Origin of the sequence: Flavobacterium sp. C3NV, assembly GCF_046825355.2 — a bacterium.
Taxonomy (GTDB): Bacteria; Bacteroidota; Bacteroidia; order Flavobacteriales; family Flavobacteriaceae; genus Flavobacterium.
This window is the reverse complement of the sequence record NZ_JBKQBJ020000018.1, coordinates 57672-115342: the sequence shown is the minus strand read 5'-3', so window position 1 is coordinate 115342 and position 57671 is coordinate 57672. Positions and strand designations below refer to the sequence as shown.

The 57671-nt window shown below is 34.3% G+C and carries 51 protein-coding genes and 2 tRNA genes (2 of these 53 cut by a window edge); 26 read left to right on the top strand and 27 right to left on the bottom strand.

Annotated elements, in window-relative coordinates:
* Positions 1 to 514, bottom strand: the beginning of a protein-coding gene (locus ACIDC4_RS21595; RefSeq protein ID WP_412044687.1) for a sensor histidine kinase. It extends 548 nt beyond the left edge of the window; only the first 514 of its 1062 coding nucleotides appear in the window; the start codon lies at positions 512 to 514; its stop codon lies beyond the left edge, outside the window.
* A gap of 483 nt (positions 515 to 997) precedes the next feature.
* Between ACIDC4_RS21595 and ACIDC4_RS21590 the strand changes: the two genes are divergently transcribed.
* A complete protein-coding gene (locus tag ACIDC4_RS21590; protein WP_412044686.1) occupies positions 998 to 1729 on the top strand; it encodes a hypothetical protein in 732 nt (243 codons plus the stop codon).
* A 73-nt stretch (positions 1730 to 1802) separates the two neighbouring features.
* Here the strand turns inward: ACIDC4_RS21590 and ACIDC4_RS21585 are convergent, their stop codons facing one another.
* Both ACIDC4_RS21585 and rsmG read right to left on the bottom strand, forming a co-directional pair.
* The gene (locus ACIDC4_RS21585) at positions 1803 to 3218 is read right to left on the bottom strand and encodes an alkaline phosphatase (RefSeq protein WP_412044685.1); all 1416 of its coding nucleotides are present in this window, start codon (positions 3216 to 3218) and stop codon (positions 1803 to 1805) included.
* 165 nt (positions 3219 to 3383) lie between these two features.
* A complete protein-coding gene (rsmG, locus tag ACIDC4_RS21580) occupies positions 3384 to 4013 on the bottom strand; it encodes a 16S rRNA (guanine(527)-N(7))-methyltransferase RsmG (RefSeq protein ID WP_412044684.1) in 630 nt (209 codons plus the stop codon).
* 107 nt (positions 4014 to 4120) lie between these two features.
* On the opposite strand from rsmG, the gene ACIDC4_RS21575 reads away from it, so the two are divergent.
* From ACIDC4_RS21575 to ACIDC4_RS21550, 6 genes are all read left to right on the top strand, one after another.
* Positions 4121 to 5215 (top strand): fatty acid desaturase family protein, encoded by a 1095-nt coding sequence (locus tag ACIDC4_RS21575; protein WP_412044683.1) that lies wholly within the window; start codon positions 4121 to 4123, stop codon positions 5213 to 5215.
* Positions 5216 to 5289: 74 nt separating this feature from the next.
* Entirely contained in the window at positions 5290 to 6480 is a 1191-nt protein-coding gene (locus ACIDC4_RS21570) for a pyridoxal phosphate-dependent aminotransferase (protein ID WP_412044682.1), read from the top strand.
* A 157-nt stretch (positions 6481 to 6637) separates the two neighbouring features.
* Positions 6638 to 7651, top strand: coding sequence for a hypothetical protein (locus ACIDC4_RS21565; protein WP_412044681.1), 1014 nt, complete (start codon positions 6638 to 6640; stop codon positions 7649 to 7651).
* A 118-nt stretch (positions 7652 to 7769) separates the two neighbouring features.
* On the top strand, positions 7770 to 8228 hold the full coding sequence (locus ACIDC4_RS21560) for a ferritin-like domain-containing protein (RefSeq protein ID WP_412044680.1): 459 nt from the start codon (positions 7770 to 7772) through the stop codon (positions 8226 to 8228).
* Between the two features lie 123 nt (positions 8229 to 8351).
* Positions 8352 to 8897, top strand: a complete 546-nt coding sequence (locus tag ACIDC4_RS21555) for a dihydrofolate reductase family protein (RefSeq protein WP_412044679.1) — start codon at positions 8352 to 8354, stop codon at positions 8895 to 8897.
* A 136-nt stretch (positions 8898 to 9033) separates the two neighbouring features.
* Positions 9034 to 10908: a peptidase U32 family protein gene (locus tag ACIDC4_RS21550; RefSeq protein WP_412044678.1), complete on the top strand. Its 1875-nt coding sequence runs from the start codon at positions 9034 to 9036 to the stop codon at positions 10906 to 10908.
* 44 nt (positions 10909 to 10952) lie between these two features.
* Here ACIDC4_RS21550 and ACIDC4_RS21545 read toward each other — a convergent pair whose 3' ends face one another.
* Positions 10953 to 11744 (bottom strand): hypothetical protein, encoded by a 792-nt coding sequence (locus tag ACIDC4_RS21545; RefSeq protein WP_412044677.1) that lies wholly within the window; start codon positions 11742 to 11744, stop codon positions 10953 to 10955.
* 596 nt (positions 11745 to 12340) lie between these two features.
* Here ACIDC4_RS21545 and purT point away from each other — a divergent pair.
* The 3 genes from purT to ACIDC4_RS21530 are packed head-to-tail and all read left to right on the top strand — an operon-like array spanning position 12341 to position 14397.
* The gene (gene purT, locus ACIDC4_RS21540) at positions 12341 to 13501 is read left to right on the top strand and encodes a formate-dependent phosphoribosylglycinamide formyltransferase (RefSeq protein WP_412044676.1); all 1161 of its coding nucleotides are present in this window, start codon (positions 12341 to 12343) and stop codon (positions 13499 to 13501) included.
* A gap of 3 nt (positions 13502 to 13504) precedes the next feature.
* On the top strand, positions 13505 to 13822 hold the full coding sequence (locus ACIDC4_RS21535; protein WP_412044675.1) for a DUF6370 family protein: 318 nt from the start codon (positions 13505 to 13507) through the stop codon (positions 13820 to 13822).
* Positions 13822 to 14397: a Crp/Fnr family transcriptional regulator gene (locus ACIDC4_RS21530; RefSeq protein WP_412044674.1), complete on the top strand. Its 576-nt coding sequence runs from the start codon at positions 13822 to 13824 to the stop codon at positions 14395 to 14397. Before ACIDC4_RS21535 ends, ACIDC4_RS21530 begins: the two co-directional genes overlap by 1 nt.
* A gap of 211 nt (positions 14398 to 14608) precedes the next feature.
* Here the strand turns inward: ACIDC4_RS21530 and aceA are convergent, their stop codons facing one another.
* A complete protein-coding gene (aceA, locus tag ACIDC4_RS21525) occupies positions 14609 to 15889 on the bottom strand; it encodes an isocitrate lyase (protein WP_412044673.1) in 1281 nt (426 codons plus the stop codon).
* A 352-nt stretch (positions 15890 to 16241) separates the two neighbouring features.
* Entirely contained in the window at positions 16242 to 17843 is a 1602-nt protein-coding gene (aceB, locus tag ACIDC4_RS21520; RefSeq protein WP_412044672.1) for a malate synthase A, read from the bottom strand.
* A 196-nt stretch (positions 17844 to 18039) separates the two neighbouring features.
* Here aceB and ACIDC4_RS21515 point away from each other — a divergent pair, with 196 nt between their 5' ends.
* The 4 genes from ACIDC4_RS21515 to ACIDC4_RS21500 all read left to right on the top strand — a co-directional run bounded on the left by ACIDC4_RS21515 (position 18040) and on the right by ACIDC4_RS21500 (position 21862).
* Positions 18040 to 19521, top strand: coding sequence for a helix-turn-helix domain-containing protein (locus ACIDC4_RS21515; protein ID WP_412044671.1), 1482 nt, complete (start codon positions 18040 to 18042; stop codon positions 19519 to 19521).
* Between the two features lie 6 nt (positions 19522 to 19527).
* Positions 19528 to 19887 carry a hypothetical protein gene (locus ACIDC4_RS21510; protein ID WP_412044670.1) on the top strand — a complete coding sequence of 120 codons (360 nt, stop codon included), beginning with the start codon at positions 19528 to 19530 and terminating at the stop codon, positions 19885 to 19887.
* Between the two features lie 467 nt (positions 19888 to 20354).
* On the top strand, positions 20355 to 21071 hold the full coding sequence (locus ACIDC4_RS21505) for a pirin family protein (RefSeq protein ID WP_412044669.1): 717 nt from the start codon (positions 20355 to 20357) through the stop codon (positions 21069 to 21071).
* A 257-nt stretch (positions 21072 to 21328) separates the two neighbouring features.
* Positions 21329 to 21862 (top strand): YceI family protein, encoded by a 534-nt coding sequence (locus tag ACIDC4_RS21500; protein WP_065452105.1) that lies wholly within the window; start codon positions 21329 to 21331, stop codon positions 21860 to 21862.
* Positions 21863 to 22017: 155 nt separating this feature from the next.
* On the opposite strand, the gene ACIDC4_RS21495 is transcribed toward ACIDC4_RS21500, so the two are convergent.
* Positions 22018 to 22878 (bottom strand): helix-turn-helix domain-containing protein, encoded by an 861-nt coding sequence (locus ACIDC4_RS21495; protein WP_412044668.1) that lies wholly within the window; start codon positions 22876 to 22878, stop codon positions 22018 to 22020.
* A gap of 195 nt (positions 22879 to 23073) precedes the next feature.
* On the opposite strand from ACIDC4_RS21495, the gene ACIDC4_RS21490 reads away from it, so the two are divergent.
* Positions 23074 to 23436, top strand: a complete 363-nt coding sequence (locus ACIDC4_RS21490; RefSeq protein WP_412044667.1) for a DUF983 domain-containing protein — start codon at positions 23074 to 23076, stop codon at positions 23434 to 23436.
* 71 nt (positions 23437 to 23507) lie between these two features.
* On the top strand, positions 23508 to 24383 hold the full coding sequence (gene fabD / locus ACIDC4_RS21485) for an ACP S-malonyltransferase (protein WP_230035323.1): 876 nt from the start codon (positions 23508 to 23510) through the stop codon (positions 24381 to 24383).
* Between the two features lie 379 nt (positions 24384 to 24762).
* Here the strand turns inward: fabD and ACIDC4_RS21480 are convergent, their stop codons facing one another.
* The 4 genes from ACIDC4_RS21480 to ACIDC4_RS21465 all read right to left on the bottom strand — a co-directional run bounded on the left by ACIDC4_RS21480 (position 24763) and on the right by ACIDC4_RS21465 (position 27664).
* The gene (locus ACIDC4_RS21480; protein WP_412044666.1) at positions 24763 to 24909 is read right to left on the bottom strand and encodes a hypothetical protein; all 147 of its coding nucleotides are present in this window, start codon (positions 24907 to 24909) and stop codon (positions 24763 to 24765) included.
* Positions 24910 to 25057: 148 nt separating this feature from the next.
* A complete protein-coding gene (gene galE, locus ACIDC4_RS21475) occupies positions 25058 to 26071 on the bottom strand; it encodes a UDP-glucose 4-epimerase GalE (RefSeq protein WP_412044665.1) in 1014 nt (337 codons plus the stop codon).
* Positions 26072 to 26087: 16 nt separating this feature from the next.
* Complete coding sequence (locus ACIDC4_RS21470) at positions 26088 to 26528, bottom strand: nuclear transport factor 2 family protein (RefSeq protein WP_412044664.1); 441 nt, start codon at positions 26526 to 26528, stop codon at positions 26088 to 26090.
* Between the two features lie 2 nt (positions 26529 to 26530).
* Positions 26531 to 27664, bottom strand: coding sequence for a DegT/DnrJ/EryC1/StrS family aminotransferase (locus tag ACIDC4_RS21465; RefSeq protein WP_412044663.1), 1134 nt, complete (start codon positions 27662 to 27664; stop codon positions 26531 to 26533).
* Positions 27665 to 27799: 135 nt separating this feature from the next.
* Between ACIDC4_RS21465 and ACIDC4_RS21460 the strand changes: the two genes are divergently transcribed.
* Both ACIDC4_RS21460 and ACIDC4_RS21455 read left to right on the top strand, forming a co-directional pair.
* On the top strand, positions 27800 to 29029 hold the full coding sequence (locus ACIDC4_RS21460) for a 3-deoxy-D-manno-octulosonic acid transferase (RefSeq protein ID WP_412044662.1): 1230 nt from the start codon (positions 27800 to 27802) through the stop codon (positions 29027 to 29029).
* A 348-nt stretch (positions 29030 to 29377) separates the two neighbouring features.
* On the top strand, positions 29378 to 29590 hold the full coding sequence (locus ACIDC4_RS21455) for a PG1828 family lipoprotein (RefSeq protein WP_055095081.1): 213 nt from the start codon (positions 29378 to 29380) through the stop codon (positions 29588 to 29590).
* 122 nt (positions 29591 to 29712) lie between these two features.
* On the opposite strand, the gene ACIDC4_RS21450 is transcribed toward ACIDC4_RS21455, so the two are convergent.
* The 4 genes from ACIDC4_RS21450 to mutS form a co-directional block, all read right to left on the bottom strand.
* The gene (locus ACIDC4_RS21450; RefSeq protein ID WP_230035312.1) at positions 29713 to 30093 is read right to left on the bottom strand and encodes a DUF1508 domain-containing protein; all 381 of its coding nucleotides are present in this window, start codon (positions 30091 to 30093) and stop codon (positions 29713 to 29715) included.
* Positions 30094 to 30753: 660 nt separating this feature from the next.
* Positions 30754 to 30839 (bottom strand) — tRNA-Leu (locus ACIDC4_RS21445).
* A gap of 14 nt (positions 30840 to 30853) precedes the next feature.
* A tRNA-Gly gene (locus ACIDC4_RS21440) sits at positions 30854 to 30926 on the bottom strand.
* A 149-nt stretch (positions 30927 to 31075) separates the two neighbouring features.
* Complete coding sequence (gene mutS / locus ACIDC4_RS21435; RefSeq protein WP_412044661.1) at positions 31076 to 33682, bottom strand: DNA mismatch repair protein MutS; 2607 nt, start codon at positions 33680 to 33682, stop codon at positions 31076 to 31078.
* A gap of 157 nt (positions 33683 to 33839) precedes the next feature.
* On the opposite strand from mutS, the gene ACIDC4_RS21430 reads away from it, so the two are divergent.
* The 3 genes from ACIDC4_RS21430 to ACIDC4_RS21420 all read left to right on the top strand — a co-directional run bounded on the left by ACIDC4_RS21430 (position 33840) and on the right by ACIDC4_RS21420 (position 37193).
* A complete protein-coding gene (locus ACIDC4_RS21430) occupies positions 33840 to 34274 on the top strand; it encodes a DUF1573 domain-containing protein (protein WP_065452097.1) in 435 nt (144 codons plus the stop codon).
* Between the two features lie 78 nt (positions 34275 to 34352).
* Positions 34353 to 34895, top strand: coding sequence for an RNA methyltransferase (locus ACIDC4_RS21425; RefSeq protein WP_412044660.1), 543 nt, complete (start codon positions 34353 to 34355; stop codon positions 34893 to 34895).
* 108 nt (positions 34896 to 35003) lie between these two features.
* Positions 35004 to 37193: a T9SS type B sorting domain-containing protein gene (locus ACIDC4_RS21420; protein WP_412044659.1), complete on the top strand. Its 2190-nt coding sequence runs from the start codon at positions 35004 to 35006 to the stop codon at positions 37191 to 37193.
* A gap of 91 nt (positions 37194 to 37284) precedes the next feature.
* Here ACIDC4_RS21420 and folK read toward each other — a convergent pair whose 3' ends face one another.
* The gene (gene folK / locus ACIDC4_RS21415) at positions 37285 to 38418 is read right to left on the bottom strand and encodes a 2-amino-4-hydroxy-6-hydroxymethyldihydropteridine diphosphokinase (protein WP_412044658.1); all 1134 of its coding nucleotides are present in this window, start codon (positions 38416 to 38418) and stop codon (positions 37285 to 37287) included.
* A gap of 269 nt (positions 38419 to 38687) precedes the next feature.
* Between folK and sppA the strand changes: the two genes are divergently transcribed.
* The 3 genes from sppA (at position 38688) to ACIDC4_RS21400 (ending at position 44209) form a co-directional block, all read left to right on the top strand.
* On the top strand, positions 38688 to 40445 hold the full coding sequence (gene sppA / locus ACIDC4_RS21410; protein WP_412044657.1) for a signal peptide peptidase SppA: 1758 nt from the start codon (positions 38688 to 38690) through the stop codon (positions 40443 to 40445).
* Positions 40446 to 40459: 14 nt separating this feature from the next.
* On the top strand, positions 40460 to 41407 hold the full coding sequence (locus ACIDC4_RS21405) for an alpha/beta hydrolase (protein WP_412044656.1): 948 nt from the start codon (positions 40460 to 40462) through the stop codon (positions 41405 to 41407).
* 177 nt (positions 41408 to 41584) lie between these two features.
* A complete protein-coding gene (locus tag ACIDC4_RS21400) occupies positions 41585 to 44209 on the top strand; it encodes an AsmA-like C-terminal region-containing protein (RefSeq protein ID WP_412044655.1) in 2625 nt (874 codons plus the stop codon).
* A gap of 70 nt (positions 44210 to 44279) precedes the next feature.
* On the opposite strand, the gene ACIDC4_RS21395 is transcribed toward ACIDC4_RS21400, so the two are convergent.
* Positions 44280 to 45359 (bottom strand): glycosyltransferase family 9 protein, encoded by a 1080-nt coding sequence (locus ACIDC4_RS21395; RefSeq protein WP_412044654.1) that lies wholly within the window; start codon positions 45357 to 45359, stop codon positions 44280 to 44282.
* Positions 45360 to 45617: 258 nt separating this feature from the next.
* Positions 45618 to 46412, bottom strand: coding sequence for a DUF2797 domain-containing protein (locus ACIDC4_RS21390; protein WP_412044653.1), 795 nt, complete (start codon positions 46410 to 46412; stop codon positions 45618 to 45620).
* A gap of 241 nt (positions 46413 to 46653) precedes the next feature.
* On the opposite strand from ACIDC4_RS21390, the gene ACIDC4_RS21385 reads away from it, so the two are divergent.
* Positions 46654 to 48177 (top strand): GH3 auxin-responsive promoter family protein, encoded by a 1524-nt coding sequence (locus ACIDC4_RS21385; protein ID WP_412044652.1) that lies wholly within the window; start codon positions 46654 to 46656, stop codon positions 48175 to 48177.
* 535 nt (positions 48178 to 48712) lie between these two features.
* On the opposite strand, the gene serB is transcribed toward ACIDC4_RS21385, so the two are convergent.
* The 5 genes from serB to ACIDC4_RS21360 form a co-directional block, all read right to left on the bottom strand.
* Positions 48713 to 49942 carry a phosphoserine phosphatase SerB gene (serB, locus tag ACIDC4_RS21380; RefSeq protein ID WP_194618086.1) on the bottom strand — a complete coding sequence of 410 codons (1230 nt, stop codon included), beginning with the start codon at positions 49940 to 49942 and terminating at the stop codon, positions 48713 to 48715.
* A 218-nt stretch (positions 49943 to 50160) separates the two neighbouring features.
* The gene (locus ACIDC4_RS21375; protein ID WP_230035294.1) at positions 50161 to 50601 is read right to left on the bottom strand and encodes a VOC family protein; all 441 of its coding nucleotides are present in this window, start codon (positions 50599 to 50601) and stop codon (positions 50161 to 50163) included.
* Positions 50602 to 50806: 205 nt separating this feature from the next.
* Complete coding sequence (locus ACIDC4_RS21370) at positions 50807 to 51250, bottom strand: SRPBCC family protein (RefSeq protein WP_412044651.1); 444 nt, start codon at positions 51248 to 51250, stop codon at positions 50807 to 50809.
* Between the two features lie 2 nt (positions 51251 to 51252).
* Entirely contained in the window at positions 51253 to 51660 is a 408-nt protein-coding gene (locus tag ACIDC4_RS21365) for a VOC family protein (RefSeq protein WP_412044650.1), read from the bottom strand.
* Between the two features lie 160 nt (positions 51661 to 51820).
* On the bottom strand, positions 51821 to 52225 hold the full coding sequence (locus ACIDC4_RS21360) for an SRPBCC family protein (RefSeq protein ID WP_230035288.1): 405 nt from the start codon (positions 52223 to 52225) through the stop codon (positions 51821 to 51823).
* Positions 52226 to 52393: 168 nt separating this feature from the next.
* On the opposite strand from ACIDC4_RS21360, the gene ACIDC4_RS21355 reads away from it, so the two are divergent.
* Complete coding sequence (locus ACIDC4_RS21355; RefSeq protein WP_412044649.1) at positions 52394 to 53356, top strand: GlxA family transcriptional regulator; 963 nt, start codon at positions 52394 to 52396, stop codon at positions 53354 to 53356.
* Positions 53357 to 53516: 160 nt separating this feature from the next.
* Here the strand turns inward: ACIDC4_RS21355 and ACIDC4_RS21350 are convergent, their stop codons facing one another.
* From ACIDC4_RS21350 to ACIDC4_RS21335, 4 genes are all read right to left on the bottom strand, one after another.
* Positions 53517 to 54182 (bottom strand): murein L,D-transpeptidase catalytic domain-containing protein, encoded by a 666-nt coding sequence (locus ACIDC4_RS21350; protein ID WP_412044648.1) that lies wholly within the window; start codon positions 54180 to 54182, stop codon positions 53517 to 53519.
* A 529-nt stretch (positions 54183 to 54711) separates the two neighbouring features.
* Positions 54712 to 55944, bottom strand: coding sequence for an ATP-dependent Clp protease ATP-binding subunit ClpX (gene clpX, locus ACIDC4_RS21345; RefSeq protein WP_056245443.1), 1233 nt, complete (start codon positions 55942 to 55944; stop codon positions 54712 to 54714).
* Between the two features lie 175 nt (positions 55945 to 56119).
* Entirely contained in the window at positions 56120 to 56794 is a 675-nt protein-coding gene (clpP, locus tag ACIDC4_RS21340; protein WP_412044647.1) for an ATP-dependent Clp endopeptidase proteolytic subunit ClpP, read from the bottom strand.
* A gap of 373 nt (positions 56795 to 57167) precedes the next feature.
* Positions 57168 to 57671 carry the 3' portion of a trigger factor gene (locus ACIDC4_RS21335; RefSeq protein ID WP_412044646.1) on the bottom strand. Its footprint extends 819 nt past the window's final position, so the window shows 504 of its 1323 coding nt (coding positions 820–1323); the start codon falls outside the window, past its right edge; the stop codon is at positions 57168 to 57170.

Genomic DNA, 57671 nt, shown 5'->3' with positions numbered 1-57671 from the left:
CACTCAGATTATTCAGTTGTGCTTCTTTTATTATAATAGACAAGCGGGCATTTTCTTTTACTGTTTCTAATTCGAGTCGGGAATAATGATAAAGATGGTATGCCAATACCCAAATAGACATTAATCGTGTACCGGTGATAAAAACCTGTAATTGCACTGATTGAAAAAACGCTAAAAAAGAAACAGTTTCATTTTTAAAAATTAAAAGGCGTACCACATAAAGTTTCCCAACGATCAAAACCATATACAATAAAGAAAGTATCAAAATACTGAATATAATTCTTGGCAACAGCATTTTCAGATTCAGTTTATTCCATCCGTTTTTTAAGGCGAAATTTCGATATATATGAGTTAGCGTAATACCAATTGACACATCTAGTATTAAATCTATTACGCCCATTTTCCATATAAAATTACCCGTCAGGAAAGCCGATAATCCCCAATATAAAGAAGCAGTAATCCATCCTATAAGTTGAATTTTCCAGTATGTCGATAGTATAGTCTTTGTTTTCAAAAGTAAAATTTGTTAGTGCTGTAGTAAAGGTATTCCTCTACTACAGATTGACCAAATAAAAGTACAGGAACGAAAAATAATAGAGGATGAGTGCATATTAATTGTTTATTCCGACAAAATCTCATGATTACTCACTTTGTAACTCGCTTTTTTTACCAAGCTTCCAAAAACATCAAACTATTAAAAAACAACCACTTACAATTAAATCATGAAAACTTAAATCGATTTATAGTTATTCTGACAATCTTAAATACTTGAAATTTGTAATACTTTTCTTATTATATTGATTATCAGTAGTATACAGCTTAAAAAATCCTATTCTGTTACTTTTAAAACTTTTCGTAACACTCTAAAAATATATCTCATTATACTTTTACACCAAGATTTAAAGCGGAAGAATTTAGAGAGAAATTAAACATATTTAGAAAGAGCTTTGCAATCAAATTTTACAACAATCCAGCAAAAAAATAAAAAAAAGAAACTATGAGAAATTTACAAAACACACCTCCTGTAATTGTACAGGCAAAAAGTATTGGACATCCAATTGACTTTAAATGGAGTAAAAAAAAGATAGAGCAATTTTTAGATCCTTTAGAAGGGAATGATGAACTTGAACATGCCTTAATGCAAATTAATCACAAAGCTTCTGTGGGCCTTACAGCAGCTTTGCTCGAATGGATCTACTGGCGATATACAGGTTACACAAAAATGAATAATGATACCCAAAAAAGAATCGAGGCTTTATGGTGTTCTATTGGTAATATCGAAAATACAAAACCTTTAGTTTTTGATGCTAACTTTGATATTTCGGCTTCCGGAACTGTAAACGGACCTTTATGGATAGCCCTTATGAATGTAACAATGATCGATGTTATGTATAGAAAAGGATCATACGCTATTCAGAACGAACTTATTGGACTAGTATTATTAGCGCGTCACATTACACCAAGAAAAAGAGTTTTTGACAAATGGCTCAACAGAACGCTAGCGGTTTTAAAACGTGACTATCCATGTCAATATAACAATGATGATTTAGAGCAAAACTTTGAAGCAGTTTATGATTCATCACACGAACCTGTAATTTGCCGTGATTTTTTCTTTAACCCAGAGTTTGAAAATTCTACCGAGGCAACAGAAAAAGCAATAAACGAGCTAATTCATAATTTAGATACTAAATCTAATCAATTTTTGTGCTTTCCAAAAAGAGCTTCTTAATTGATATTCTTTTAAAAACTAACCCCACAAACTTCAACTATTTTTGAAATTTGTGGGGTTTTATTTTATTCAACTAAAACTTATTTTCGACTTCTGCCGCCTGTAACATAAGGTAATGCAAATCGGTATTTTTTACGAAAGGTTTCAAAAGTTCGCTTCCGGGACCAAACATGGCCAACTCTACATAATCAGCAGAGTGGTCCATACTTATCCATCCTACAGAATTTATTTTTCCCTGCATTTCTGCAAAAGCTTTATAGGGTAATTTTTTATAATTATATAGTCCGTCTTCTTTATGCAATCCGTCGTAATAGCTTAGTACCGTTTTTGCCTCTTCGTCTGAAACCGAATGTCCATTTGCCTTTTCGATAATTTCCTTTACTTGTGCAACAGAAGATTGCGGTTTTATCTGATTCAAAATCCATTCATTTGTCTGCGTATATTTCTGGATACTATCAAAATTATCATTGGCATCTTTACCATAAATAATCCCAGGATTGGCATTTCCGTGATCTGTCGTAATAATGACTAATGTGTCTTTGTCTTTTTCGGCAAAATCTATAGCGATTTTCACAGCCTCATCAAACTCAATCTGATCGTGAATTAAACCTGCAATATCATTTCCGTGAGCCGCCCAGTCAACTTTTCCACTTTCTATTTGCAAAACAAAACCATTTTTATGATTTTTCATTCTGTCAATAGCTTTCTGCGCCATCTCCGCAAGACTTGGAACGGTTTTCTGTAAATTTTGATCACTATTTCTGTCTACATAATAAGAAAGTCCATCTTCTGCAAACACACCCAAAATAGGCTGAGAATTCGAAGCCGAATCCATATCTGCGCGATTTTTCACCACCTGATATCCTTTTGCTTTAAAAGCAGCAAACATATCTTTTTTATCTTTTCTTGATTCAGCACTAAAATAGTTTGAACCTCCGCCCATCATAACATCAAAACCCAGATCTAAATATTGTTCGGCAATATCATCCTGTGCATTTCTGCTTTTACTGTTTACGCAAAAACCCGCCGGAGTAGCGTGAGTAATAGGAACTGTTGTTACACAACCCGCCATTTTTCCTGCCTTTTTGAACTTTTGCCAAATGGGCAAATGAGGCTCTCCTTGCGGACTCACATTAAGGACTCCGTTGTTTACCCTAAAACCACCACCCCACGAAGAACTGGCAGCCGAAGAATCCGTTACAATAGAACTTGCAGAAGCTGTATCCATCAAAGCTCTGGAAACTCTGTTATCTTTATACAACTGAATCCAGTTAGAACCTTTTCCTGTTTTTCTGTTCAGGAACAAATCGGTCATATTCAATGTTCCGGTACTCATTCCGTCACTAACGAGTAAAATAATATTTTTGGCTTTCTTATTTTTATTTACCTCTTCTAAATCTAAAATATTTGCAGAACCCTGAAACGGATTCATAACTGCGGCTCCAATCGTTAATAAAGAACCATTTTTAAAGAACTTCCTTCTATCCATTATTACTTTATTTATAAGTATTTTCAAAGATAATTAAATACGCTCAACCACAAAATTATCATTGTGTTATGATAATTACTCAAAAGCATCTTAACTAATAGCAAACAAAAAACCGACAGAATGCTTATTAAGCACGCTGTCGGTTTTTTTATTTTTTAAAGAATATTAAACAGTAAACTTCAAAGGCAAATGCACTACTTTTTTGGTTTCAAAAAACTCATCTTCAAAAATGGTAGACAAATCATATAAAGTTGCTTTTGGGAAATCTTTTAATTCTTCGGTCAAATCTCCGCCTTTTAGGTATAGGATTCCGTTTTTCAACGTATGCTTTTGCTGCTTTTTGATTTTAGTTTTAATCCACGAAACAAAATCCGGCATATTGGTTACAGCACGACTTACAATAAAGTCAAAATCGCCTTTTACATTTTCGGCACGCAATTGTTCTGCTTTTACGTTCTTTAATTCTAATGCATCAACAACGCCCTGAACAACTTTTATTTTTTTGGCAATAACATCAATCAGATAAAAACGCGTTTCAGGAAAAAGAATGGCCAATGGAATTCCGGGAAATCCTCCGCCTGTTCCAACATCAAGAACAAATGTTCCCGGTTCAAACTTCATGATTTTTGCAATTCCAAGCGAATGCAAAACGTGTTTTGTATATAATGCATCAATGTCTTTACGCGAAATAACATTGATTTTTTCATTCCAATCGTGGTATAAAAAGTCTAATTTTTGAAATTGTTCGATTTGAATGTCGGTCAAATCAGGAAAATATTTCAATATCTCATCCATTGCTCTAATTTTTTAACAAAAGTACTACTTTAGAGTTGAAATATTTAACTCAATTTTGCAAATTGAAAATTTATAATAATTACCTTTGAAAACTATTTAAATTAATTATGAATAACCCTGCACCTACATTTGCCAAACAAGACAATCTGAAGTTCTTCAGAACACTTAACTCACGAGTAAACAATTACTTCAAAGAGAATAACATTCAGAAAACAGGAAACTGGAAGTTGCACTTAAAAGCAATTATTCTTTTTGCAGTTTTTTTAACGCCTTACTTTTTGATCTTAACTCTTCCTATGCCATTTTGGGCACAATTGTTATTAAACATTTTGATGGGAGTTGGAATGGCCGGAATTGGAATGAACGTGATGCACGACGGAAACCACGGATCGTACTCGTCTAAATCATGGATCAACAAGATTATGGGCGGAAGTATTTATATTCTGGCAGGAAATGTTCACAACTGGCAAGTACAACACAATGTATTGCACCATACATATACAAATATTCACGGACATGACGAAGATCTTGATGCCGGAAGGATTATTCGTTTTACACAAAATGCTGAATGGCAACGTTTTCATAAATTCCAACACTATTATTCTTTCTTTTTATACGGACTATTGACTTTCAATTGGGCTTTAACAACCGATTTTAAGCAAATGAAAAACTATCTTAAAAGAAAATTATCTTATGGAACACCTCAAAGTCCTGTCAAATTATGGACTGTTTTGGTGATCACAAAAATAATCTACGTTTTAATCTGGATGGTTTTACCAATGGTACTTGGCGTAACATGGTGGAAAGTTGTTGTTGGATTTTTCGTAATGCATTACGTAGCCGGATTAATTTTAAGTATTGTATTTCAGTTGGCACACGTAGTAGAAGAAACTTCAAACCCGGTTCCTAATGAAGACGGAGAAATGGAAAACACCTGGGCAATACACCAATTGTACACAACCGCTAATTTTGCTCCAAAAAACAAAATAATCAACTGGTTTACAGGAGGATTAAATCATCAGATTGAACACCATATTTTCCCGAATATCAGTCATATTCATTACGGAAAAATTGCCGAAATCGTAAAACAAACTGCAATCGAATGCAACTTGCCTTATCATGAATTCAGAACCATGAGAGGAGCGGTTATAGCACATTACAAGCATCTTAAAGATCTTGGAATGAAACCGGAACTAGCATAGAACTAAAAAAAATCCTATTAATAATTAACCTTCCTTAATTAAAGTTGAAATTAAGGACATTCAAAATTTTTATAATGAATCATATTCTTTCAGACAGAATCAACAACTTAGCGACATCACAAACCTTAGCAATGGCTGCTTTAGCACGTGAGTTAAAAGCACAAGGAAAAGACATTATCAGTTTAAGTTTAGGTGAACCAGATTTTAACACTCCTGACTTCATCAAAGAAGCTGTTAAAAAAGCAGTAGACGAAAATTACAGCACCTATTCTCCGGTAGAAGGCTATTTAGAATTGAGAGAAGCAATTTGCAAAAAATTCAAAAGAGACAATAATTTAGAGTACAAACCAACTCAAATCGTAGTTTCTACAGGAGCAAAACAATCTTTGTACAACATTGCGCAAGTAATGTTAAACGATGGTGACGAGGTTATTTTGCCAGCACCTTACTGGGTTTCTTACTTCGAGATTGTAAAACTTTCAGGCGGAGTTCCAGTTGAAGTTCCAACATCTGTAGATACTGATTTCAAAATTACCCCAGAACAATTAGAAGCTGCCATCACGCCAAAAACAAAAATGATGTGGTTCTCTTCTCCTTGTAACCCATCTGGATCTGTTTACAGCAGAGAAGAGCTTACAGCTCTTGCAAAAGTGTTAGAAAAATACCCAAATATATACGTAGTTGCAGATGAGATTTATGAGCACATCAATTTCTCAGGAACGTTCTGCAGCATCGGTTCAATCCCGGGAATGTTAGAAAGAACCATTACTGTAAACGGAGTAGCAAAAGCATTTGCTATGACAGGATACAGAATTGGTTATATTGGAGCTCCGGAATTCATCGCAAAAGCGTGTACAAAAATTCAGGGACAAGTAACTTCAGGAGCAAATTCTGTAGCGCAACGCGCTACTATTACTGCTGTAGAAGCTGATCCAAGCGTACTAAACCACATGGTTCAGGCTTTCCATACCCGTAGAGATTTAGTGGTAGGATTACTTAAAGAAATTCCAGGCGTAAAAATCAACGTTCCTGAAGGAGCATTTTACGTATTCCCAGACGTTTCTTCTTTCTTCGGAAAAACTTTAAGAGGAACCGAAATTAAAGATGCAAACGACGTATCGATGTACCTTTTGGCTGAAGCAAACGTAGCTACGGTAACCGGAGACGCTTTCGGAAATCCAGACTGTATTCGTTTCTCTTACGCAACAAGCGACGATATCTTAAAAGAAGCATTACGCAGAATCAAAGAAGCTTTAGCTGTGTAACAACACATTCATATTTATACAAATAAGGCCTCAGGAAATCCCTGAGGCCTTTTTTTTGCTGTATATAACACTTTAAAATTAATTATAATCTTTATAATTCAGAAGTTAATGTAAAGTGATATGTTTGCAACTTCAGTTAATAAAACCACCGACAAAAATGAAAAAAAGATTACTTCTGGTTCTAACATTTATACTATTTTCTAAAGAAATTAACGCACAGCAAAATCCAAATATCATGCTTTCCGTTTTTTACAAAGGCGAAAGCGAAAAGATTAATAACGAAAATTCTTCGGCTATATATGATGCAATTTATGGTATGTTTGAAAACTACAATGCCATTTCAAAAGAAGTAAGTCTTAAAAAATTTGATGAAAAAGAAGTTTTCTTTAAAAGTACTCTTTCCAACGAAAAATTAATTTCCTGTATCGATTCACTTTCAAAAAATTCAAAATTAAGCTTAGTGACTCAATTTAACAAGCAACAACTTTTACTTGAATCACATTTCCCGAGCTTCTTTCAAAAAAACAATGATCTCGATTTTGTCAAAATAAAATTAAAATCTTTTGATGCAATTAATGAAAATAAAAAGAAAATAGTAATTGACAGCACCCATACCACAAGCGAGAACGGAGGCACACTTTTAGACAAAGATTTAACCTATAATACAATCAAATTTCAGGATAACATTAATACTTCTTCAAAAAAAGCAACAGGATTTGCCACATATAATGTAAAAATCTTAACAGACTATGCTATTCAAAAATTAAATAAATCAAATTTAATTACTACATTTTCAATAAATAAAAAGGAAATAAAAATAGTAGAAATTTATAACAAAATTTTTGTCTTTGATGTTTTAAACGAAAGTAATGAATTCAATAAAAAAGCTGAAAATTTTAATTATTGGGCACTTGACATCAATAATAAAAATGAAAGAAAATTGGGATCAAACATGTCTTATCTTATCTACAAAGACCTTTACAATATTTTTAAATTAAATAGAAAAATCACTAAAGAAGAGTTGAAAAAACTTTTACCAGTAGAGAAATTACAAAAAATGAAAGAAAATGGATTTTATAATGTAATCGAACACGATTTTGCGTTTGACAATAATATCTTCTTTTATTCAAAAATATATGGTATTTCAAAAGATATTAAAATAAAAATATAAATAAGTGTTTCAAAATTCCCATTCCACAATTTTATAAACACCCGTTGTAATTCTATAAGACATAACGCTTTATAAAATCCCAACTTTGTATTATACATTAATTTAAAAATTATTTATTATGATACATACAGATGAAACCACAGAAAAAGCAGTTAGCACATTAGAAGGATTAATTTCGATTCTTGAAGATGGAAAATTAGGATATACTAATGCCGCAGAACATGTAGAAAGCCCGGCAATCAAAACCGACTTTTTAGAGTATGCCCGCGAACGTGCTTTATTCATTGTAGAAATACAAGACGAAATCAACAAACTAGGAAAATCAACTGATACTTCAGGCGGCGGACCATTAGGAGCGATACACCGTGCCTGGATCGATATTAAATCTTCTTTCACAAGCGGAGATACAGAAGCGATCATTAATGCTTGCATTACCGGAGAAGAAGCTGCCATCGAAAAATACAAAATGGCTCTTGAACACAACCATCTTGATTCAAGTCAAATTGGTATAGTTTCGAAACAATTAAACAGTATCGAAAACACTCTGACTAAAATCAAAGCGAAAAAACTGTCATAATATTTGGCACTATATTTTTGAGAAGAAAACTACTTGGTTAATAAACTAAGTAGTTTTTTGTTTTTATAAACTCTCAAATTCTATATTTTTATCGCCAATACATAAAACAAAATTTATCAAAAAATGAAAAAAGTAAATTTAGATCTGGCAGTAACATTAGACGGTTTTATCGAAGGTTCTAACGGCGAAACTGATTGGTGTATCATGGATGACGATATGGATTTTGATGGTTTTCTATCCAGTATAGACACTATTTTTTATGGTAGAGTAAGTTATGATATGTGGGGAAATTATCAACCGGATGAAAATGCAAGTCCAGCTGAAAAATCACTTTGGAAAGAAGTACACGCAAAGGAGAAATACGTTTTTTCCAGCCAAAATATAAAAGACGAGAATGCTACCTTCATAAATTCTGATATCGCAAATACAGTAAACGAAATCAAAAAACAATCCGGAAAAGACATTTGGTTATACGGCGGAGCAAGCCTCATTAAAACTTTTATTCAATTGAACCTTATTGATATCTATAGAATATCTGTTCATCCAACAGTTTTAGGAAATGGCAAACCATTATTTGAAGACCTAAAAAACCGAATAGATTTAAAATTACTTAAAACCAATATTTTCAAATCAGGAGTTGTGCAACTTATTTACGAACCTGCTAAATAAAAAACCTCATTTATCATCATTCCATATTAGTTAACTATTTCAAAAAAAGTCACTTCAGCATTAGCAAACTCGAATTATTTATAAGAACTTTGCAAACTTTTTTCCATGAATACCACAAAAGCCTAAAGTTCTAAAAATGAAGAAGAAAATTGAAATATTAGCTCCTGCTAAAGATTTAATTGGAGGAATGGCCGCCATCAACAGTGGCGCCGATGCAGTTTATATTGGAGCTCCACAATTTGGAGCACGTTCTAATGCCAACAATTCAATCGAAGATGTTGCTGCATTGGTAAAATATGCGCATTTATTTAATGCTCAGGTTTTTGTAGTAATGAATACCATTTTGTACGACAACGAACTCGAAACGTGTCGCTCAATGATCTGGGAATTATACGATATAGGTGTCGATGCCCTGATCATTCAGGATATGGCTATTATGGAAATGGACTTACCTCCTATCGTACTTCACGCCAGCACACAAGCCAATAACCGTGATGCTGATAAAATTAAATTCCTTAAAGATGCCGGAATCAAACGTGTGGTTTTAGCCCGCGAATTGAACTTACATCAAATTAAAACAATATACGACGAGGCTGATGTAGAATTAGAATTTTTCGTAACCGGAGCTTTATGCGTTTCCTTTAGCGGAAACTGTTATATGAGTGTGGCCAACGGAGAACGCAGCGCCAATCGTGGTTCTTGCGCTCAAAACTGCCGTTTACCTTATAATCTAATCGACGGAAACGGAGAAACTTTAATCAAAAACAGCCACTTACTTTCTATCAAAGATTTAGATATTTCAGATCAAATCCCTAATCTTGTTGAAGCCGGAATCGTTTCTTTCAAAATCGAAGGACGATTGAAAGATGTAGTTTACGTTAAAAATAACGTATCCTTTCTACGTCAAAAACTGGACAGTTATTTAGAAGGAGCCGGAAGCGAAAAATACATGAAAGCTTCATCTGGAACTTGTACCTATACTTTCGATTCTTCTTTAAACAGAACTTTCAACCGTGGTTATACCGATTATTTTGTAAACGATAGAAATCACAGTATTGGTTCCTGGGAAAGCCCAAAATCAAAAGGACAATACATTGGTAAACTAATCCGAACTGTTGGAAACGCTTACGAAATCGAAAACGGCGAGTTACTAAACAACGGTGACGGACTTTGTTTCATCAACGAAAACAACGAAGCCGACGGAATCTATGTAAACAAAGCCGAAAACGGTAAAATATATCCAAACGTTTTAAAAGAAGTAAAAGACGGAACTTTCATTTACAGAAATAACGATGCCGCTTTTATCAAAATTGTAGAAAGAGAAGACAGTGCCGTTCGTAAACTAAGCACTACTCTATTACTTACCGAAACTGAAACTGGTTTCGAACTAATCGCAACCGATGAAGACGGAAATGTAAGTACCGTAAACTTAGAACATTCAAAAGAACAGACTAAAACCGGCGAATCAATCGAAGAAAACATCAAAACGCAATTGGCAAAAACAGGTTTTACCCCTTATACTGCCAATGAAATTAATATTATGTTTTCTCAAAACTGGTTCCTTCCTATTTCAAAAATCAACGAAATGCGAAGAACCGTTTACGATCAGTTAACCGAGATTCGTTTAGCAAATTACAAACGCGAAGAACACCAATTGGTAAAAACGTCACATCCGTATCCTGAAACCAAACTGGATTTCATGTACAACGTTTCAAACAAAACCGCGCGTAAATTCTACGAGCGTCACGGTGTAACCGAAATAGAAAAAGCATTCGAATTACAATGGGATCCGGGAAAATCTCGTGTAATGACCACAAAATATTGCATCAAATACGAATTAAAAAAATGCCCAATACACCAAAAAGATATCATGGGTGTAAAAGTAAAAGAACCATTGGTTTTAAAACAAGGCGAGCTCGAATACAAACTAAAATTCAATTGCAAACCCTGCGAAATGGAGATTTGGGAAAAAGATGCCGAATTCGAAATCGAAGAAGATCAATTTCACTAAAAAGCAAAAAAGCGATACTTTACAGTATCGCTTTTTTTATTTATTTATTTTTTCTTAGTAGTGGTTTTTGATCCTGCTTTTGGCGTTGACTTAGTTTTTGTCGCTTTTACCTCTGATTTCGGTTCAGCTTTTGGTTCAGCTTTCTTCGCCGGTTTCATATTATACAAATTCACAACTTTCTCAATATCCTCATATTTGTATTCCTTATCTTGAATTTTTTTTACAATTTCAGGTTTATCACTAAAATAGTAAGCACCATATTCTTTAAAAAAAACATTAAAACCAGCAGAAAAACCATTTGAACTTACAGAAACCAAAATAGGATAATCCTCATTACTTCTTTTCAAATAATGATTAACATCTTTAGTCACCACTTCCATTTTAGATTCTTTTATCTTTTCATTAGTCTCTTCATTCTTTACCTTAACTTCCTTAATTCCGTATTCCAGGCCACCTAAATACAAAGACACTTTTCCAATAATTGTTTTACACAACCATTTTTCCTTAATAACCTTAAATTCTGTACCCTTCTTTTTGTATACTTTTGATTTCGTCCATAAAAAAGTGTAAGATAGCTTTTTCTCAGCGTCAAAAATCTGAATTGAATCTATCTCGCTGGCAGCATATTTCTCATTCTTCTCTCCTACTTTTATTTTTACTTTTTTATCTTCAAAATCAGGAAAATGAACTACACCATTAATTTGTTGTTTGTCTTTTTTAAAAATTATCGCATCTGCTTTCTGCTGGCCTAATCCAAATCTGTAAATGGTAATTTGGCTATTTGCGGTTGATGCAATGAATAAAGCACTCATCACTAAAAAAATATTTAATTTCATTCTTTTGGGGTTTTATTTATAAGCTGGCAAATATAGAAATATCGCATCGTTTTAAAGAAAATTTCAAAGCCGCCAAACATGAAGTTATGCTATAATTATTAACAAAAATTTACACATAAAAATAATTTGGGCGTGTCCCTCCGGGCCGGGCTATCCGCTGCAAGTCCTCGCACTTCCTTCGTCAGGCTGTGGGCTTTCCACTTCTATCCCTCACGCATTCAGGTTCCAAAATAACTTTTCGTTTACTAACACTAATTATCCTCACAATCTTGTCATTTCGACGCAGGAGAAATCTTCACAAGTAACTCCGCAACGACAATCCAATCTTTGTCGAGCTTCTCGCGAAGATTTCTCCTGCGTCGAAATGACATACTTTATGGTTACTTTGCCTAAAAATTAAATTTCCACTTAAATTAAATCTGCCGAATCTGCAAAATCTGCGTGAAATCTTTGCGCTCTTGCGTAAACCTTTGCGGTTAAATATAGATTACGTAGACGCACTGCAGTGCGCCTCTACATTAAGACACCTAAATAGAACTTTGCGGTTAAAAACATTTTTACCTACTTTTACTACTCCAACAATACAACACTCCAAAATGAAAATACTACTCCTAGGTTCAGGCGAATTAGGCAAAGAATTTGTCATTGCCGCACAACGAATCGGACAAACCATAATTGCTGTCGACAGTTACGAAAATGCCCCAGCCATGCAAGTTGCTCACGGATTTGAAGTCATCAATATGCTCGACGGCGAAGCCTTAGACCGAATCGTAGACAAACACCAACCCGACTTTATAGTTCCCGAAATTGAAGCCATTCGCACCGAACGTTTTTACGATTACGAAAAACAAGGCATTACCGTTGTTCCTTCGGCGAAAGCAGCAAATTTCACTATGAATCGCAAAGCCATTCGTGATTTGGCCTCAAAAGAATTAGGATTAAAAACAGCCAAATACCAATACGCAACTTCTGCCGAAGAATTACAGAAAGCCGTTCAGGAAGTTGGAATTCCGTGTGTGGTAAAACCATTAATGTCTTCTTCGGGAAAAGGACAATCAACCATAAAAACCGAAAATGATATCGAAAAAGCATGGCAATATGCAGTTGCAGGTTCTCGCGGAGATGTTATCGAAGTAATTGTAGAAGCTTTTGTAGATTTTTATTCAGAGATTACGCTTTTAACGATTACGCAGAATAATAATCCAACCTTATTTTGCGCACCAATTGGTCACCGACAAGAACGCGGTGATTATCAGGAAAGCTGGCAACCCGCAAAAGTTTCTGAAGCCGATTTGTACGAAGCGCAGGACATGGCCGAAAAAATAACGGAAGCACTTGGTGGAGCAGGACTTTTTGGTGTTGAATTTTTCCTAACCAATGACGGCGTTTATTTCTCAGAACTTTCTCCTCGCCCACACGATACCGGAATGGTAACTTTGGCCGGAACTCAAAACTTCAATGAATTCGAATTGCATTTACGCGCAATTTTAAGCCTTCCTATTTTCGAAATTACATTAGAAAAGGCCGGAGCAAGTGCCGTAATTTTAGCCTCTGAAGATTCTGCAAATCCCACTTTTACCGGAATCGAAAAAGTAGCCGCTTTACCCAAAACCGATTTTAGGATTTTTGGCAAACCAACTTCAAGACCGTATCGCCGAATGGGAGTTGTATTGAGCCATGATTCATTGGCAACTCCAATCGAAGAAGTTGTCGAACGCGCCAAAGCAACTTCTAAATTAATAACTGTAAATTCTTAAAAAATGAAAAAAGCAATCTTTATAGTATTCCTATTTATTGGAATCGCAACTCAGGCTCAGGATAAAAAAACAACCGAAAAACCTCAAATTGTAGAAACCGCTTGTGGCGAATGTCAATTTGGAATGAAAGGAAAAAGCTGTGATTTAGCCGTTCGCATTGACGGAAAACCTTATTTTGTAGACGGAACCACGATCGACGAACATGGCGATGCACATGCTAAGGATGGCTTCTGCAACAAAATCCGCAAAGCTTCTGTAACCGGAAAAGTAGTAAACAACCGTTTCAAAGCCACTTCTTTCACCTTGATAAAAGAACAATAATGGAGTTAATTCTTGAAAACATTGCCAAACACGTTTCACTGACTCCAGAAGAGCAAGCACTTTTTTTATCTAAACTAGAAACGAAAACTTACAAGCCTAAAACGATTTTATTAAACGCAGGTGAAGTCTGCAAACATTCCTATTTTGTAAACTCGGGAATTTTAAGAAGCTTCAATATCAACGATAATATTGTCGAACATGTTTTATCTTTTGCCTGCGAAGGCTGGTGGATGAGCGATATGTATAGCTTTTTTTCGCAAAAGCCCGGACAGCTTTTTATAGAAGTTCTGGAAGAAGCCGAAGTAGTTTCGCTATCTAAAGAAAATCAGGAACAATTGTATTTAGAGATTCCAAAATTAGAACGCTTTTTTAGAATTTTAATCGAAAATTCATTAGTTGCCAATCAGCAGCGATTAATGGACAATTTAAGTTTACCTGCAGAAGAACGTTTCGAAAAGTTCACTACCAAATATGGTTCTCTGGTTCATAAAGTTCCTCAAAAACAAATCGCTTCTTTCATTGGCGTAACACCGGAATTTTTCAGCAAAATGAAAGCCAGGCTTTTGAAAAAATAGTTTTTATAGCCACAGATTGCACAGATTAAAATGATTTTTGTTCGCCACGAATTTCACAAATTTTCACTAATTAAAATTCGCGTGAATTCGTGACCCGAGCGATAGCGAACAGGCGAAGCAAATTCGCGGCAACATTCTTTTAATCTTTTTAATGTGTGCAATCTGTGGCAAAAAACAAAAACACGGCTAAACAACCGTGTTTTTTATTGAATTAAAATTGCTCAACCTCTGTAGAATGTTCCATTGCTGTTATGGTTGATTTTCCTATCATTACTGTGTTTTGAACAGCGTCAAAATAAGAAGTTCCCACAAAAGCCTGATGTTTTACCGCTCTGAATCCACTTTGTTGTAAAGCAAATTCTCTTTCCTGCAATTCAGAATAACCCGCCATGCCGCGTTCTTTATACGCTTTAGATAATTCGAACATACTCGTATTCAAAGCATGGAATCCTGCCAAAGTAATGAATTGGAATTTATAGCCCATTGCCGCAAGATCTTCCCTGAACGTTTCCATTTCAGCAACAGATAATTTTGCAGCCCAATTGAAAGATGGAGAACAATTGTATGCCAACATTTTATCCGGGAATTCCTTTTTCATCGCATCGGCAAACTTTTTAGCATAAACCAAATCCGGATTACTGGTTTCCATCCAAATCAAATCAGCATAAGGCGCGTAGCTCAAACCTCTTGCAATTCCCTGATCGATTCCGCTGTTTACATAAAAGAAACCTTCGTTGGTTTTTTCGCCTGTAATAAATTTAGCATCTCTTGGATCAGCATCACTGGTTAATAAATTAGCCGCATCGGCATCTGTTCTGGCAACAATTAAAGTTGAAACTCCCATAACATCAGAAGCTAAACGAGCCGCAATCAACTTATTAATTGCTTCTTGAGTTGGTACCAAAACTTTCCCGCCCAAATGCCCGCACTTTTTAGCAGAACTCAACTGATCTTCAAAATGAACTCCTGAAGCCCCCGCTTCAATCATTGACTTCATTAATTCGAAAGCATTTAAGTTTCCGCCAAAACCAGCTTCGGCATCAGCCACAATCGGAACCAAGTAATCCTTTTTATCTTCCACCCCATTTACCGTCTGAATCTGATCAGCACGTAACAAAGCATTGTTTATTTTTTTTACCACCATTGGCACACTATTTACCGGATAAAGCGATTGGTCCGGGTACATTTCTCCCGCCAAATTTGCATCGGCCGCTACTTGCCAGCCACTCAAATAAATAGCTTCTAAACCAGCATCGACTTCCTGAATCGCCTGATTTCCTGTCAATGCGCCTAAACCAGCAACATAATCCTGACTTTTTAACTTTCTCCATAATTTTTGCGCTCCCATTTTGGCAATAGAATGCTCAATTTGATACGAACCCTGAAGCGTAATTACTTCTGTAGCTGTATAAGGACGTTCAACACCTTTCCATCTTGGGTTCGTAATCCAATCGTTAATCAATTCCTGAATTCTGTCTTCTGTTGTTTTCATAAATAGTTTGAGTTAAAGTGGTTAGTAAGTAAATAGTTTGCAGTCACAGTTCATCAGTATTCAGTTTTAACTGGACTTATTTTTTTAACACATAGAAACATAGCTTTTCGTTGTGGCTAAAGGCATTTCATTTCTCTAAACAAACATAGCTATGTGTGAAAATTCAGATTTTTTTTAAAACTCTTTTTATTCACATTTTAATCTATGTTTCTAGGTGCTTAAAATCATTCGCTGATTTTTTTTATTCTCAATTTATCTGCCTGATCTGCAAAATCTGCGTGAAAAAATTACTCGCCCGTAGATATCGCAGATACCGCAGATTTTTAATTTTTAATTCTAAATTTTTAATTCCTTATAGGTATTTGTAACATGGAATCGTCAAAAAGTCAACAAAATCAGAATTTATAACCAATCTCTCTAAAACCTTTTCAGCCAAAGGAAATTGACGTTTTTCGTGAACTTCTTCTCCTAATTCGTCTTTTATTTTTTGGAATTCATCTAAAGCCAATTCGTGATAATACGCCAGATCTAATCTTTTGCCATTATCCAAAACCACTTTATTCTGAAGCCATTGCCACAATTGCGATCTCGAAATTTCAGCTGTTGCTGCATCTTCCATCAGGTTATGTAAAGCTGCCGCGCCTTGTCCGTTGAGCCATGAAGCCAGATACAAAACTCCTACGTTGATGTTTTTTCGAACACCATTTTCAGTGATGATTCCAATTGGTGGTTCAATTAAATCTGTTTCTGTAATTTTTCGATGTTCCCTTTTTATATGAATCTGATTGGGAGTTGGCATTCCTTTATCAAAAATTTCCTTTGCAATTACCACCAAATCCGGATGTGCAACCCAGGTTCCGTCATGGCCGTTTCGAACTTCGCGTTCTTTGTCTGCTTTTACTTTTGCAAAAGCGACCGCATTCGCTTCTTCATTATTTTTAATCGGAATCTGAGCCGCCATACCGCCAATCGCATGAATGCCGCGTTTATGACATCTCTGAATTACCAGATTCGAATATGCATTCATAAAAGGCGAAGTCATGTTTACCTGATCGCGATCCGGAACGATAAACTTTGGGTTTTTTCTGAACTTTTTGATGTAAGAAAAAATATAATCCCAACGTCCGCAATTCAAGCCTACGATATGTTCTTTCAATTCATAAATAATTTCATCCAACTGAAAACTTGCCGTAATAGTTTCAATTAAAACCGTCACTTTTATCGTTCCTCTTTCCAGCTTTAAATAATCCTCGGTAAAATCAATTACATTATTCCACCAGCGGGCTTCGAGATAATGCTCTAATTTTGGAATATAGAAATACGGTCCTGAATTATTTTCTAAAAGCCTTTTATGGTTATGAAAAACATACAATCCAAAATCTACCAAAGAACCTGAAACCTCTTTTCCTTCAATCAAAAGATGTTTTTCCGGCAAATGCAAACCTCTCGGACGTACAATTAGCGTAGCAATTTTTTCATTCAAATGATAGGACTTTTGCTTCACCAAATCGGTATATGTAATGGTTTTGTTTACAGCATCGATTAAATTCATTTGACCTTCCATCAAATTTTGCCAGGTTGGTGAAGTACTGTCTTCAAAATCGGCCATAAAAGTTTTTGCTCCGGAATTCAATGCATTGATAATCATTTTACGATCAACTGGTCCGGTAATCTCTACTCTACGATCTAACAAATCTTTCGGAATCACTCCAGCCGTCCAATTACTTTCTCTGACACTTTTAGTTTCTGGTGTAAAAACCGGCATGACGCCCTGATCAAAAGCAGTTTGTTTTTGCTCGCGTTGCAACAATAACAGTTTTCGTTGCGATTCGAATTTTCGATGCAATTCGGTTATAAAAACAATTGCTTCTTCGGTCCAGATCTTTGGATAAGAAAGTTTCTTTTCGGCTAAAAATTCCATTGCCGTCTCGGTAATTTCTGATTGGTTTTTCATAGCTGTGGATTTTATTTTAATTAGTAATAATCAAACCGACTATATCTTTTTCAAGAATTAAAATCATAACGACCTGATATATAATATTTTCTACACCACAATATTAGAAAAAAGTTTTTTACAAAACAAGCGAACGTTCGCTAAATATTAAAAATAATTTTTTGGCGATTATTTTTAATATGACTATATTTGATACATGGATATCGAAAAAGACTATATAAAGCTGATCTTTGGGCTAAAACTCAAGCAAGTCAGAACGCAAAAAAATCTTTCTCTTTTTGGCTTAGCCAAATTGACCAATCTTTCAAAATCATACTTAAACGAGATTGAAAAGGGAAAAAAATATCCAAAAACAGATAAAATTTTACTTCTGTGCGAACATTTAGAAACAAGTTATGACCAAATGGTGTCTTTAAAACTTGATAATAATCTCGCTCCGATTGGTGAAATCCTGAAATCTGGCATTTTAAAAGAAATTCCGTTAGAGCTTTTCGGGATTCAGGAAGCTGATTTAATTGATATTATTGCCAATGCACCAGCCAAGGTCAATGCGTTTATTAGTACGATTATCGAAATTGCGCAGCACTATAATTTAAGTCGTGAAAGTTTCTTTTTGGCCGCTTTACGATCGTATCAGGAAGCACACAATAATTATTTTGAGGATCTGGAAGAAAAGGTCATTTCTTTTTCGAAATCATTTCAAATCAATTTAGATTCTAAAGTAACTATCGAAGAATTAGAAGCTATATTAAAAGAAGAATACGATTATAAAATAAAAGAAATCATATTTTCTGAACAGGAAGCGTTGGGGGATTTACGCTCTATTTATGTTCCTAAAAGCAAAACATTATTACTCTCTACAGAACTAGATAATCCGCAGAAAGCTTTTATTTTAGCCAAAGAAATTGCCTATAATTATTTGAAAATTTCGGACCGCTTACTCACTTTTAGCTGGATTAAGTTCGAAAATTTCGATCAGGTTCTGCACAACTTTTATGCTTCGTATTTTGCGGGAGCTTTGTTATTGCCAAGACAATTGGTTGCCAGCAAAATCAATGATTTCTTAAACAACGAAAAACCTAATCCTGAAGAATTTGTATCACTAATTGAGAGTTTTGAAGTTTCGCCAGAATCTTTCTACCAGAGACTGACGAATTTATTGCCAAAGGATTTTCATCTTAAAAACTTGTTCTTTTTAAGAATGTCCCATAAAATTGGTTCTGATAAATATCAAATCAAAAAAGAATTACACATTACCAATCAGCAAGAACCGCATGCCAACGAAACCGATGAACATTACTGCAGAAGATGGGTTTCGGTAAAAACGATTGACGAAGCCATTAAACAAAATAAACCTCATTTTTTTGATGCTCAAATTTCAAGCTATGCACATAGTGGCAATGAATATTTGGTTTTTTCGTCAGCAACAAAAGATCCTTTTATTGAACATAATATACGTAGCATTTCTGTTGGAATCCTGATTACTCCGGCAATGAAAAAGAAATTCAAATTTATCGAAGGCAAACCTTTGGTAAAAAGAATTGTGGGTGTTACCTGCGAAACCTGCGATGTAAAAGATTGTTTCGAAAGAGCTGCACCGCCAATCGCATTGGAGAAGAAAAGACGACATGAGAATACAGATGCGGTGGTTCAGCAGTTTATAAATCAATATAGCTAAAAGATTATGAAATACCTGACTTTAATAATAACGCTGTTTTTTATTACTCCAAACCAGCAAACAGACAAACTTACTGGCCGTTATAATTATTTAATAGAAGATGACAATGTCTACGTTCAAAAAGATAAAATTACTTTTAGCGATAGTGTTTTTGTGTTTGACAACAAATATCTGCCAAAAGGAAAAATCTCTTATGGTAATGTAATATTATTGGATAATTTTATCAATAGAGATTTAATCATAAGCATTCCAAAAGATCAAATCAAAAAAGACACTGTTTTATTTTACATGCATGATAAGCAAAGTTCGACTGTGAATTATATTGATGAAGTCGTTGGAAAAGGAAAATTGATTAAAATTAAGTAATTTAGTTTCTTTTGATCCCGCGAAGTCACAAAACGTTTTATTTCCCTTTCAATATAATTATCTCAGCATAATCTTGTCATCTCGACGAAGGAGAGATCTTCGCGAGAAGCTCTGTAAAGATTAGCGACTTACTGTGCGGAGTTACTTGTGGAGATCTCTCCTTCGTCGAGATGACAAAGCCACGTGGTTACTTTGTCGCTTTGCATCGATACATCTTATAAAAACAAAACTTCTAATTTAGCCCCGATAGCACTGGAAATCCTTTTGTGTCCGCCGCGGCGGACATAAAAGATTGGAAGGAATAGCGGGACCAGAGGTCTTTTGAAAACCAAAATTTCTGCTCCAGAAAAACCTTAGCCTCTTAGCTCCTCAGAACCTTAGCATCTTTTTTCTTAATCTAGGTTAAGTGCCTTTCATTGACCTTGGTGGTAACTTTGTACTATAAAAATAACAAAACACATATCATCATGGAAAATATAGTATTACACAAAGCAGAAACAAGAGGAAACGCAAATCACGGATGGCTTAACGCTTATCATAGCTTTAGTTTTGCAAGCTGGTACAACCCTGAAAGAATTCAGTTTGGAGCTCTTCGTGTTTTGAACGATGACACAATCGCTGGCGGAATGGGTTTTGGAACTCATCCTCATGATAATATGGAAATCATTACGATTCCGCTTGAAGGAGATTTAGCGCACAAAGACAGTATGGGAAATACTGAAATCATCAAAAATGGTGATATTCAGGTGATGAGTGCAGGAACTGGAGTTCAACATAGTGAGTTTAACCCAAATGCAGATCAGCAAACTAAATTATTGCAAATCTGGTTGTTTCCAAACAAAAGAAATGTAGATCCTCGTTACCAACAAATAACTTTGAATGTTGCGGACAGACACAATAAATTAGCTCAAATTTTATCTCCAAATGCTGACGATGAGGGAGTTTGGATTCATCAGGATGCCTGGTTTAACATGGGTAATTTTGACTCAGGTGTATCTACTGAATATAAAATCAAAAAAGAAGGAAACGGAGTTTATGCTTTCATATTAAAAGGAAATGTTACCATCAACGGTCAGGAATTAAACACTCGTGATGCAGTTGGAATTTCAGGAACTGATACTTTGAACATTCTAGCAAATACTGATGCTGAATTTTTATTGATGGATATTCCGATGAACTATTAATTCAAAGATTACAATTAATATTTTTTTCTCAAGAAACGATATATAAGTTGATATTCAGATTATTATCGTTTCTTTTTTTACTAAACTTTTCCTAAAGGATAATTTTAATCTACATGAGAATTGTATTTTTAAGATAATCAATTTAAAAAAATAAAAATCACATTTTTCATTTCTTAATCTAGGTTAAGTGTGTTTCGAGTACTACGGACGTAACTTTGTCCTATCAAAATGAAATTAATTATTTAAAAATAAAAATTATGGCAACTACAAAATGGTCAATTGACCCAACACATTCAGAAATTGGTTTTAAAGTTAAACACATGATGTTTACAAATGTTTCAGGAAAATTTGGAACATACGACGCTACAATTACTACAGACGGAGACAACTTTGAAAATGCAGCTATCGAATTTTCTGCTGATATCGCTTCTGTCGATACTGCAAACGCAGACAGAGACGGACATTTAAGAAGTGGTGACTTTTTTGATGTAGAAAATCATCCAAAATTAACTTTCAAAGCTTCATCATTCAAAAAAATTAATTCTGGAAGCTATGAAATCACTGGAGATTTAAACATTAAAGGTGTTTCTAAAACCGTAACTTTTCCTGTAGAATATAGCGGAATCCTGACTGATCCTTGGGGAAATACAAAAGTAGGTTTAAGCATAGAAGGAAAAATAAATCGTAAAGACTGGGGTTTAAACTGGAACTCTGCTCTTGAAACTGGTGGTGTTTTAGTAGGCGAAGAAGTAAAATTAAACATTGAATTACAATTTGTAAAACAAGCTTAATCCGACAATAATAGAATTTAATTTGGTTGGTTTAAAATCCTGTACTTTTTAGGAAGTGCAGGATTTTTTTTTGGAACGAGGGCTTCGACTTCGCTCAGCCTGACAATCGTATACTTAAGAGTTTCGTGTGTCAGGCTGAGCGAAGTCGAAGCCCCTCATTTTACATTTCGAAATTCTGTGGGAGACAATCCGGTTTGTTTTTTGAAGAATCGCGAGAAATACGAGTAATCTTCGTAACCTACTTTGAAGGCCACTTCGTTTACTGCTAATTGTTTGTCAATGAGCATTCTTTTTATTTCCAAAACTACGCGATCTGTAATGACTTCGGTTGCTGTTTTTTGCAGAATTTCATTGCAGATTCTGTTTAAGTGTTTTAATGTGATATTTAATTTTTCGGCGTAAAAAGAGGGCAGTTTTTCTTCTGTGAAATATTGTTCCAAAAGTATTTCGAACTTATCGATTTTAATATTATACGAATGCGTTTGATGCGAATAGGTTTCGTTGTATTTACGCGCAATTTCGATGTGAATACAGTCTAACAAATTCAGCATTTTATCGAGTTGATATTTGTTCTCCTGATTATTTTCCTGAATTAATAAATCAAAATAAGGCTGAATCTTTGGGATTTGATTTTCTTCAAAAACCATTTCCGGCCGATTGTGAATCGAATGATAAAAGTTATACTCGTTGATGTTTTTCTGCCCGAAATACAGATTATATAATTCCTGCGAAAAAATGATTACAAAGCCCTCTATATCTTCAGACAAACTCCAATGATGCATTTGCCCGGGCTGCAACACAAACAAACTTCCTTTTTTGATTTCGAATTGATCAAAATCGACTTCATGTTGTCCTGAACCTTTGGTAAAAAACACCATTAAATACGAATCGTGACGATGCGGCTCTTCGACAAAACTGTGACTTTTTAAATGCTCCTTGAATGTATTTACGTAAAAATCTCGATGAATGTCATTACAGCTAAAATTCTGAACACTATAAACGGGATATCTTTTCATACGAGGTTAGATTTTAGATTGCAGATTTTAGATTTTAGATTTTTTGGAATTTGGAATTTCAATTTTGGAATTTGGATTTTTTTTATTGGAATTTTAATCCCAAAATGTCTTTATTGTGCTATAAGTAGCGAAGATATAAAAAAGACTTTTAATAGATTCCAAATTACCTTTGTATAAATAAAAAACAACAAGATCATGTCAAGTGCATTAACTCATATTTTAAGTAACGAATGTCCTATTTGTCATAAAGGAAAAGTATTTAAAGACAAAAGTATTTTTTTGACTTTCGGTCTTCCAAAGATGAATGAATACTGTAGTCATTGCCATTATAAGTTCCAGAAAGAACCTGGTTATTTCTTTGGCGCCATGTATGTAAACTACGGATTAACAGTCGCTCAGGGAATCGCCACGTATTGCATCGCACAGTTTTTCTTCGAAAAAAATTTCGATTTAAGAATCATTCCTATTATTGCGGTTGTCATTATCATACTTACTTCATTCAATCTCCGATTTTCAAGATTAGCATGGATTTACATGTTTAAGGATTATACGAAATAAAAAAGTGTTATTTTTGCCTTTCAATTGAAACTAATTTTCAATTTAAAAAAATTCAACTTTAAATTAGAGAAATGAAAGCATACGTATTTCCGGGTCAGGGCGCACAGTTTACAGGAATGGGCAAAGACTTATATGAAAGTTCGGCTTTAGCCAAAGAATTATTCGAAAAAGCCAATGAAATTTTAGGTTTCAGAATTACAGATATCATGTTCGAAGGTACTGCCGAAGAACTAAAAGAAACCAAAGTAACTCAGCCGGCTGTTTTTTTACACTCGGTTATTTTAGCGAAAACTTTAGGCGAAGATTTTAAACCAGAAATGGTTGCAGGACATTCTTTAGGAGAATTTTCGGCCTTGGTTGCTAACGGAACTTTATCTTTTGAAGATGGTTTGAAATTAGTTTCTCAACGTGCTCTTGCGATGCAAAAAGCATGCGAAATTACTCCGTCTACAATGGCTGCCGTGTTAGGTTTAGCTGATAATATCGTAGAAGAAGTTTGTGCTTCTATCGACGGAATTGTTGTTGCTGCCAACTACAATTGCCCAGGACAATTAGTTATTTCAGGAGAAACTACAGCAGTTGAAAAAGCTTGCGAAGCGATGAAAGCTGCCGGAGCAAAACGTGCATTAATTTTACCTGTTGGAGGAGCTTTTCACTCACCAATGATGGAGCCAGCAAGAGAAGAATTAGCAGCTGCAATTGAAGCAACGACTTTCTCTGCTCCTATTTGCCCAGTATATCAAAACGTTACTGCAAATGCAGTTTCTGATGCAAACGAAATCAAAAAGAACTTAATTATACAATTAACTGCTCCTGTAAAATGGACTCAATCTGTACAACAAATGATCGCTGATGGCGCTACTTTGTTTACTGAAGTTGGTCCTGGAAAAGTGTTAGCAGGTTTGATTAATAAAATTGACAAAGAAGCGGTTACTGCGAATGCTTAATTAGTATTCAGTTTTCGGTCGCAGTTTTCAGTTTAAAAACTATATTTATAAAAAATCCTCATAACGAAATGTTTATGAGGATTTTTTTTGTTTGTAGTTATGTTTTTTATAGACAATGTATATCGTAGAGACGCACTGCAGTGCGTCTACACAACGTTTATAATTATAGATTTAGAAGACGTAAGACGCACTGCTGTGCGCCTCTACAATGACAATAAACAAAATCCTCATAAATATATTTATTCATGAGGATTTTGCTTATTATTTATTTGAAATTATTTCCAAGGATACATTTTTATTCTTTTAGCCATTTCATCCTTAAATTCTTTAGGTGTTAAACCTTTTTTAAACTCCTTATCAAAATCAAACGTCTCGCGATCTATTCCTGGTTTTGCAATTTTATCTTTTCCCACCATTCTCTGATTCTTTTAATTGATTCCGCTTTTAGTTCTTCTGAAGTTAATCCTCTTGCAAATTCTACATCAAAGTCAAAAGCATTCTTTTTGTTTTCTTTTCCCAGATCCATAATTCCTGTATTTTTAATCTTACAAAATTATAAAACAAATTAAAATAAAATCCCAACTAATCTAAATTGATCAATTGGGATTTCTTTACTACGAGGAAGACGCACTGCTGTGCGTCTCTACAATATATCTTTATAAATATTTATTTTTTTACGAACGAACTTTTTGTTCCCATTTCCAGGCGCTTGCCATGGCTTCGTCTAGGCTTAATTGTGCTTTCCAGCCCAAAACGTCATTTGCTTTATCTGTATTTGCATACGCTTCGGTGATATCTCCTTCACGACGAGGCTTAATTGTGTATGGTAATTTTTTGTCGCTTACTTTTTCGAAACTATGAATTACTTCCAGAACTGAACTTCCTTTTCCGGTTCCTAAATTGAAGGTTTCTACTTTTTGTAAATTCTTTTTATTGAATAAACGCTGTAATGCAATAACGTGTGCTTTTGCTAAATCTACTACGTGAATATAATCACGAACGGCAGTTCCGTCAGGAGTTGGATAGTCATCTCCAAAAACAGATAATTCTTTACGCAAACCAACACCTGTTTGAGTTATAAAAGGCACTAAATTCTGAGGAACTCCCAATGGCAATTCTCCAATTTCGGTACTTGAATGTGCTCCAACCGGATTAAAATAACGCAATAAAATAGCGCTAATATTAGTAACCTTAGCCGTATCTGTAATAATTTCTTCTCCTATTTGCTTTGTGTTTCCGTAAGGAGACATTGCAGCTTGTACAGGAGCATCTTCTGTAATTGGCATTTTTTCGGCTTGACCGTAAACTGTACAAGAAGAACTAAAAATAAAACTCGCCTCTGGTTTTTGCTGTAATTCCTGCAGCAAATAAACTAGCGAAGCAATATTGTTTTCATAATATAATAAAGGTTGCTCTACACTTTCTCCCACCGCTTTTGAAGCTGCAAAATGAATTACTCCGGTAACATCATTGTGTTTTTTAAAAAAATCCTGAACCGATGCTTTTTCTCTTAAATCTAATTTTTCGAATAAAGGCGTTTTTCCTGTAATGGCTGTAATTCCTTTTAAAACATCTTCTGAAGAGTTCGAAAGATTATCAATTATCACTACTTCAAAGCCTTCATTTTGCAATTCGACTACGGTGTGAGAACCAATAAATCCTAATCCTCCTGTTACTAATACTTTCATTTTGTGGTTGTTTTTATTATGTAGTTAATTTGTAAGCTTGTCTGGCAATCAAAATCCAGTTCTGTTTTTGCTTTTGCCAAACAAGCATTATTCCTATTTTAATATCTCTGTCGATTCCGTCATCTTTAGTATGAGCAGACAAAACATGTCGCACTATCGCCACATCATTCTGAATCGATATTGTTTGGTTTTGAAACTCTATAGTAACGAAATCAGATTTTCCGCTTACGATTCCGTCTATAAATTCTGCCTGGTTTTGAAAATTACCATTCGAATGAACATAAGTCAATTTATCAGAGGTTAATGCTTTTAATTTCGCCCCATCAGCATCGATCATCGCTTTACGTAAAATTTCAACCTGATTAGTAATAACGGTTTCATCTTTCGTATTCGATTTTTGAGCAAAAGCAGAAAAGGAAACCAAAACCATCAAAATTAAAACACGTAAACTTCTCATAATTACTTATTCAAAAATTCTAAAACAGAATCTGTAATAAATTTAATCTGCTCATCATCCAATTCTGTATGCATTGGCAAGGCAATAACTTCTTGCACCAATTGATTGGTAACCGGAAATTGCTCTTCTTTATAACGAGGATCAACATATGCTTTTTGAGAATGCAACGGAATTGGGTAATAAATAGCACATGGAATTTGCTTATCCTGCAAATGCTGCAATAAAGCATTTCTGTCTGCATCGATAATTCTCAATACATATTGATGAAAAACGTGATCATTTTCGTTTGCATCAAATTCCGGCGTAATGATATGCGCATTTCCGGCAAAAGCTGCATTGTATTTTGTAGCTGCCAAACGACGTGCTGCATTATATTCGTCTAATAAAGGCAATTTAGCATTTAAAACTCCAGCCTGAATACTGTCTAAACGTGAATTTACACCTACAACATCATGATGATAACGCTCGTACATTCCGTGATTTACAATTCCGCGGATAATGTGTGCCAATTTATCATCATTTGTGAAGATTGCTCCTCCATCTCCATAACAACCTAAGTTTTTAGATGGAAAGAATGAAGTTGCAGCCACGTGACCAATTACTCCTACTTTGCTTTTTGTTCCTGATTTTGAAATATAATCGGCTCCAATGGCTTGTGCATTATCTTCGATTACATATAAGTTATGTTCAGCCGCAATTTCCATAATCGCATCCATATTGGCAGCGCGTCCAAATAAATGTACCGGAACAATTGCTTTAGTTTTTGGTGTGATTGCTTTTTTAACAGCTTCGATATCGATGTTCATATTTGTGATATCAACATCAACCAAAACTGGCGTTAGTTGCAATAAAGCAATAACCTCAACAGTTGCAGCAAAAGTAAAATCGGCTGTAATTACCTCATCGCCCGGTTTTAAATCTAATCCCATCATAGCAATCTGCAAAGCATCCGTCCCGTTTGCACAAGGAATTACGTGTTTTGCTCCCAAATAATCTTCAAGATTTTTTTGAAATTGATGTACTAAAGGTCCGTTTATATAAGTATTTGTATCTAAAACTTCCTGAATAGAAGCATCAACGGTAGTTTTTATTTTTTCGTATTGACTTTTTAAGTCAACCATTTGAATTTTTTTCATTTTCAATATATTTTAAAATTAAAGACCTGTTTTGTAATCAGAATCTCTAAAAGGAGGAACAAAAATAGTTATTTAATACCTTCAAACCAATGAAAATAATCGAAAGAAGCGTAATTTAGCCACAAAAATAAACAGATGCTTTTTCTATATAATTTAGTTATTTCTATTGCGGGGTTTTTTCTGAAAATTGTAGCGCTTTTTAGTCCGAAAATTAAACTTTTTGTGGAGGGTAGGAAAAATGTTTTTTCTATTTTACAGGAAAAAATAAAACCCTCAGATAAAACGATTTGGTTTCATTCGGCCTCACTTGGCGAATACGAGCAAGGTTTACCGGTAATCGAAAAAATCAAAGAAAAATATCCAAACCACAAAATCATTGTTACTTTTTTCTCCCCTTCAGGTTACGAAGTGCGTAAAAATAACACAGTTGCCGATGTAACTGTATACCTTCCGTTAGACACTAAAAGCAATGCGAAGAAATTTTTGAAATTAGTACACCCGGAATTAGCCTTTTTTATTAAATACGAATTTTGGCTCAACTATCTAAAAGAACTGGAAACAAGCAAAACACCTACATATTTAATTTCGGGAATTTTCAGAGACAATCAGATGTTCTTTAAATGGTATGGTGGCTTTTACAGAAAAGCATTAAAGGCATTTACCTATTTCTTTGTTCAGAATGAAAGTTCGAAACAAAAAATTGAAGCGATAGGATTTCAGAATGTTATTGTTTCCGGCGACACTCGTTTTGATCGCGTCAATGCTATTTTAAAAAGAGACAATACACTTGATTTCATCGAAAACTTCAAAAACAACTCGCCTACCATAGTGATAGGGAGCTCCTGGCCAAAAGACGAAGCTCTATTAGCGGAATATATTAATCAGGCGCCGGACCATGTAAAATTTATTATCGCTCCTCATAACATTAAAGCAGATCAAATAGCGAGTTTAAAAAGTCAAATCTCAAAATCGACTGTATTATTTTCCGAAAAAGAAAATCAAGACCTATTCACATACAACGTCTTTATTATAGATACAATCGGGTTATTGACTAAAATTTACAGCTACGGAACGATAGCTTATGTTGGCGGAGGTTTTGGAAATCCGGGAATTCATAATATTCTTGAACCTGCAACATTTGGAATCCCGATTGTAATTGGCCCAAATTACTCCAATTTTGCAGAAGCAGTTCAATTGGTTGCGCTTCAAGGATGTATTGTAATTTCTAACAGCAATGAGTTGAAAGAAAACCTGGATCGTTTGCTTAATGATAATAATTTCTTTGAAGAAAAAAGCAGCATTTGCAAATCTTATATTCAGGATAATACAGGAGCAACAAATACCATTATGAATATCGTTTCTTAAACGATTTATTCAAACAATATAGTATTTACTGTCGTTATTATTTATAAAAGAGCTTAAACAGGCTCTTTTTCGCTTTTTCAGCTTATCAAATAATGAATCAAAAACAAAATAAACTGCAAGGAAGAGAATAGAAACAGCCAATTCTCTTATTGAATATTCAACAAAAAATAATTTATTCGAAAAATACAACAATATAACATAATTTTGGCATTGTGGCATATTATTTGATAACTAAGATAATCGTGAGCAATGAAAATATTTTAAAAAAAAAATAAAAAAATATTTTACATATTAAAAAATTTATATCTTTGCCACGAATTAATAATTAACCTTTTATAATAAAGTAAGATGAAAAAAGTATTTTTAAGTTTAGCTGTTGTTGCTGTTTTAACTGTTGTTTCTTGTAAAAAAGCTGATGCTGCAGCTACTGAGTCTGTAGATTCTACTGCTGTTGCTGTTGATTCTGCTGCTGCTGTAGTTGATTCTGCTGCTGCAACTGTTGATTCTGCTGCTGCTAAAGTTGATTCTGCTGCTGCTAAAGTAGAAGAAGTAAAAAAATAATTAGAACCTAAGTTCTAAAAATTTTAAAACCATCCTTGAGATGGTTTTTTTTATGATTAATTTTCCAATTAATCATTCAACAATAAAAAAAGCGACCACTTAGTGATCGCTTTTTTTTATTTCTAAATTTCCTCTTCAACTTCTTCCTCGACAACCTCATCTTCAAAAATCGATTCGCTTGATGAGAAGTCCAAAATTTCAGATCTTGCACCGTACGTCACAATTTCTTTTATTCCCTTTTGCAAAAGCAGCTCAGTAGTATATTTACGACTTGTTGCAAAGTGAACCTCACCCAACATCAACTTAAAGAAATACTTTCCTCCAGAGCCTTTAAATTTCAAAAACCTGGCCTGATCTATATTCGCTTTAAACTTTTCAATATCCTCCTCACCCTCAAACTTCAATTCATAACTCAAACTCGTAAAGATCACTTTACCCTTCCTCGAAGTAAATACGAATTTATACTCGTCGTTGAACCTTTTACTAATTACGAAAGCACCCATTTATTCTTTTAGATTTTAGATTGTTGATTTTAGATTTATTAGAATTTTAGATTTTAGACCGCTTAGAATCTCAAAACCAACCACAAATATTAAGGAGAAATATTAAATTTTACGCTCCTTTTTTTTTACCACAGAGAACACAATCCCGATAGCTATCAGGATTCGCAGAGTTCATCAAGATTTAAGCTTTATTACACAATTGAAGACCGCAAAGCTTTACATACCGAAACTCAATATCAAGTTTTTTTTAAAAAAAAAAAATTTTTTTTCTCTCATTTCAAAAAAGAAATCTTCGAAACAAACAGCACTTTTAATCATTACGCAAAATTTCGCAAAAAAACTCAGAAACTCAAAAACTTAGAACGCATCAACACTGAATGTTATGAAAAAACATTAAAAATTTTATATTCCCTAATTATTTTTTAACGCAGAGAACACAAAGGTTTTTCACAAAGTTCACTAAGACTTAAGTAGTGTTTACACAATCAAAGTCCACAAAGCTTTGTGAACTTTGTGTTTTTTTTTTCTAAACTTAGTATATTTAAAAAACTTTGCGTTCTCCGTGGTAATTTTTTCTATATCCACAGGTTTTAGGATCAACCCCTTAAAACCTTTAAATTCCCACAATAAAAAAAGCCTCTTCAAAAGAAGAGGCTTTAGTACTCAGAGCGGGACTTGAACCCGCACGAACATTGCTGTTCACTGGATTTTAAGTCCAGCGTGTCTACCAATTTCACCATCCGAGCATTATATGATGTTGAGCGAAAAACGGGGCTCGAACCCGCGACCTCGACCTTGGCAAGGTCGCGCTCTACCAACTGAGCTATTTTCGCATTTCAAATTCTTGTAAGAACTACAATACTTGACTTGTTCTGTATTGCGAGTGCAAATTTAGGACATTTATTCAATTACACAAGCGTTTTTTGAAAAAAAATTATGCTTATTTTATAACTTTCTGATAACCTAAACTTTAAATCTGAAATTATTTTTTAACCAACATTCTTTTAATCTCGTTAAGCTTCATCAATGCTTCGACTGGTGTTATCGCATTTATATCAAGACTCATGATCTCTTCTTTTATTTCTTCCAGCAAAGGATCATCCAAATTAAAGAAACTCATTTGCATTTCGTCACTAGCTTCTTTTATTCCGTTTAGCGCATCGCTTGAATGATTCTTTTCTAATTTTTTCAACAGCTTTTGCGCTTTCAAAATTACAATTTGAGGCATTCCCGCCATTTTTGCAACGTGAATTCCAAAACTATGCGCACTTCCTCCTTTTACCAGCTTTCTGATAAAAAGAACAGTATCTTTTAATTCTTTTACCGCAACATTATAATTCTGAATTCTCGGTAATGATTCCGTCATTTCATTCAACTCATGATAATGCGTAGCAAACAAAGTTTTAGGTTTTCCCGGATGCTCGTGTAAAAACTCGGCAATCGCCCAGGCAATAGAGATTCCGTCATAAGTACTGGTTCCTCTACCAATTTCATCTAACAGCACCAAACTGCGGTCTGAAATATTATTCAAAATAGAAGCCGTTTCATTCATCTCAACCATAAAAGTAGATTCTCCCATCGAGATATTATCCGACGCTCCTACTCTGGTAAAGATTTTATCTACAATTCCCATTCTCACGCTATCAGCCGGAACAAAACTTCCCATTTGAGCCAATAACACAATTAAAGCGGTTTGTCTTAAAATAGCCGACTTACCCGACATGTTGGGACCGGTAATCATTATAATTTGCTGCGTTTCTCTGTCTAAATAAACATCGTTGGCAATATAAGGCGTTCCTACCGGCAATTGTTTTTCGATAACAGGATGCCTACCGTTTTTGATTTCGAGTTCGAATGTTTCATCAATTTCAGGACAAACGTATTTATTCTCAACAGCCAATTGCGTAAACGAACACAAACAATCTAATTGCGCTATCAAATTAGCATTCATTTGAACGGGCTTGATGTAAGTCGCAATCCAGGCTACTAATTGCTCAAAAAGCTCTGATTCGATTTTATGAATTTTCTCTTCGGCACCCAGAATTTTCGTTTCGTATTCTTTTAATTCCTCCGTAATATAACGTTCGGCATTTACAAGAGTTTGTTTACGAATCCATTCTGTAGGTACTTTATCTTTATGCGTATTTCTTACTTCAATATAATATCCAAAAACATTATTGAAGGATATTTTTAAAGAAGAAATTCCTGTTCTTTCTGATTCTCTTTTTTCGATTCCTTCCAGATATTCTTTCCCAGAAGTTGAAATATCACGTAAATCATCTAGTTCTTCACTAATACCTCTTGCAATTGCATTTCCTTTTGCAATAGCAACAGGCGCATCCTGATTTAATGTCGTCTTAATCTTCTCTCTCAATAAATCACAAGCATGCAAACTATCCCCAATAACTTTTACAGCTTCCTGCGGACTTGCCAATGCCAGAGTTTTAATTGGGATAATCGCATCCAGGGATTCTTTTAAATAAACAATTTCTCTCGGTGAAACTTTTCCTGCAGCGATTTTAGAAATCAAACGCTCTAAATCTGAAATTTGCTTAATTTGATACTGGATATTATATAAAACTTCAGAATTTGATTTCAGATAAGAAACCACATCGTGACGTCCTTTTATTTTATTACTATCTTTTAATGGTAAAGCCAGCCAACGTTTCAACAAACGACCTCCCATTGGCGAAAGCGTTCTGTCGATAACATCTAAAAGCGTTACTGCATTTGGATTATAACTATGATATAATTCTAAGTTTCTAATCGTGAAACGATCCATCCATACGTAAGCATCTTCGGCAATACGCTGAATCGCGGTAATATGCTGTACACGATTATGCTGTGTCTCGGACAAATAATACAAGATCGCTCCTGAAGCAATAATCCCTTCTTTTAATTCTTCTATTCCAAAACCTTTTAAAGAAACGGTCTGAAAATGTTTAGTCAGGGTTTCTAAAGCATAATCTTCTTTATAGATCCAGTCCTCCAGATAAAAAGTATGAAAATCTTCTCCAAAAGAAGCTTTAAAATCTCCCTTATTATTTTTAGGAACCAGAATTTCGCTTGGGTTAAAATTCTGCAATAATTTATCTATATATTCTGCATTTCCCTGAGCTGTTAAGAATTCTCCGGTTGAAACGTCCAGAAAAGAAACTCCAATATTTTTATTAGCAAAATAAACTGATGCTAAAAAGTTGTTTGTTTTTGATTGTAAAACCTCATCATTTAAAGAAACTCCCGGAGTTACCAGTTCAGTAACGCCACGTTTCACGATAGTTTTGGTCATTTTAGGATCTTCAAGCTGATCACAAATCGCTACACGAAGTCCCGCTTTAACCAATTTTGGCAAATAAGTATTAATAGAATGATGCGGAAAACCAGCCAAAGCTGTCTCGGTTTCAGATCCCGCACCTCTTTTGGTCAGGGTAATTCCAAGGATTTTTGATGCTCTAATAGCGTCTTCTCCAAAGGTTTCGTAAAAATCACCCACTCTAAAAAGCAGACATGCATCAGGATATTTTCTCTTGATTTCGTTGTACTGTTTCATTAAGGGCGTTTCTTTCACCACTTTCTCTTTAGCTGCCAAATTATTGTGTTTTAAATGAAAAATTAAGACAGCGAATTTATAATATTTTAAAGGAATATCGAAGTGGATCAAAAATTAAAATATTTTAAGATTTTTTTATATTAACATATTAGATTTTTCTATAGATTTGTTCATAATTAAAACAAAGATTCTAAAGATGAAAAAAATAATTTTATTCGCTATGTTAGCTGTGGTTGGAATTACTGCTTCTAACGCTCAAGCTAAGAAAACAACAGCTAAAGCTGCTAAGGTTGCTAAAGTTGAAGGAGCTGGAATGGCTTTCGAAACAGAAACTATCGATTACGGAACTATCGCTCACAATGCTGATGGAAAACGTGAATTCGTTTTTGTAAACAACGGAACAAAACCATTAATCATTACAAATACACAGGGATCTTGTGGTTGTACTGTACCAACAACTCCAAAAGAGCCAATCGCTCCGGGTGCTAAAGGTATTATTGGTGTAAAATATGCTACTGACAGAGTTGGTACTTTTACAAAAACGGTTACTGTAACTTCTAATGCTGAAGGACAACCAACAAAAGTACTTACTATTAAAGGTACAGTTTTACCAGATCCTGTTAAAAGCTAATCTGAGAAACAAAATAAAATAAATCGAAAAAGCTTCCTTATCTTTGGAAGCTTTTTTTATGACCCGAATACAACACCAATGAGAAAACTCGAAAATAGCGAACTGGACAGAAAATCAATTGAAGATTTTAAAAAATCAGACAAAACTCCTCTTATAATAGTGTTAGACGACATTCGCAGCCTACACAATATTGGATCTGTATTTAGAACTTCTGATGCTTTTTTGGTCGAAAAAATAATCTTGTGCGGTATTACAGCAACTCCTCCCAATAAAGAAATTCATAAAACCGCTCTTGGCGCTACTGAAACTGTAGCCTGGGAACATCATGAAAATGTATTGGAAGTTATTGAAAATCTTAAAAAGGAAAACGTAATAACCATGGCTATCGAACAGGTTGAAAGTTCTGTTTTTCTTCAGGATTTTAAAGTCGAGAAAAATCAAAAATATGCTCTTGTTTTTGGAAATGAAGTTTATGGCGTTGCTCAGGAAGCAGTTGCAATCTGCGACGGCTGTATCGAGATTCCTCAATTAGGAACAAAACACTCCTTAAACATTGCAGTAAGTGCAGGAATTGTAGTTTGGGATTTGTTTCAAAAATTAAACTGGCCAAATAGTATTTAAAAGCAGAATTTACTTTCATAAAATGTTATTTTTAGAGCAGATTTAAACTTTAAATGTTAGAAATTGAAATATATTTTTTTGTTATTATAAAATTGATACTTTTATAAAATGAAAAGTGTCAATTTCTTAAAAATAATCATAATATTTTTTGTTTTAATCTTTAATCAGACTTATTCATTTGAAAAAATTAGATCTTCAAACATAAATCTAATTACATTCTCAAATGATACTATTAAATCAAATACAAAAAAGAGCTCAAATTTAAGTCTTGCTATCATTCCTCCGGTAATCAAAGCTACCGGAGATCAATTGTACTGCCCACAAAGCACTAAAAATGTTGTTACCAGTATTTTAATTACCCATGATCCATTAGAAACAGGAACCGAAGCCGGTTATGTTCAAATCTCTTCGGGCTATTCCAGTGGTTTCGATCAATTAGCTCTTATAAACGTTGCAGCACATCCTTCAATCACGACGAGTTGGGATGCTACTGCCGGAAAATTAAAAATATCAAGCGCAACAGGCGGCAATGTTTTATATAGTGATTTAGAATCTGCAATAAAAGATGTAGTATTCTCTAATTCTTCGGCTGCCGCTTCCGGAACCAAAACTTTTTCTATCACGATTGGTAACGCCAATTATCTTCCATCGACTCAACATTATTATTTATTTATTCCCAGCATTGGCATTTCCTGGACCGCGGCAAAAGCGGCTGCCGAAACCAGTGATTATTACGGATTACAAGGTTATCTCGCCACTATTTTATCTGCTGATGAAGCTAAACTGATTGGCGAACAAGCTTCAGGAACGGGCTGGATTGGCGGAAGCGATGCCGAGACTGAAGGTGTATGGAAATGGGTTACAGGACCTGAAACCGGAACAATTTTCTGGAATGGAACTGCGAACGGATCTACACCAAATTTTGCTTTCTGGAACAACGGAGAACCAAATAATCAAGGTGGAAACGAAAAATATGCACATATTACCCAACCGGGAATTGGAATAAAAGGATCATGGAATGACTTATCAAATAACGGAGATCCAAACGGCAATTATCAGCCCAAAGGATATGTTGTAGAATATGGCGGAATGCCTGGCGAATTGACTTTAGAAATCGCTGCGAGTACCAAAATTACAATTCCCGTTGCAACACCTGCCGCAAATCCGAGTCCTGTGTGTGATTCCGGAAGTTTTACATTTAGCGCTACAGCGACAACTGGCTCAACAATTAGTTGGTACGATGCTGCTGTTGGAGGAAATTTATTAGGGACAGGAAACACTTATACAACTCCTACTCTAACTACCACAACAACTTATTATGTTGATGCCGGTTGCGAATCGAACAGAAAATCGGTTGTGGCAACTGTAAACATCACGCCTTCAACACCGGTTGCAACATCTTCAACAGTTTATAATTGCGGACCTGGAAGCGTAACTCTCGAAGCTAATTCAAATATGGGCACAATCAGTTGGTTTACATCTTCTATAGGCGGAAATAGTATTCATACCGGAAATAATTTTACAACACCAACCGTTTCATCTAATACTACTTATTATGCAGAAGCCTCAAATGGCACTTGTATCAATACCACCCGAACACCAATTAACATTGTAATCTATACACCTCCTGCCGTTACTGATGAAACTGCAATCTTATGTCAGTATCAAAAAGTTAATCTTGATGCAGGAATTGCCGGAATGACGTATAAATGGAGCACTGGTGAAACCGCACAAATAATCACCGTTACAGCCAGCGGAACGTACACCGTTGACGTTACAAGTCCTGCTCCCGAAAATTGTACCAGTAGAAAAACGATTATTGTTGACGAACATTTAATTCCAGTAATTAAACGAGTTACAGTAAACGGTACAACAGCTACTATTTATCTTGCCAACGATGCTGATTATTATGAATATTCAGTTGATGGGTTAAATTTTCAGGATTCTAATGTATTCTATGATATTCCTGCAGGTTTAAGAACTGCTTTTGCTCAAGGCAAAAATGGCTGTGGAGGCGATACCTTAAATTTTGTTGTTCTGGTTTTTCCTGAATTTTTTACTCCAAATAATGACTCTTTTAATGATGTCTGGGAAGTTGCCGGAATGGAAAATTATCCTCAGGCAGAAATAACTATTTTTGATCGGTATGGAAAACTTATAGCACAATTAAAAGGCTCTCAAATGAGTTGGGACGGCACTTTCAACAAAACACCTCTACCCGCTTCTGATTATTGGTATGCGTTAAAAATTGACAGTACTCATCCTGTTTTTAAAGGGCATTTTTCTTTGAAGAGATAACTTTCTAATTAGGAAATGTGTCAATTAGATAATGAGATAATTGAAATACATTGCGACAATTATCCAATAGGTACACTCTATAATTATCCAATTAATTTATTTTTTTCTGAATTTCATCTAATATAAAAAGATAGTCCTCATGCTTTTTTACAAAATCACGTTCTGAAACATCTATAATAAGGACATTGAGGTCTTTTTGGGATTTTATATAATCCAGATATCCATTATTGATTTTATCCAAATATTCTGCCTCAATATTTTGTTCGTATGTTCTACCGCGTTTTTTGATATTCTGAAGCAAACGCTCAGAATTCTGATACAGATAAACGTACAAATCAGGTTTAGGCATTTCTTTATAAATAATATCGAATAAGTTTCTATACAAACGATATTCGTCTTCTGCCAAAGTAATTTTAGCAAAAATCAACGATTTAAAAATATGATAATCGGCTACAATGAAATCTTTAAACAAATCAAACTGTGCCAAATCATCTGATAATTGCTGATAACGGTCTGCCAGAAAAGACATTTCCAATGGAAAAGCATATCTGTTCTGATCTTTATAAAATTTAGGTAAAAAAGGATTATCCGCAAAACGCTCTAAGACTGTTTTGGCATTAAAATCTTCGGCAATTTTTTGAACCAAAGTCGTTTTTCCTGCTCCAATATTTCCTTCAAAAGCAATATAATTAAAGGTTTCTAAGGCAATTTCGCGTAAAGGATTTTTCAAATCCTGAACTACTGTACAAACGCTTTCATCTGGTGAAATGGCAATTAATTCTGAAACCGATTTTTGAAAAACAGGATGTTTCCAATCCAGTTTTAAATCCTGAACCGGCAACAAAACAAAATTCCTGTTCTGCATTAAAGGATGCGGAATCTTCAGTTTTTCAGAATCAATAATTTCATCATCAAAAGCAATTAGATCAATATCGATAATTCGGGATTGATAGCCTTCCTGATTCGAACGGATTCGTCCTAAATGTTTTTCGACTTTTAAAACCTGATTTAGTATTTTTTGTGCTGATGAAGTAGTATGTAAAACCAAAGCACAGTTATAAAAAGCATCGCTTTCAAAACCCCAGGCGGGAGTTTCGTATAGTTTTGAAACCCTGATTACAGTTCCTACTTCCTGATGTATCAAATCGATACAACTTTCGATGTTTGCTAACCTGTTTCCCTGATTACTCCCTATAGATAAAACGACTTGATGCTGTGACTTCATAATAAATGCAAATTAACTAAAACTATTTTAGAATTACCCATATTATTTAATTCCAGAATCAGAAGTTACCAACTGTTTCTGATTTTTTATTTCTTATAACTTGCTAAAAAATTGCTGTTATCCTACAAAATATCTTATCTTTAATTTAGATATTTAAAAATGTAAAAAGTACAACTATTTGATCTAATTGTATATCCTAAATAATTTGTTTTTAGAGTACATTTGTAACAAACCAGCCTTTTTCGCTACTTATTAAAAAAAATATACTTATGAAGTTTTTAGGAAATGTAATTGCCACAGTTGTCGGTATTTTTGTATTTATTATGTTCTTCTTTTTTGGAATAATTCTTATTGGAGCTATTTTTGGAGGAGACGACACTGTTTCTGTCAAAAGTGATTCTGTTATAGAATTAAATTTAAAACAAATTCAAAACGATTATGCCGGAAAATACAAAGATCCGTGGGTAACTGTTTTCTCTGATAAAAAAGGAGTTGGTTTAACCGATGTTATCAATGCTATCGAAGCAGCAAAAACAGATGACAACATCAAAGGAATTTCAATACTTAATGATGAATCATCTTTAGGATTAGCTCAATATAAAGATTTGAGAAATGCACTTGAAAGTTTCAAAAAATCAGGAAAATTTGTGTGGGCTTACGCCAATACCTATTCTCAAAAAGAATATTATCTAAACTCTGTTGCCAATACGGTTTACATTAATCCTGCAGGTGATTTAGATTTTAAAGGACTTTCGTCTGAAGTAATGTTCTTCAAAGATTTTCAGGATAAATCAGGCATTCATATGGAAGTGATTCGTCACGGAAAATACAAAAGTGCTGTTGAGCCCTTTTTAGAAAATAAAATGAGCGATGCTAACAGAGAACAAGTTACCGCACTTTTAAATTCGATCTGGACAACGGTTTCTACTGATATTTCAAAAAGCAGAAACATTCCGCTTGATAAATTGAATGAAATTGCAAACGGTTTATTGGCCAGAACTCCCGAAATGGCAAAAGCACAACATTTGGTAGACATTGTCGCTTACGAAGATGTGTACCATAATGCCATTAAAAAAGCCCTGAAAGTAACCGGCGATGACGATTATAATAAGATTTCGATTTTAGATTATACTCAAAATAACGTTACAACTGCTTTAACAAATACAGCAACTGATCAAATTGCGATTATTTACGCTCAAGGCGAAATACAAAGCGGCGAAGGAGATGTTACTGTGATTGGTGAAGGTTCTATGCGTCGTTCGCTACAAGAAGCACGTAAAAATGAAGATGTAAAAGCAATCGTGCTTAGAATTGACAGTCCCGGAGGAAGTGCTTTAACTTCTGACCTGATCTGGAGAGAAATTGAAATTACCAAAAAAGTAAAACCTGTCGTAGTTTCTATGGGTAATTATGCGGCTTCAGGAGGATATTATATCGCTTGTAATGCCAATACCATTTTTGCAGAAAGCAATACTATTACCGGTTCTATTGGTGTTTTTGGAATTTTACCAAACTTTAGCCCTTTAGCCAATAAATTAGGAATTAATACTGAGCAGGTAAAAACACACGAAAACTCGGCTAATTATAGTCCGTTTGTGCCTGTTGACGAAAAATTCAAAGCTTTTACTTTAGAAGGTGTTGAGCACATTTATAACACTTTTGTAACGCATGTTGCCGAAGGTCGAAAAATGACTTTTGCTCAGGTTGATGCTATTGCACAAGGAAGAGTATGGTCAGGATCTGAGGCTTTGAAAATTGGCTTGGTGGATAAAATTGGAGGATTAAATGATGCTATTGCCGAAGCTGCAAGAATTGCCAAAGTAAAATCATACAGCACACAAAACTATCCTGAATACGAAAAAACATTCAATGATATCCTTTCAGGTTTGCCTTTTGCACAATCGAAAGAAGCTTTTATAAAAGAAGAAATTGGTGAAGAAAATTATATGCTTATCGAGCAGGTAAAAAGACTTCAGAAACAAAAAGGAGTTCAGGCAATGCTTCCTTTTGGATTAAATATTAAATAATTACATTTTATAAAATGAACAAATTATTTGCTCTTGCTGCTCTTTTATTTCTGGGTTTTGTAAATGCTCAGGATAAAAAAGAACTTACGTTTAAAGAATCTCCTTTAATATTAAAAATTAATATCGATCAGATTTTTGGTACGCTGACCACTCCGGATCTCACAACGAAATATCCGGTGGCATTAATCATTTCTGGTTCAGGACCAACAGATCGAAACGGAAATAATCCGATGATGAAAAACAATTCGCTAAAAATGCTGGCAGAAGCTTTGGCAAAAAAAGGGATTGCATCAGTACGATACGACAAAAGGGGAATTGGCGAAAGCAAAGCTTCAGCAGTTACAGAACAAACTTTGGTATTCGAAAATTATACTGAGGATGCCAAAAGCTGGATAAATCTATTAAAACAAGACAGACGTTTTTCTGAAGTAATTGTTATCGGGCACAGCGAAGGTTCTTTAATAGGAATGATTGCCGGAGCCAAAGCCAATAAATTTATTTCTATTGCCGGCCCCGGAGAATCTGCTGATAAATTGATTAAAGCGCAAATCGCATCAAAATCAAACAAACAATTAGAGGAAATGACTTTTCCTATTATTGATAGTCTGAAAAGCGGACACTATGCACAAAAAATTGATCCAATGCTCAATTCTCTTTTTAGACCAAGTATTCAGCCTTATTTAATTTCCTGGTTTAAATATAATCCACAAGCAGAGATTAAAGCTTTAAAAATTCCTGTTTTAATTTTGCAAGGAAATAAGGATTTACAAGTTACAGTAAAAGACGCTGAACTTTTATCGCAAGCCAATACAAATGCCGAACTTTTGATTGTAGACAAAATGAATCACATCATGAAAACTATCGAAGGTGACACTCAGGCGAATATGGAAAGTTATAATAATGAAAGTTTACCAATCTCAGAAATCATGACCAACAAGATTATTTCTTTCATTAAAAAATAATCGAAATCATAAAATCATTAAAAATCCGTTTGAACTTATATTCAAACGGATTTTTTATTTTTTAATAAAATAAATATATTCCTACTTTTTTATAAAAACTTTAGCTTTGATCTCAATCAAAAAAAACTATTTTTGTGTAAGCTCATTTAAAAAATTAAAACTCTCAAATCTATTAATATGTTAAAGAAAATTTTAAAAATTACAGCCATCGTTCTCGTGGTGATTGTAGCCGCATTATTTGCCATTCCGTATTTCTTTAAAGATCAGATAAAAGCTAAAATTGCTGATGCTATCAACGAAAGTGTTGATGCAAAAGTAAGTTTTGCTGATGCTGATTTAAGTTTATTCAGGAATTTCCCGAATGCAACTGTAGGGATCGAAAAACTGGTTATCATCAACAAAGCTCCTTTTGAAGGTGATACATTGGTTTCGTTAGGCGAACTGAACTTAAAAATGAGCATCAAAGAACTTTTTAAAGGAAAAGATGAACCTTTGAGCATTCAGGGAATAAGCTCTACAAATGGTTTAATCAATATTATTTTTAATAAAGATGGTCTTGGTAACTTTGATATTGCCTTAAAAGATAAAAAGGAAACAAAAACGGATGAAGCAAGCAAACCACTTTCTTTAAAAATCCAGAATTATAAAATCGAGAATTTCACTTTTAGATATATCGACCAGGGTTCTAAAATAAAAATGGTCATTGATAGTCTGAACCACGAAGGAACAGGAGATTTTACCAATTCTAAATTAGATTTGACAACAAAATCTACCGCCAAAGTTTCTTTGGATATGGATAAAATGAATTACATGAAAAATGTAAAACTGACTCTGGATGCTGTTCTTGGAATTGATTTAGAACAAAGTAAATATACTTTTAAAGAAAATAAAGCTTTAATCAACCAATTGCCATTAGAATTTGACGGATTTATCCAGATGGTAGAGAAAGGTCAGGTTTATGATTTAAAGTTTAAAACGCCAACCTCATCGTTTACCAACTTCTTAAGATTAATTCCTTCTGCATATGCTTCAAGCCTTGATGGCGTAAAAACTACCGGAGATTTTACCGTTGTTGGTTTTGCAAAAGGAGAACTTACGGATACGACTGTTCCTAAATTCAACATTGCAATTGCTTCTAATAATGCTTCTTTTCAATATCCTAATTTGCCAAAATCGGTTCAGAATATTGTAATCGATACGAAAATCATCAATGAAACGGGGATTCTAAATGACACTTACGTGAATTTAGATAAACTATCTTTTAGAATCGATCAGGATGTTTTTAATGCTAAAGCAAATATTAAAAACATAACAGTAAATCCGTTTTTAGATGCGGCATTAAAAGGAACTATCAATTTAGCCAATCTTTCGAAAGCGTATCCTATTAAGATGGATAAACCTCTTGCGGGTATTTTAAAAGCCGATGTAACGACACAATTTGATATGGCATCTGTAGAAAAAAGCCAATATCAAAACATAAAAAACGCAGGAACGATGAGTTTGTCAGGATTTAAATATACTGACGAAAACAACAAATCGATGAACATTAGTACAGCTTTGGTTGAGTTTAACCCAAGTACAATTAACCTGAAAAAATTTGATGCTACAACCGGAAAAAGTGATTTGAGCATTAATGGAGTTTTAGAAAATTTCTATGGTTTTATGTTTAAGAAACAAGAACTTAGAGGAAACTTCAATATGAGTTCGAACCAGTTAGCTGTTGACGATTTTATGACTGCCGGTGAACCTGCTAAAACGGGAACTGCAACTGGAAAAGAAGGAGAAACAAAAGCAACACCGGCAAAACCTGCGGATGCAATGAAGATTCCTGCTTTTTTAAATTGTACCATAAATGCAAAAGCAAACACGGTTTTGTATGACAATTTAAAACTAACTGCTGTTTCAGGAAAATTGATTGTTAAGGATGAAAAAGCAACTTTAGAAAACTTTAAAACATCTATTTTTGGAGGAACAATTGGTCTTACAGGAACGGTTTCTACAAAAGCGAAAGTACCTACTTTTGATATGAATTTAGGTTTTAATCAGGTTGATATTGCTCAGACTTTTACACAACTGGACATGATGAAAAAGATTGCTCCAATTGCAGGAATCATTAACGGAAAACTGAATTCGACTATTAAACTGAACGGAAATCTTGATGCTAATGAACTTACTCCGGATTTAAAATCGATTTCAGGAGATTTAATCGGACAATTGCTTTCGACAACTGTAAATGCTAAAAATTCAACGGTATTAAATGCCTTAACTTCAAATATCAAATTTCTTGATATGAGCAAGGTGAATTTAAATGATATTAAAGCGGCGCTAACTTTCGATAACGGAAAAGTAAACGTAAAACCATTTGATATTAAATATCAGGATATTAAAGTAACTGTTGGCGGAACTCATGGTTTCGATCAAACCATGAATTACAATTTGAAGTTAGATGTACCGGCAAAATATTTAGGAACCGAGGCCAACGCCTTTATTGCTAAAATGTCTCCGGCGGATGCTGCAAAACTGCAAAACATTCCGATAAATGCCTTGATTACAGGTAATTTTTCTAACCCGAAGATTTCTACAGATATGAAAACGGCTGTTACAAGTTTAACCACTCAATTGGTAAATCAGCAAAAAGAAAAGCTGACTCAAAAAGGTACTTCGGCTCTTACTGACCTGATCAATAAGAATACAAAAGCAAAAGACACTACACAGGCTGCAAAAACAGAAAAAGAGCAGAAAACGCAAGAAGCTACGAAAAAAGCGAGCGACTTAATAAATGGTTTATTCAAGAAAAAATAAAACAAAAATTTAAACAAAAAAAAGAGGCATCTGTTGTAATAGATGCCTCTTTTTGTTATGTATAATTTTATTAAATCGCTTTTGAATAACTGTTTACTTTTCCGTTGTTCAAAATTGAATTGATTACTTTTAGATAATCTTTTTTAGTATATAATTTGACATCTATTCCGATACTTGAATTGTCGTAAGGCTCGTATTTTTCCATTTTCGAAATAGAAAACAATCCTATTGTTGGGGTTTGTACAGCACTGGCCAAATGCATAATACCGCTATCGGCACCAATAAATAAATCAGCATTGGCAATTACAGCTCCTATCTCGCGAATATCCTTACTATAAAATGTAGGTGCCTTAAAAGCAATTTGCGAAACATTTTCTACAGGAAGTATTTCTATAATATTAAAATTTTTGTATTCTTCTTTAAGCTGCGTATAAAATCTTCCCCACCATTCTTCAGACAAACATTTTTCGCCTGTTGCGTAAGTAAATATGCAGATTGTTCTTTTATCGTTATGAAATAAATTATTTAAAATTCTCTTGCCTTCGGTAATTTCAGAAGAAGATAATTTAAGGTCTAAAGGAGCTATTATTTTATTGGTTTTCGGAAATCTGAGTTTGGTTAGATAATTTCGAAAATTATAAACAGGATATTTGGCAATATGGTCGTAATCATTTTTTACCAATTGGGTTTCTTCATTTGCATCTCCAAAAAATTTATACTTGGCATTTGAAAACTGAACTGCTAAACGACCTGAAGAAGAGTTTTGATCGACATTGATGGCAATATCATAATTTTGTTTTTTGATTGAAATCCAGACATTCAGGTATTTCAATAAACTTTTGAAGGGCTTTCTGGGTAAGTCGATTATTTTATCAATGTTATCATAATTTTCGAAAATGATTGGAGCTAACGTTCCCTTAACAAACAAATCTACTTTACAATTTGGAAATATTTCTGTGACTTCCTGAACGAGAGGCGTAATCAATAATAAGTTTCCTAATCTTCCGTTTGGTCTGCAGATCAGGATTCTTTTTATATCATTTTTATCCACTAAAATGATATCTTCTTGTGATCTTGCTTTTCCAATATTCTTAGTCAGATTGCGCATTAAGCCGCGTCTAAAAACATTTATTTTATTGAGAATGGCCATCTTGTAAATAATTTAAGCATTATTAAATCTTCATTTAAATTTTAAAAAAAACAAAGCGGTTTAACTAGTTTAAAACTAGTCTCTTTTATTTTTTAAAATTAAATTCTTTCAATAAGCTATTATTACAAAATTGTAAGTAAATGTATCAACATTCACATATTCAGCTACTTGAAAGCGATTTAAAATTAGGTAAATTATTTTGTAAGCAAATAAATACTAGACGGTTAACCAATAAAACCCGATGAATAACCTATTACGCTAGACGTTTATTGTGACAATATAACCTTCTGAACTGCGAACATTAAAAACAGTTCCGTTTTCAAAAATTAAATACTGGCCTTTAATTCCTATTAATTTTCCCTGAAAAGATGGGGTTTTATCCAGATTTAAACTTGCTACTTTTGCAGGATAATTTAGAACCGGATAATGCAGTTCATATAAATCATTTTTTTGAGAATAGAAATACTCTTTGGCTTCATCAGGAATTAAGCTTTCCACCTTTATTTTTTCAGCCAGAAGATCAAAAGTTCCGCTGGTATTTTGAAGCATCTTTCTCCAGTTGGTTTTATCTGTATAATGATCTTTTAATGCGACCTCTGTAATTCCGGCTAAATAACGATTAGGCACCTCAACAATTGCAATTGCCTGTGTTGCCCCCTGATCGATCCAACGGGTTGGAACCTGAGTTTTACGGGTTACACCCACTTTTACTTCGCTCGCCAAAGCCAGGTAAACAACATGAGGCTGCAATTGTACTTTTTGTTCGTACTCAAGATCACGATCTGCAATACCTAAATGTGCCGTGCTTAATTCCGGTCTCATGATCCAGTCGCCCACTGCAGGACTGGAGTAAAAGCAATCGTAGCAAAATCCCTGACGGAATATTTTTTTCTTTTTATGACAATTCAAGCATTCGTAACCTGCAAAATTTATCTCAATCTCTTTATCTAAAAGCTGGTTCATATTGAGAAAACTATCTTCGAAAACCAAATAATATTGAATTGGGTTACCTAGTTCAGTTTGCATTTTTGTAAGTACACCTTGATATGTCATAAGAATTTTAGATTGTAGATTTCAGATATTAGCTTTGCTCTGTATTGTGAACTTTTATTTGTTAAAATTCCAATCATCAATTGGAATCTTTACTTTTATAGAACTGTTTTTTACAAAAAAACACTATTTTTGATACAACGGCAAAGTTAGTATTTGTCGATCGATATTCAAATTTTATATTTTTTGATTTTCATATCAAAAGAATCTAAAAATCTAAAATCAGCAATCTAAAATTTAACTCATGCCCTTATCAATAATCAATTCGTTTGCCTCTTGGGTCCTGAAACAAAGGATACATCAAATAGAACTTTTTCTAAAATATCCCAACGAAGTTCAGGAAGAACTCTTGCACAATTTATTGACGGCCTCTGAGAATACCATTATAGGAAAACAATATGATTTTGGATCGATTACCTCGTATGCTACTTTTGCTGAAAGGGTTCCTATTGCTACTTATGAAGAATTACAACCTTTAATAGAACGTACACGTCAGGGAGAACAAGGTGTTTTTTGGGAAACTCCGATCAAATGGTTTGCAAAATCAAGCGGAACTACAAATGCCAAAAGTAAATTTATTCCGGTAAGTAATGAGGCTCTTGAAGATTGTCATTATAAAGGAAGTAAAGATTTGCTTTGTTTGTATTTGAACAACAACGAAGACTCGGAATTATTTTTAGGAAAAAGTCTTCGCCTGGGTGGAAGTTCTCAGATTTACGAAAACAACAATACGTTCTTTGGAGATTTATCGGCTATTTTGATTGAAAATATGCCTATTTGGGCTGAATTCAGCAGCACGCCAAGCAACAAAACTTCGTTGATGACCGAATGGGAAGCTAAAATTGCCGCCATTATAAACGAAACCAAAAACGAAAACGTAACGAGTTTTGCGGGAGTTCCTTCGTGGATGTTGGTTTTAATGAATAAGGTTTTAGAAAATACCGGTAAAGAAAGTTTACTTGAAATATGGCCTAATCTGGAAGTTTACTTTCACGGAGGCGTAAGTTTTTCTCCTTATAAAGAACAATACAAGAAAATATTACCAAGTAAAGATTTCAAATATTACGAAATATATAATGCTTCTGAAGGTTTCTTTGCTATTCAGGATTTGAATAATTCCAGCGACTTATTATTGATGCTGGATTACGGCATTTTCTACGAATTTATATCAATGGATACTTTTGGAACTCCGGATCAAAAAGTAGTTCGTCTGGCTGATGTTGAACTGAATAAAAACTACGCTATTGTTATTACAACCAATTCGGGCTTATGGCGTTATTTGATTGGCGATACGGTTCGTTTTACTTCTTTAAACCCATACAGAATTCGTGTTACAGGTAGAACCAAACATCATATTAATGTTTTTGGTGAAGAATTAATGGTCGAAAATACCGATCAGGCGATTGCCAAAGCCTGCCAAATTACCCAAACGGAAGTCATCGATTATACGGTTGCTCCTATTTTTATGCAGGACAAAGAAAAAGGTGCACACGAATGGATGATCGAGTTCAAGAAAAAACCGGCTGATGTTGGTCTTTTTCAGAAAGTGCTGGATGAAACGTTACAGACTTTAAATTCTGATTACGAAGCCAAACGCCACAATAATATGACGCTGAATCCTCTAGTGATTAATGTAGCTCGTGAAAACTTATTTTATGATTGGTTGAAGGAAAGAGACAAACTAGGCGGACAGCATAAAATTCCGAGACTTTCGAATCAAAGGGATTATTTGGAGCAGTTGAAGGAGATGTGTGTGCTTAAACACTAATTTCACGAATTTTCACTAATTATATATTGTTGGCGAAAGCTTCGCAAATGTATTGTCGTATAAAATAAATTCTTGCTTAATAGCCACTAGCTTCAGCTAGTGGTACAAAATACAATTACAATTGGCTTTAGCCAAATTCTACAGCCGTGATTAATTTGACTAAAGCCTTGATTCATTTCTATTAATTTCCTCCAGCTAAAGCAGTAGGCTATTCAAAACAAAACTTCTCGCTGGCGCAAATGTCTCGCTCGTGAGAAGAATCAATTTTAAAATTTTTACTTGGTTGTGTGTGCGATCGACAAGCTATAAGTGTCCGAAACGTATTGCTCTGAAAGAGCTTTAGCAATAGCATGGTGCTAAGCACTATGAATGAAAACGATTATAATTTAAGCCCTGTAAGGGCGGAAGCACCCAAAGGGGCATGCCCATAAAAAAAACCTTAGCTTTTATTGAAAAACTAAGGTTTGTTTGTTTTGAATTTGATTGTAGAGTTTATTACGAGGATTTCTCGTTCCTCGAAATGACAAAAATGAGATTACATCATATCAATATATCGGTCGTGATAACCCAATAAGTATAAAACTCCATCAAGTCCAAGACTTGAAATTGAAGTTGATGCACTTTCTTTTACTTTTGGTTTTGCGTGAAAAGCGATTCCTAAACCGGCTAAATTTAGCATTGGTAAATCGTTGGCTCCGTCTCCTACTGCGATGGTTTGATTGATGTGGATTCCTTCTTTTTCAGCAATGGCTTTTAGGTATTCGGCCTTCTTTTGTCCGTCTACGATTTCACCTAAATATTTACCGGTTAATTTACCGTCTTTTATTTCTAACTGATTGGCATGAACGTAATCGATCCCCAATTCTTTTTGCAGGTATTCTCCAAAATAGGTGAATCCTCCGGATAGAATGGCCGTTTTATAGCCGTAATATTTTAGGGCTTTCATCAAACGATGCGCACCTTTTGTAATAGGTAAATTGATGGCAACATTTTGTAAAACATCTTCGCTTAAACCTTCCAACAAAGCCATACGCTGTTTGAAGCTTTCGTTGAAATCTATTTCGCCATTCATTGCCGATTCTGTAATCGCACGAACCTGATCTCCTACTCCATTTAGTTCTGCTAGTTCATCGATAACTTCGGTCTGGATTAAAGTTGAATCCATATCGAAGCATACCAAACGACGGTTTCGTCTGTAAATATTATCTTCCTGAAACGAAATATCAACATTTAAAGTTCTTGAAATCTCCATGAAACTTGCTGTCATGATGATCTTATTTACAATTTCGCCTGTAACGGATAATTGTATACAAGAACGCGGATATTCTTCTTTTTCAACAATAGAAGTTCTGCCTGTTAATCTGATAATAGAATCGATATTCAGGTTTTGATCTGACATTATTTTAGTTACTGCTGCCAATTGTGAAGCTGCCAGTTTCTCTCCTAAAATATTGATGATATAACGTTGTTTTGATTGTGATTTTACCCAGGTTTCGTAATCTTCTACAGAAATTGGAATAAATTTTACCTTAACTCCCAGTTCATAGGCTTTAAACAATAAGTCTTTTAAAACGGGACCTGAAGTTGAACCGGCTTCGATTTCAAACAAAATCCCTAAAGAAAGTGTGTCATGAATATCAGCCTGACCAATATCTAAAATATTGGCATCGTAAGTAGCCAATACGGCTGTTAAACCTGCTGTTACTCCTATTTTATCATGTCCTGAGACTTTTAATAAAATAATCTCTTTACCTTCTATTGCCATTTTATCTATTGATTTTAAGAAGCGACAAAAATCGGCAATCTATTGTTGATAAAAAAGAATATTGTTTGTTTTTTTGAAAAGAAAAAGCACATAAGAATGCGCTTTATTGAGTAATTTAACAATAATACTTTACTATCGAAATAACGTAACAAGTCAGGTTATTTTTTCCGCCACGAATTCAGGAATTAAGCAATTAAAATTCGTGGCGACAAAAAAAATTATTTTTGATTTTCATCGAAATTCACCATCCAGCTTATGCCGAATTTATCTTTGAACATTCCGAAATAAGCTCCCCAGAAAGTTTTATTCATGGGCATGTAAATCGTTCCGTTTGCCGAAAGTCCGTTGAAGATTCTATCTGCTTCTTCTGTGGTTTCAACATTTATAGATACTGAAAAATTTCCGCCAAAAGCTACGTCTCCGGATTGCTCGTTACTATCACTTCCCATCAAAATAGTATCTCCAATGGGCAATGAAACATGCATTACTCTATTAGCATCTTTCTCTGATATTTCGGCACAGCCGCCGTCTTCATTTGCAGGCATGTCTTTGAATTTTCCGATATACGGAAATTCGCCTCCAAAAACTGATTTATAAAACAGAAATGCTTCTTCGCAATTCCCATTAAATATTAAATAAGGGTTTACTGATGTTGCCATGATTACTTATTGTTTGTTGTTTATTGCAATCTATCCTCTTTCTTCTATCCTCTTTCTTCTATCTTCTATCCTCTTTCCTCTATTCTCTTTCCTCTATTCTCTTTCCTCTATTCTCTTTCCTCTATTCTCTTTCCTCTATTCTCTTTCCTCTATTCTCTTTCTTCTATTCTCTTTCTTCTATTCTCTTTCTTCTATTCTCTTTCTTCTATTCTCTTTCTTCCGATAATTCTTTCACAACCTCTAATCCTTTCGGGAAAACTCCTTTAAAATAATCGATATACTTTTCGACCGTATCAACCTGAGCGACTAAATCTATAAATTCATCATCCGGAGTCAGTCGATAGGTTTCCATTGACCCGCTCCACTTTTTTGTTTCTTCGGTAATAGGCAACTCTTTAAAGTCTTTTATTTCGCCTAAATGTTTAAAAGCCATATATTCATTTGGAATTTTAGTTTCAATAATACTATACATTCCTTCTCCATTGGGAGACATGAAATGCACTTTATCACCTTGATTCCAATCCGTTATGGTATATGATCCTTCACAAAAAACTCCTGTCCATTTTTTATAAGTTTCATCGTTCCATAAAACCGACCACACTTTTTCGGCCGGAGCTTTGATTCTGATTTTAAATTCTAATGTTTCCATAATTATGATAATTTACTAAAATCCATAAATAAAACATTCCAGCGATGACCGTCTAAATCTGCAAAACCAAAGCCATACATCCAGCCTTGACTTTCTACCGGAGGAGAAAAAATCGTTCCGCCGGCTTCTTCAACTTTTTTTGCTAATTCATCAACTTCTGAAACACTTTCTGCATCAATCGAAATCAAAACTTCTGAACTTGATTGCGTATCTGTCAGTTTGTTTTGAGAGAAACCTGTAAATAATGATTCTTCAAAAAGCATAACAACAAAATGTGATTCACCTACGACCATGCATGTTGAGTTGGGCGTATCATGTTGCTCATTAAAAGAAAAACCTATTTTCCAGAAAAAATCTTTTGCTTTTGCCACATCCTTGACTGGCAAATTCAGCCATATTTGTTTTGCCATAGTTTTTTGTTTTTTTTTATTATTTTAAACCATATCAGTTATATAAGGAAATTTAAGTATGATTGTCTTTTGCCGCAAAGGCACTAAGGCACAAAGCTTTTTTTACTAAACTTAAAAACTTTGTTCCTTTGCAACTCTGTCACTTTGAACCTAAAAAAAACTAATTTTGCTCTACATAACTTTTAAAATTATCCAGAATTGCGTTCCAGCCTCCTTGTTGCATTTCGTCTGAATTTTGAGTTTCAGGATCAAAGCTTTCTATAATTTCTACTCCGTCCGGGGTTTCTGTAAAAGTAATCTCAACTTTTCTGCCATCTTCCATTACATATTCAATCGCTTTATTTTTTTCGACCAAAGTATATTCACCTCCAAAATCAAAACTCATGCTGCCATCTTTTGCCGCCATGGTCGATTTGAATTTTCCTCCTACCCTTAAATCATTTTCTGCATAAGGCGTATGCCATTCTGCCGAAGCAAAACTCCAATTTTTAATGTGTTCAGGTTGTGTCCAGAATTCCCAAACTTTGTCTATCGATGCATTAATCGTATTTTGTACTGTTATCATTGTGTTTTTCTTAAATTTATACTAGTTAATACATAAACTTACAAAATTTATTAAACAAATTTAAAACATTACACAAAGCTTTAACATACATTAAAAGTCAACTTTAGGGTCATTTAAGACAAATTAGCTATTTTTGCATGTTATCATTTTTCTAAAATACAAATCATTATGAGTAAGAAAATAGGCTTAATTGTACCCCATGACTATAAATTATTAAGTATAGCTGCTATTTTAGAAGTTTTTGAAACGGCTAATAAACTTTCTAAAGGAGATAAATATTTTGAAATTATGATATTTCAATCTTCCGAACAAATCAACGAAGAACGTTTGTTTGGGTACGAAGTGAACGCCATTGAAGATTCGGCTGAAGTTTTAGATCTGATTTTAATCCCTGCTTTTACTACAGATAATATGAGCGAAATGATCGCCAAGAACAAGAATTTTATTCCCTGGCTCAAAAAACAACATCAATCCGGAGCCGAATTGGCGAGTTTTTGTACCGGTGCTTTTTTGTTTGCGGCTTCAGGATTATTAAACGAAAAATTGGCTACAACTCATGTTGATGCTTGTAGTGCGTTTACAAAAGCTTTTCCGTTAGTAAAACTAAAAGCCGAAGAAACTCTAACGGCAGATGGCAGTTTATATACCAGCGGCGGCTCAACCTCAACCTTTCATTTATTGATTCTTTTAGTTCAGAAATATTGCGGAAACGAGATTGCCGTTCAGATCGCCAAGATTTTCTCGATTGATTTAAACCGATACAAACAAAGCTATTTTAGTACTTTCAGACCCAATCATTTGCACAACGATGCTTTGGTTGCGATGTTGCAGCAAAAAATAGAAAGTCAGTATCAAACTATCGAAAAACTGGAAGAAATCACCAAAGATATCCCCACAAGCGCCCGAAACATGACACGACGATTCAAACAAGTTACGGGAATTCCGCCAATTGAATATCTGCAAAATATAAGGGTAGAAAGTTCGAAGAAATATCTGGAACAAACCCAGCTTTCAATTTCAGAAATTATCGAAAAAACCGGTTACAATGATCCAAAAGCATTTCGTAAAGTATTCTTTAAAATGGTGGGCATGAAACCCATAGAATATCGCGAAAAATTTAGAGTGCAGTAATTTTTTTCAGGAGCAGAAGTTTTATCCCGAAAGACATTTTGTCCTGCTCTCCACTATATCTTTTGCTGTGAACCCCACAGCAAAAGGATGCCATTTCGATCAGGGCTATACGAGATATTTTTATTTTCATAAGACAATCAGATTGGGATTTAAACCAGCTTTATGATTTAACAATCCACATCAGGACTTTTTTATTTTCTTTCAGGAGTTTATCAATTTCTTTCATATCTATATTAGAAACTGCGGGACATCCCCAACCTTCCGGAGTTCCTTTAGGATAGACTTCGTCGCTTGAAATGGCTTCCCAGGAATGCAACACTATAGCGCGGCTTCTGGCATGCGAATTTGTTTTTTCTTTTCCCTGCAAAACATAATTTACTTTTATTCCCCACTGACTCACTCCACGATCCAAAATAATAAATTTACCTATCGACGAACAATGCGAATCGAATTCATTGCTTATTGGTGCATTTTCTTTAGACATCGTTGCGCCCCAGCTATTATCGCCGCAGCCGTGGCTTACCATATATGATTTTGTTATTTTATTCTTTTTAAAATCATACACAAAAAATCTCTTTAAACCAGAATGTATGCCTAAGTCGATCAGAAAAAATGTATTCTGATTGAGGTTATTACGTTTGCAATATTGTTGAGCTTCTTTATAATAAGTATTGTACTCAATGTCTTTGATTTCGCTGCGGGGTTTTTCTTCAGGAATAATTTCTACTGCTTTTTCAGCATTCGAGATTCTTGCTGCCCAAACTTCTTTCTTGTCTTTGCAGGATAATATCAACAACAAACTTATGATGAGGAATATTTTTTTCATAACGGCAATTTACAGAAAAACAGATAATCAATTCTAAAACCTGCGGAGAGATAAAAAAATTTTAACGCAGAGAACGCTAAGTTTTTCTTCTATTAGCTTTTATAAAAAAAGAAAAGTTTTTGCGTTTAAAATATAAGATCATTTTCTTTTCAAGGTTTCAGACTTTTGAAATCAAAAATAGTTAGCAAAAAACAATTTGTTCCATCGGAACATCTCATGGGTAGAAAAAAATGCATCGTGAGAAATATCATCCCTGAGGGACGTTTGACAAATTGTGTTTGCAATTTATATATGTTTTTACCATTATAATTTATAAAATCAAACGTTCCTACGGAACGTAAAAAAACGTCATACATATTTGACTACCGATGAAATGTTCCTATGGAACAAAAAACAAATATGCCAATCTCTTTGGTAAAGATAATTATACAGAAAAACGAAAAAGCATAAAAAAACCTGCTCAAATAAAGGAGCAGGTTTTAGGTAAACGTTGTCAAAGTTTTGAACTTTTACAACGTAATATCAAGATTTATGAAGCAATTTCCATACGCTTCAATAAATTTTTATTCAAAGTATGTTTTGCGTAATCTTTATCGATTGTCAAAACTTTATCATCTGAACTTGGTAATTCGTACATCGCATCTGTTAAGATAGCTTCGCATAACGAACGTAATCCACGAGCTCCTAATTTGTATTCTAATGCTTTATCAACAATAAAATCTAATGCTTCATCTGAAATATTAAATTCAACATCATCCATTAAGAATAATTTTTGATATTGTTTGATTAATGCATTTTTAGGTTGTGTCAAAATAGCACGCAAAGTTTCTCTATCAAGAGGATCCATGTGTGTTAAAACTGGCAAACGACCAATAATTTCAGGAATCAAACCAAAATCTTTAATATCTTTTGGAATGATATATTGCAATAAATTGTCTTTGTCGATATTGTCTACATTTTTAGATGTTGAATATCCAACTGCCTGACGGTTTAAACGTTTAGAAATAATACGTTCTACTCCATCAAAAGCTCCACCTGCAATAAACAGGATGTTTTGAGTATTTACCTCAACAAATTTCTGGTCCGGGTGTTTACGTCCTCCTTTTGGTGGTACGTTTACAACTGTTCCCTCTAATAATTTTAGTAAAGCTTGTTGTACTCCTTCACCAGAAACGTCACGTGTTATCGATGGATTATCGCTCTTACGGGCAATTTTATCAATCTCATCAATAAATACGATTCCTCTTTCTGCTTTGGTTACGTCATAATCAGCGGCTTGAAGTAAACGTGTCAAAATACTTTCGACATCTTCACCTACATAACCTGCTTCTGTAAGTACAGTTGCATCAACAATAGCCAAAGGAACATCTAACATTTTTGCGATAGTTTTTGCTACCAATGTTTTTCCGGTTCCGGTTTGACCTACCATAATGATGTTACTTTTTTCGATCTCTACTTCATCGTCTAATTGCTGTTGCATTAAACGTTTGTAGTGATTGTAAACCGCAACCGACATTACTTTTTTTGTCTGATCCTGACCAATAACATATTGATCCAGGAAAGCTCTGATTTCTTTTGGTTTCTTTAAAATTAAATCCCCAACAAGTTTCGCGCTTCCGCTTGATTTTAATTCTTCTATTACAATTCCGTGTGCTTGTTCAATACACTTATCACAGATATGTGCATTAATACCTGCAATCAATAAATTGGTTTCTGGCTTTTTTCTTCCACAAAACGAACATTCTAATACTACTTTAGCCATTCTTTTTTAGTTACATAAGTCGCAAAGTTACTAAGTTTCTGAGATTTACCAATAAAACCTCAAAAACTTAGCAAGCTATTAACTTTTTATTTTTGTTTCAAGTTTAATTTTGTTTCAAGTTTCAAGTTAACCTCAGAACCTTAGTTCCTTTGTAACTTTGAACCTTAAAAAAAAATTAGCTTCTTCTCAATACTTCATCAATCATTCCGTATTCTTTTGCTTCGTCAGCTTTCATCCAGTAATCACGCTCACTGTCTTTGTGCACTTTGTCAAAAGTTTGTCCTGAATGCTGAGAGATGATATGATATAATTCATCTTTTAGTTTCAACATTTCGCGTAAGTTGATTTCCATATCTGTTGCAACACCTTGTGCTCCTCCTGATGGCTGGTGAATCATTACTCTTGAATGTGGCAATGCCGAACGTTTTCCTTCTGCTCCTGCACATAATAATACAGCTCCCATTGAGGCTGCCATACCGGTACAAATTGTCGCTACATCTGGTTTGATGTATTGCATGGTATCATAAATCCCTAATCCTGCGTAAACGCTTCCTCCTGGAGAATTTAGATAAATTTGAATGTCTTTTGATGCATCAGCACTTTCTAAAAATAATAACTGAGCCTGAACGATATTTGCGATTTGATCGTCGATACCTGTTCCTAAAAAGATGATTCTGTCCATCATTAATCTTGAAAAAACATCTAATTGAGAAATATTCAACTGACGCTCTTCGATAATATATGGAGTCATGTTTGTTGGGTTCATTGCTGCTACGATTTTGTCGTAGTACATTGCATTTACTCCCTGGTGCTTTGTAGCAAATTTTTTGAATTCTTTACCGTAGTTCATATTTTAAGTGTTCTAAGTTTATGTTATATCTGTATCTATTCTTCATCAAAGGTTGTACCTCTTTCTAAAGGATGTCAATTTGTCTTAGTTTTTTATTTCAAGTTTAATTTTGTTTCAGGTTTCAAGTTTTTGAACTCGCTTCTTAAATAGCCCAGATAGCAGTGAAAAGCTTTTTGAATTCCGTTTTTTAGTTTTTTTATTCTTGGAAAGCGACTGAAAGAAGCTCTTGCAAGAATTTGAAAAACTTAAACGGAAGAAAAAACTTGTAACGAATAGCTGGATTAGCTTCTGAAAAGTAATCAAAAATAAATTAAAACAAAAGAGCGTCAGGAAAAAACTTCCCGACGCTCAAATATACTTATTGTTTTAGAAATTATTCTCCGTAAGACGCAGCAATAAATTCTTCGTAAGTTACTTCTTTAGTTGTTGGATTTGCTTTTTCTTTAAACACTTCTAACAATTTTTCAGCTACAACTTGCTCAGAAAGTCTTTTTACTTCTTCCTGGTTAGATAATACTCTAGCCACGATTCCTTGTACTTCTTCGTCAGTTGGATTTGTTTGTCCAAATTGAGCCATTTGTTGTCTGATAGCGTTTGTTGTAAAAGCTTTCAAATCTTCGAATGTAATTTGGATATTACTTTGTGCCATTGCTTTTCCTTCGATCAATTGAAAACGTAATCCTTTTTCAGATCTTGCGTATTCAACTTCAGCTTCTTCTGCAGAAAGTTTTTTCTCTCCAACAGTTTGTAACCATTTTTTAAGGAATTCTGCTGGTAAATCAAATTTTGTGCTTTCGATAAGGAAATCCTGAACGTCTAACAATAATTTTTGATCTGCTTGCTGTGCGAATTGCGCTTCAGCATCTTCTTTGATTTT

Excerpts from the sequence above, each read along its gene's own strand:
- ACIDC4_RS21590 (WP_412044686.1), top strand. The coding sequence starts at position 998 with ATGAGAAATTTACAAAACACACCTCCTGTAATTGTACAGGCAAAAAGT.
- ACIDC4_RS21585 (WP_412044685.1), bottom strand. The coding sequence starts at position 3,218 with ATGGATAGAAGGAAGTTCTTTAAAAATGGTTCTTTATTAACGATTGGA.
- rsmG (WP_412044684.1), bottom strand. The coding sequence starts at position 4,013 with ATGGATGAGATATTGAAATATTTTCCTGATTTGACCGACATTCAAATC.
- ACIDC4_RS21575 (WP_412044683.1), top strand. The coding sequence starts at position 4,121 with ATGAATAACCCTGCACCTACATTTGCCAAACAAGACAATCTGAAGTTC.
- ACIDC4_RS21570 (WP_412044682.1), top strand. The coding sequence starts at position 5,290 with ATGAATCATATTCTTTCAGACAGAATCAACAACTTAGCGACATCACAA.
- ACIDC4_RS21565 (WP_412044681.1), top strand. The coding sequence starts at position 6,638 with ATGAAAAAAAGATTACTTCTGGTTCTAACATTTATACTATTTTCTAAA.
- ACIDC4_RS21560 (WP_412044680.1), top strand. The coding sequence starts at position 7,770 with ATGATACATACAGATGAAACCACAGAAAAAGCAGTTAGCACATTAGAA.
- ACIDC4_RS21555 (WP_412044679.1), top strand. The coding sequence starts at position 8,352 with ATGAAAAAAGTAAATTTAGATCTGGCAGTAACATTAGACGGTTTTATC.
- ACIDC4_RS21550 (WP_412044678.1), top strand. The coding sequence starts at position 9,034 with ATGAAGAAGAAAATTGAAATATTAGCTCCTGCTAAAGATTTAATTGGA.
- ACIDC4_RS21545 (WP_412044677.1), bottom strand. The coding sequence starts at position 11,744 with ATGAAATTAAATATTTTTTTAGTGATGAGTGCTTTATTCATTGCATCA.
- purT (WP_412044676.1), top strand. The coding sequence starts at position 12,341 with ATGAAAATACTACTCCTAGGTTCAGGCGAATTAGGCAAAGAATTTGTC.
- ACIDC4_RS21535 (WP_412044675.1), top strand. The coding sequence starts at position 13,505 with ATGAAAAAAGCAATCTTTATAGTATTCCTATTTATTGGAATCGCAACT.
- ACIDC4_RS21530 (WP_412044674.1), top strand. The coding sequence starts at position 13,822 with ATGGAGTTAATTCTTGAAAACATTGCCAAACACGTTTCACTGACTCCA.
- aceA (WP_412044673.1), bottom strand. The coding sequence starts at position 15,889 with ATGAAAACAACAGAAGACAGAATTCAGGAATTGATTAACGATTGGATT.
- aceB (WP_412044672.1), bottom strand. The coding sequence starts at position 17,843 with ATGAAAAACCAATCAGAAATTACCGAGACGGCAATGGAATTTTTAGCC.
- ACIDC4_RS21515 (WP_412044671.1), top strand. The coding sequence starts at position 18,040 with ATGGATATCGAAAAAGACTATATAAAGCTGATCTTTGGGCTAAAACTC.
- ACIDC4_RS21510 (WP_412044670.1), top strand. The coding sequence starts at position 19,528 with ATGAAATACCTGACTTTAATAATAACGCTGTTTTTTATTACTCCAAAC.
- ACIDC4_RS21505 (WP_412044669.1), top strand. The coding sequence starts at position 20,355 with ATGGAAAATATAGTATTACACAAAGCAGAAACAAGAGGAAACGCAAAT.
- ACIDC4_RS21500 (WP_065452105.1), top strand. The coding sequence starts at position 21,329 with ATGGCAACTACAAAATGGTCAATTGACCCAACACATTCAGAAATTGGT.
- ACIDC4_RS21495 (WP_412044668.1), bottom strand. The coding sequence starts at position 22,878 with ATGAAAAGATATCCCGTTTATAGTGTTCAGAATTTTAGCTGTAATGAC.
- ACIDC4_RS21490 (WP_412044667.1), top strand. The coding sequence starts at position 23,074 with ATGTCAAGTGCATTAACTCATATTTTAAGTAACGAATGTCCTATTTGT.
- fabD (WP_230035323.1), top strand. The coding sequence starts at position 23,508 with ATGAAAGCATACGTATTTCCGGGTCAGGGCGCACAGTTTACAGGAATG.
- ACIDC4_RS21480 (WP_412044666.1), bottom strand. The coding sequence starts at position 24,909 with ATGGATCTGGGAAAAGAAAACAAAAAGAATGCTTTTGACTTTGATGTA.
- galE (WP_412044665.1), bottom strand. The coding sequence starts at position 26,071 with ATGAAAGTATTAGTAACAGGAGGATTAGGATTTATTGGTTCTCACACC.
- ACIDC4_RS21470 (WP_412044664.1), bottom strand. The coding sequence starts at position 26,528 with ATGAGAAGTTTACGTGTTTTAATTTTGATGGTTTTGGTTTCCTTTTCT.
- ACIDC4_RS21465 (WP_412044663.1), bottom strand. The coding sequence starts at position 27,664 with ATGAAAAAAATTCAAATGGTTGACTTAAAAAGTCAATACGAAAAAATA.
- ACIDC4_RS21460 (WP_412044662.1), top strand. The coding sequence starts at position 27,800 with ATGCTTTTTCTATATAATTTAGTTATTTCTATTGCGGGGTTTTTTCTG.
- ACIDC4_RS21455 (WP_055095081.1), top strand. The coding sequence starts at position 29,378 with ATGAAAAAAGTATTTTTAAGTTTAGCTGTTGTTGCTGTTTTAACTGTT.
- ACIDC4_RS21450 (WP_230035312.1), bottom strand. The coding sequence starts at position 30,093 with ATGGGTGCTTTCGTAATTAGTAAAAGGTTCAACGACGAGTATAAATTC.
- ACIDC4_RS21430 (WP_065452097.1), top strand. The coding sequence starts at position 33,840 with ATGAAAAAAATAATTTTATTCGCTATGTTAGCTGTGGTTGGAATTACT.
- ACIDC4_RS21425 (WP_412044660.1), top strand. The coding sequence starts at position 34,353 with ATGAGAAAACTCGAAAATAGCGAACTGGACAGAAAATCAATTGAAGAT.
- ACIDC4_RS21420 (WP_412044659.1), top strand. The coding sequence starts at position 35,004 with ATGAAAAGTGTCAATTTCTTAAAAATAATCATAATATTTTTTGTTTTA.
- folK (WP_412044658.1), bottom strand. The coding sequence starts at position 38,418 with ATGAAGTCACAGCATCAAGTCGTTTTATCTATAGGGAGTAATCAGGGA.
- sppA (WP_412044657.1), top strand. The coding sequence starts at position 38,688 with ATGAAGTTTTTAGGAAATGTAATTGCCACAGTTGTCGGTATTTTTGTA.
- ACIDC4_RS21405 (WP_412044656.1), top strand. The coding sequence starts at position 40,460 with ATGAACAAATTATTTGCTCTTGCTGCTCTTTTATTTCTGGGTTTTGTA.
- ACIDC4_RS21400 (WP_412044655.1), top strand. The coding sequence starts at position 41,585 with ATGTTAAAGAAAATTTTAAAAATTACAGCCATCGTTCTCGTGGTGATT.
- ACIDC4_RS21395 (WP_412044654.1), bottom strand. The coding sequence starts at position 45,359 with ATGGCCATTCTCAATAAAATAAATGTTTTTAGACGCGGCTTAATGCGC.
- ACIDC4_RS21390 (WP_412044653.1), bottom strand. The coding sequence starts at position 46,412 with ATGACATATCAAGGTGTACTTACAAAAATGCAAACTGAACTAGGTAAC.
- ACIDC4_RS21385 (WP_412044652.1), top strand. The coding sequence starts at position 46,654 with ATGCCCTTATCAATAATCAATTCGTTTGCCTCTTGGGTCCTGAAACAA.
- serB (WP_194618086.1), bottom strand. The coding sequence starts at position 49,942 with ATGGCAATAGAAGGTAAAGAGATTATTTTATTAAAAGTCTCAGGACAT.
- ACIDC4_RS21375 (WP_230035294.1), bottom strand. The coding sequence starts at position 50,601 with ATGGCAACATCAGTAAACCCTTATTTAATATTTAATGGGAATTGCGAA.
- ACIDC4_RS21370 (WP_412044651.1), bottom strand. The coding sequence starts at position 51,250 with ATGGAAACATTAGAATTTAAAATCAGAATCAAAGCTCCGGCCGAAAAA.
- ACIDC4_RS21365 (WP_412044650.1), bottom strand. The coding sequence starts at position 51,660 with ATGGCAAAACAAATATGGCTGAATTTGCCAGTCAAGGATGTGGCAAAA.
- ACIDC4_RS21360 (WP_230035288.1), bottom strand. The coding sequence starts at position 52,225 with ATGATAACAGTACAAAATACGATTAATGCATCGATAGACAAAGTTTGG.
- ACIDC4_RS21355 (WP_412044649.1), top strand. The coding sequence starts at position 52,394 with ATGAGTAAGAAAATAGGCTTAATTGTACCCCATGACTATAAATTATTA.
- ACIDC4_RS21350 (WP_412044648.1), bottom strand. The coding sequence starts at position 54,182 with ATGAAAAAAATATTCCTCATCATAAGTTTGTTGTTGATATTATCCTGC.
- clpX (WP_056245443.1), bottom strand. The coding sequence starts at position 55,944 with ATGGCTAAAGTAGTATTAGAATGTTCGTTTTGTGGAAGAAAAAAGCCA.
- clpP (WP_412044647.1), bottom strand. The coding sequence starts at position 56,794 with ATGAACTACGGTAAAGAATTCAAAAAATTTGCTACAAAGCACCAGGGA.